The sequence below is a fragment of the Methylobacterium sp. AC315 genome (assembly GCF_979253755.1).
Genome location: NZ_CEEDEA010000003.1, coordinates 445,237 through 500,395, shown reverse-complemented (window position 1 = coordinate 500,395; position 55,159 = coordinate 445,237). Strand labels below are relative to the sequence as shown.

General features: G+C 69.5%; 57 protein-coding genes (2 of these 57 running past the window's edge). 28 read left to right on the top strand and 29 right to left on the bottom strand.

Going from position 1 to position 55,159, the window contains the following annotated elements; translation table 11 throughout:
• From AC0IY0_RS07625 to mdcA, 6 genes are all read right to left on the bottom strand, one after another.
• Nucleotides 1-307, bottom strand: the 5' end (the start) of a protein-coding gene (locus AC0IY0_RS07625; protein ID WP_147910528.1) for an acyltransferase domain-containing protein. 614 nt of this gene lie to the left of the window's left edge; only the first 307 of its 921 coding nucleotides appear in the window; it begins with the start codon at nt 305-307; its stop codon lies beyond the left edge, outside the window.
• A complete protein-coding gene (gene mdcG / locus AC0IY0_RS07620; protein ID WP_471763447.1) occupies nt 304-999 on the bottom strand; it encodes a malonate decarboxylase holo-[acyl-carrier-protein] synthase in 696 nt (231 codons plus the stop codon). The genes AC0IY0_RS07625 and mdcG overlap by 4 nt, the downstream gene beginning before the upstream one ends.
• A gap of 270 nt (nt 1,000-1,269) precedes the next feature.
• Nucleotides 1,270-1,986 (bottom strand): biotin-independent malonate decarboxylase subunit gamma, encoded by a 717-nt coding sequence (mdcE, locus tag AC0IY0_RS07615; protein WP_471763445.1) that lies wholly within the window; start codon nt 1,984-1,986, stop codon nt 1,270-1,272.
• A complete protein-coding gene (locus AC0IY0_RS07610; RefSeq protein WP_471763444.1) occupies nt 1,973-2,902 on the bottom strand; it encodes a biotin-independent malonate decarboxylase subunit beta in 930 nt (309 codons plus the stop codon). Before AC0IY0_RS07610 ends, mdcE begins: the two co-directional genes overlap by 14 nt.
• Before the next feature lie 2 nt (nt 2,903-2,904).
• Nucleotides 2,905-3,213 carry a malonate decarboxylase acyl carrier protein gene (mdcC, locus tag AC0IY0_RS07605; protein WP_147910524.1) on the bottom strand — a complete coding sequence of 103 codons (309 nt, stop codon included), beginning with the start codon at nt 3,211-3,213 and terminating at the stop codon, nt 2,905-2,907.
• Nucleotides 3,214-3,361: 148 nt separating this feature from the next.
• Nucleotides 3,362-5,008 (bottom strand): malonate decarboxylase subunit alpha, encoded by a 1,647-nt coding sequence (mdcA, locus tag AC0IY0_RS07600; RefSeq protein WP_471763442.1) that lies wholly within the window; start codon nt 5,006-5,008, stop codon nt 3,362-3,364.
• Between the two features lie 224 nt (nt 5,009-5,232).
• On the opposite strand from mdcA, the gene madL reads away from it, so the two are divergent.
• The 3 genes from madL to AC0IY0_RS07585 are packed head-to-tail and all read left to right on the top strand — an operon-like array spanning nt 5,233 to nt 7,175.
• The gene (madL, locus tag AC0IY0_RS07595) at nt 5,233-5,670 is read left to right on the top strand and encodes a malonate transporter subunit MadL (RefSeq protein WP_471763441.1); all 438 of its coding nucleotides are present in this window, start codon (nt 5,233-5,235) and stop codon (nt 5,668-5,670) included.
• Between the two features lie 41 nt (nt 5,671-5,711).
• Nucleotides 5,712-6,476 (top strand): malonate transporter subunit MadM, encoded by a 765-nt coding sequence (gene madM, locus AC0IY0_RS07590; protein WP_471763471.1) that lies wholly within the window; start codon nt 5,712-5,714, stop codon nt 6,474-6,476.
• Between the two features lie 27 nt (nt 6,477-6,503).
• Entirely contained in the window at nt 6,504-7,175 is a 672-nt protein-coding gene (locus AC0IY0_RS07585) for a GntR family transcriptional regulator (protein WP_419829421.1), read from the top strand.
• A gap of 402 nt (nt 7,176-7,577) precedes the next feature.
• On the opposite strand, the gene AC0IY0_RS07580 is transcribed toward AC0IY0_RS07585, so the two are convergent.
• Together AC0IY0_RS07580 and AC0IY0_RS07575 are read right to left on the bottom strand one after the other, a co-directional pair.
• Nucleotides 7,578-7,973: a cell division protein ZapA gene (locus AC0IY0_RS07580; RefSeq protein ID WP_147910125.1), complete on the bottom strand. Its 396-nt coding sequence runs from the start codon at nt 7,971-7,973 to the stop codon at nt 7,578-7,580.
• A 38-nt stretch (nt 7,974-8,011) separates the two neighbouring features.
• Nucleotides 8,012-8,299, bottom strand: a complete 288-nt coding sequence (locus AC0IY0_RS07575; RefSeq protein ID WP_147910124.1) for a DUF4164 family protein — start codon at nt 8,297-8,299, stop codon at nt 8,012-8,014.
• Nucleotides 8,300-8,848: 549 nt separating this feature from the next.
• On the opposite strand from AC0IY0_RS07575, the gene gap reads away from it, so the two are divergent.
• From gap to AC0IY0_RS07545, 6 genes are all read left to right on the top strand, one after another.
• Complete coding sequence (gap, locus tag AC0IY0_RS07570; protein WP_147910123.1) at nt 8,849-9,853, top strand: type I glyceraldehyde-3-phosphate dehydrogenase; 1,005 nt, start codon at nt 8,849-8,851, stop codon at nt 9,851-9,853.
• Nucleotides 9,854-9,935: 82 nt separating this feature from the next.
• A complete protein-coding gene (locus AC0IY0_RS07565) occupies nt 9,936-10,406 on the top strand; it encodes a hypothetical protein (protein ID WP_147941424.1) in 471 nt (156 codons plus the stop codon).
• A 25-nt stretch (nt 10,407-10,431) separates the two neighbouring features.
• Nucleotides 10,432-11,634: a phosphoglycerate kinase gene (locus tag AC0IY0_RS07560; protein ID WP_147910121.1), complete on the top strand. Its 1,203-nt coding sequence runs from the start codon at nt 10,432-10,434 to the stop codon at nt 11,632-11,634.
• 381 nt (nt 11,635-12,015) lie between these two features.
• A complete protein-coding gene (gene fba / locus AC0IY0_RS07555) occupies nt 12,016-13,086 on the top strand; it encodes a class II fructose-bisphosphate aldolase (RefSeq protein ID WP_147910119.1) in 1,071 nt (356 codons plus the stop codon).
• A 16-nt stretch (nt 13,087-13,102) separates the two neighbouring features.
• Nucleotides 13,103-13,747, top strand: coding sequence for a thiamine phosphate synthase (locus tag AC0IY0_RS07550; protein ID WP_471763439.1), 645 nt, complete (start codon nt 13,103-13,105; stop codon nt 13,745-13,747).
• Nucleotides 13,748-13,797: 50 nt separating this feature from the next.
• Nucleotides 13,798-14,775, top strand: a complete 978-nt coding sequence (locus tag AC0IY0_RS07545) for a tetratricopeptide repeat protein (protein WP_471763470.1) — start codon at nt 13,798-13,800, stop codon at nt 14,773-14,775.
• Between the two features lie 241 nt (nt 14,776-15,016).
• Here AC0IY0_RS07545 and AC0IY0_RS07540 read toward each other — a convergent pair whose 3' ends face one another.
• From AC0IY0_RS07540 to AC0IY0_RS07500, 9 genes are all read right to left on the bottom strand, one after another.
• Nucleotides 15,017-15,457, bottom strand: a complete 441-nt coding sequence (locus AC0IY0_RS07540) for a cupin domain-containing protein (RefSeq protein ID WP_419829418.1) — start codon at nt 15,455-15,457, stop codon at nt 15,017-15,019.
• On the bottom strand, nt 15,454-15,864 hold the full coding sequence (locus AC0IY0_RS07535) for a carboxymuconolactone decarboxylase family protein (RefSeq protein WP_471763437.1): 411 nt from the start codon (nt 15,862-15,864) through the stop codon (nt 15,454-15,456). Before AC0IY0_RS07535 ends, AC0IY0_RS07540 begins: the two co-directional genes overlap by 4 nt.
• 10 nt (nt 15,865-15,874) lie before the next feature.
• Complete coding sequence (locus AC0IY0_RS07530; RefSeq protein ID WP_147910114.1) at nt 15,875-16,300, bottom strand: DUF779 domain-containing protein; 426 nt, start codon at nt 16,298-16,300, stop codon at nt 15,875-15,877.
• Between the two features lie 150 nt (nt 16,301-16,450).
• The gene (gene adh / locus AC0IY0_RS07525) at nt 16,451-17,974 is read right to left on the bottom strand and encodes an aldehyde dehydrogenase (protein WP_147910113.1); all 1,524 of its coding nucleotides are present in this window, start codon (nt 17,972-17,974) and stop codon (nt 16,451-16,453) included.
• A gap of 353 nt (nt 17,975-18,327) precedes the next feature.
• Nucleotides 18,328-18,675: a DUF3325 domain-containing protein gene (locus tag AC0IY0_RS07520; RefSeq protein ID WP_147910112.1), complete on the bottom strand. Its 348-nt coding sequence runs from the start codon at nt 18,673-18,675 to the stop codon at nt 18,328-18,330.
• On the bottom strand, nt 18,672-20,162 hold the full coding sequence (locus tag AC0IY0_RS07515; RefSeq protein ID WP_471763435.1) for a PepSY-associated TM helix domain-containing protein: 1,491 nt from the start codon (nt 20,160-20,162) through the stop codon (nt 18,672-18,674). Before AC0IY0_RS07515 ends, AC0IY0_RS07520 begins: the two co-directional genes overlap by 4 nt.
• A gap of 29 nt (nt 20,163-20,191) precedes the next feature.
• Entirely contained in the window at nt 20,192-20,503 is a 312-nt protein-coding gene (locus tag AC0IY0_RS07510; protein ID WP_471763433.1) for an iron transporter, read from the bottom strand.
• A 320-nt stretch (nt 20,504-20,823) separates the two neighbouring features.
• A complete protein-coding gene (locus AC0IY0_RS07505) occupies nt 20,824-21,093 on the bottom strand; it encodes a hypothetical protein (RefSeq protein ID WP_147910109.1) in 270 nt (89 codons plus the stop codon).
• A 94-nt stretch (nt 21,094-21,187) separates the two neighbouring features.
• On the bottom strand, nt 21,188-21,991 hold the full coding sequence (locus AC0IY0_RS07500; protein ID WP_471763432.1) for a cold-shock protein: 804 nt from the start codon (nt 21,989-21,991) through the stop codon (nt 21,188-21,190).
• A gap of 313 nt (nt 21,992-22,304) precedes the next feature.
• Between AC0IY0_RS07500 and AC0IY0_RS07495 the strand changes: the two genes are divergently transcribed.
• From AC0IY0_RS07495 to AC0IY0_RS07480, 4 genes are all read left to right on the top strand, one after another.
• A complete protein-coding gene (locus AC0IY0_RS07495; protein ID WP_147856525.1) occupies nt 22,305-22,778 on the top strand; it encodes a response regulator in 474 nt (157 codons plus the stop codon).
• 127 nt (nt 22,779-22,905) lie between these two features.
• Complete coding sequence (locus AC0IY0_RS07490; RefSeq protein ID WP_147908203.1) at nt 22,906-23,988, top strand: Ppx/GppA phosphatase family protein; 1,083 nt, start codon at nt 22,906-22,908, stop codon at nt 23,986-23,988.
• A gap of 10 nt (nt 23,989-23,998) precedes the next feature.
• Nucleotides 23,999-24,727 (top strand): RlmE family RNA methyltransferase, encoded by a 729-nt coding sequence (locus AC0IY0_RS07485; protein WP_147908204.1) that lies wholly within the window; start codon nt 23,999-24,001, stop codon nt 24,725-24,727.
• Nucleotides 24,728-24,737: 10 nt separating this feature from the next.
• Nucleotides 24,738-25,493, top strand: a complete 756-nt coding sequence (locus tag AC0IY0_RS07480; RefSeq protein ID WP_147908205.1) for a hypothetical protein — start codon at nt 24,738-24,740, stop codon at nt 25,491-25,493.
• 224 nt (nt 25,494-25,717) lie between these two features.
• On the opposite strand, the gene AC0IY0_RS07475 is transcribed toward AC0IY0_RS07480, so the two are convergent.
• The 5 genes from AC0IY0_RS07475 to AC0IY0_RS07455 form a co-directional block, all read right to left on the bottom strand.
• Nucleotides 25,718-26,881, bottom strand: a complete 1,164-nt coding sequence (locus tag AC0IY0_RS07475) for a DUF4167 domain-containing protein (RefSeq protein ID WP_471763431.1) — start codon at nt 26,879-26,881, stop codon at nt 25,718-25,720.
• Nucleotides 26,882-27,301: 420 nt separating this feature from the next.
• Nucleotides 27,302-28,195, bottom strand: coding sequence for a peptide chain release factor N(5)-glutamine methyltransferase (gene prmC / locus AC0IY0_RS07470; RefSeq protein WP_147908207.1), 894 nt, complete (start codon nt 28,193-28,195; stop codon nt 27,302-27,304).
• Between the two features lie 8 nt (nt 28,196-28,203).
• On the bottom strand, nt 28,204-29,289 hold the full coding sequence (gene prfA, locus AC0IY0_RS07465; protein WP_147908208.1) for a peptide chain release factor 1: 1,086 nt from the start codon (nt 29,287-29,289) through the stop codon (nt 28,204-28,206).
• Between the two features lie 221 nt (nt 29,290-29,510).
• Nucleotides 29,511-31,772, bottom strand: a complete 2,262-nt coding sequence (gene ptsP / locus AC0IY0_RS07460) for a phosphoenolpyruvate--protein phosphotransferase (RefSeq protein ID WP_471763429.1) — start codon at nt 31,770-31,772, stop codon at nt 29,511-29,513.
• 307 nt (nt 31,773-32,079) lie between these two features.
• Nucleotides 32,080-33,315 (bottom strand): aspartate kinase, encoded by a 1,236-nt coding sequence (locus AC0IY0_RS07455; RefSeq protein ID WP_147939223.1) that lies wholly within the window; start codon nt 33,313-33,315, stop codon nt 32,080-32,082.
• Between the two features lie 281 nt (nt 33,316-33,596).
• On the opposite strand from AC0IY0_RS07455, the gene ubiG reads away from it, so the two are divergent.
• The 6 genes from ubiG (at nt 33,597) to AC0IY0_RS07425 (ending at nt 37,905) form a co-directional block, all read left to right on the top strand.
• On the top strand, nt 33,597-34,358 hold the full coding sequence (gene ubiG / locus AC0IY0_RS07450; protein ID WP_147908211.1) for a bifunctional 2-polyprenyl-6-hydroxyphenol methylase/3-demethylubiquinol 3-O-methyltransferase UbiG: 762 nt from the start codon (nt 33,597-33,599) through the stop codon (nt 34,356-34,358).
• A 46-nt stretch (nt 34,359-34,404) separates the two neighbouring features.
• On the top strand, nt 34,405-34,977 hold the full coding sequence (locus tag AC0IY0_RS07445) for a YbhB/YbcL family Raf kinase inhibitor-like protein (protein ID WP_471763427.1): 573 nt from the start codon (nt 34,405-34,407) through the stop codon (nt 34,975-34,977).
• 163 nt (nt 34,978-35,140) lie between these two features.
• Complete coding sequence (locus tag AC0IY0_RS07440; RefSeq protein WP_471763426.1) at nt 35,141-35,758, top strand: PAS domain-containing protein; 618 nt, start codon at nt 35,141-35,143, stop codon at nt 35,756-35,758.
• Between the two features lie 207 nt (nt 35,759-35,965).
• Entirely contained in the window at nt 35,966-36,091 is a 126-nt protein-coding gene (gene ykgO / locus AC0IY0_RS07435) for a type B 50S ribosomal protein L36 (protein WP_003601867.1), read from the top strand.
• A 183-nt stretch (nt 36,092-36,274) separates the two neighbouring features.
• Nucleotides 36,275-36,895 (top strand): tetratricopeptide repeat protein, encoded by a 621-nt coding sequence (locus AC0IY0_RS07430; protein WP_419829405.1) that lies wholly within the window; start codon nt 36,275-36,277, stop codon nt 36,893-36,895.
• On the top strand, nt 36,892-37,905 hold the full coding sequence (locus AC0IY0_RS07425) for an alpha/beta fold hydrolase (protein ID WP_471763424.1): 1,014 nt from the start codon (nt 36,892-36,894) through the stop codon (nt 37,903-37,905). Before AC0IY0_RS07430 ends, AC0IY0_RS07425 begins: the two co-directional genes overlap by 4 nt.
• Nucleotides 37,906-37,908: 3 nt before the next feature.
• Here the strand turns inward: AC0IY0_RS07425 and pyk are convergent, their stop codons facing one another.
• The 3 genes from pyk to AC0IY0_RS07410 form a co-directional block, all read right to left on the bottom strand.
• Nucleotides 37,909-39,345: a pyruvate kinase gene (pyk, locus tag AC0IY0_RS07420; RefSeq protein WP_147854294.1), complete on the bottom strand. Its 1,437-nt coding sequence runs from the start codon at nt 39,343-39,345 to the stop codon at nt 37,909-37,911.
• A 119-nt stretch (nt 39,346-39,464) separates the two neighbouring features.
• On the bottom strand, nt 39,465-39,956 hold the full coding sequence (locus tag AC0IY0_RS07415) for a DUF1036 domain-containing protein (protein WP_246692219.1): 492 nt from the start codon (nt 39,954-39,956) through the stop codon (nt 39,465-39,467).
• Complete coding sequence (locus AC0IY0_RS07410) at nt 39,922-41,235, bottom strand: glycerate kinase type-2 family protein (RefSeq protein ID WP_147908216.1); 1,314 nt, start codon at nt 41,233-41,235, stop codon at nt 39,922-39,924. Before AC0IY0_RS07410 ends, AC0IY0_RS07415 begins: the two co-directional genes overlap by 35 nt.
• A gap of 194 nt (nt 41,236-41,429) precedes the next feature.
• Between AC0IY0_RS07410 and AC0IY0_RS07405 the strand changes: the two genes are divergently transcribed.
• From AC0IY0_RS07405 to AC0IY0_RS07395, 3 genes are all read left to right on the top strand, one after another.
• Nucleotides 41,430-42,194 carry an N-formylglutamate amidohydrolase gene (locus tag AC0IY0_RS07405; protein WP_147908217.1) on the top strand — a complete coding sequence of 255 codons (765 nt, stop codon included), beginning with the start codon at nt 41,430-41,432 and terminating at the stop codon, nt 42,192-42,194.
• A gap of 61 nt (nt 42,195-42,255) precedes the next feature.
• Nucleotides 42,256-42,564 (top strand): DUF1244 domain-containing protein, encoded by a 309-nt coding sequence (locus AC0IY0_RS07400; protein ID WP_147939246.1) that lies wholly within the window; start codon nt 42,256-42,258, stop codon nt 42,562-42,564.
• 101 nt (nt 42,565-42,665) lie between these two features.
• Nucleotides 42,666-42,962: a DUF2312 domain-containing protein gene (locus tag AC0IY0_RS07395; RefSeq protein ID WP_058190202.1), complete on the top strand. Its 297-nt coding sequence runs from the start codon at nt 42,666-42,668 to the stop codon at nt 42,960-42,962.
• 111 nt (nt 42,963-43,073) lie between these two features.
• Here AC0IY0_RS07395 and AC0IY0_RS07390 read toward each other — a convergent pair whose 3' ends face one another.
• The gene (locus AC0IY0_RS07390) at nt 43,074-44,900 is read right to left on the bottom strand and encodes an alkaline phosphatase family protein (protein WP_471763422.1); all 1,827 of its coding nucleotides are present in this window, start codon (nt 44,898-44,900) and stop codon (nt 43,074-43,076) included.
• 561 nt (nt 44,901-45,461) lie between these two features.
• On the opposite strand from AC0IY0_RS07390, the gene AC0IY0_RS07385 reads away from it, so the two are divergent.
• From AC0IY0_RS07385 to AC0IY0_RS07370, 4 genes are all read left to right on the top strand, one after another.
• Nucleotides 45,462-46,619 carry an ABC transporter substrate-binding protein gene (locus AC0IY0_RS07385; RefSeq protein ID WP_419830018.1) on the top strand — a complete coding sequence of 386 codons (1,158 nt, stop codon included), beginning with the start codon at nt 45,462-45,464 and terminating at the stop codon, nt 46,617-46,619.
• 105 nt (nt 46,620-46,724) lie between these two features.
• Nucleotides 46,725-47,597 (top strand): branched-chain amino acid ABC transporter permease, encoded by an 873-nt coding sequence (locus tag AC0IY0_RS07380; protein ID WP_147854574.1) that lies wholly within the window; start codon nt 46,725-46,727, stop codon nt 47,595-47,597.
• A 5-nt stretch (nt 47,598-47,602) separates the two neighbouring features.
• Nucleotides 47,603-49,657, top strand: a complete 2,055-nt coding sequence (locus AC0IY0_RS07375) for a branched-chain amino acid ABC transporter ATP-binding protein/permease (protein ID WP_147908220.1) — start codon at nt 47,603-47,605, stop codon at nt 49,655-49,657.
• A complete protein-coding gene (locus AC0IY0_RS07370) occupies nt 49,650-50,372 on the top strand; it encodes an ABC transporter ATP-binding protein (protein WP_050732417.1) in 723 nt (240 codons plus the stop codon). Before AC0IY0_RS07375 ends, AC0IY0_RS07370 begins: the two co-directional genes overlap by 8 nt.
• Nucleotides 50,373-50,448: 76 nt before the next feature.
• Here the strand turns inward: AC0IY0_RS07370 and AC0IY0_RS07365 are convergent, their stop codons facing one another.
• Nucleotides 50,449-51,489, bottom strand: coding sequence for an aspartate-semialdehyde dehydrogenase (locus AC0IY0_RS07365; protein ID WP_147908221.1), 1,041 nt, complete (start codon nt 51,487-51,489; stop codon nt 50,449-50,451).
• A gap of 344 nt (nt 51,490-51,833) precedes the next feature.
• Between AC0IY0_RS07365 and AC0IY0_RS07360 the strand changes: the two genes are divergently transcribed.
• On the top strand, nt 51,834-52,664 hold the full coding sequence (locus tag AC0IY0_RS07360) for a hypothetical protein (RefSeq protein ID WP_471763421.1): 831 nt from the start codon (nt 51,834-51,836) through the stop codon (nt 52,662-52,664).
• Between the two features lie 136 nt (nt 52,665-52,800).
• Nucleotides 52,801-53,223: a hypothetical protein gene (locus AC0IY0_RS07355; protein WP_147939229.1), complete on the top strand. Its 423-nt coding sequence runs from the start codon at nt 52,801-52,803 to the stop codon at nt 53,221-53,223.
• Nucleotides 53,224-53,487: 264 nt separating this feature from the next.
• Here the strand turns inward: AC0IY0_RS07355 and AC0IY0_RS07350 are convergent, their stop codons facing one another.
• Nucleotides 53,488-54,456, bottom strand: a complete 969-nt coding sequence (locus AC0IY0_RS07350; RefSeq protein WP_147908223.1) for a hypothetical protein — start codon at nt 54,454-54,456, stop codon at nt 53,488-53,490.
• Nucleotides 54,457-54,579: 123 nt separating this feature from the next.
• Nucleotides 54,580-55,159, bottom strand: the 3' portion of a protein-coding gene (locus AC0IY0_RS07345; RefSeq protein ID WP_471763419.1) for an alpha-ketoglutarate-dependent dioxygenase AlkB. It continues 65 nt past the right edge of the window; 580 of the gene's 645 nt are visible here — the last part of the coding sequence; its start codon lies beyond the right edge, outside the window — the gene reads right to left on this strand; the stop codon is at nt 54,580-54,582.

Sequence of the window (55,159 nt, the reverse complement as noted above, 5' to 3'; positions counted from 1 at the left end):
CGTCGGAGATCCGACCGGCGAGGCCCCAGGCGGCGAGATCACCGATGCTGTAGCCGGCCACGATGGCGCGGCCGGACAAAGCCAGCCCGCGCCAGGCGGCGAGCGCGGCGACGCAGCACAGGATCTGGCCCGTCCGGTTGCCGTGGAGCGCGTCGCCGCCGCTGCGGGCGAGGTCGCGCGGGTCGGTGCCGCCCAGCAGCGGCGCGGCGGCAGCGAAGACGGCCTGCGCCGCGGGATGGCCGGCGGTGAGGTCGAACATCCCCGGATGCTGGCCGCCCTGGCCGGAGAGCAGGATCGCGACACTCATGCGGTCTCCCGGGAGCGCAGGGGGGCGACAGGCCACATGGCGAGCCCGTCGAGGCCCTTGGCCAGCACGGTGCCGCCCTCGGGCGCGTCGCGCAACTCGCGCCAGTGCAGGCCGGTCCCGTCCGGCAGCAGGATCTCGCCGTCGAGACGCATCGGGGCGATGTCCGCGATGGCAGCGAGCCGGTCGAGCAGGCCGGCCGGTACCGGCCCCGGGCAGGGCCAGAGCAGGTCGAGGTCGGAGGCGGGACTCAGATACGTCAAGCCGGTGACCGCCTGCCACAGGAGACCACCGAACGGCCGCGGTGTCACGCCGTAACGGTCGCCGAGCGCCACCACGGCCGCGATGGTCCCGTGCCAGGCGGGAGGCGCATGGGGAGCCACCTCGGCGAGGCTCGGGCTGTCCAGGCGGGTCAGGCGTTCGGCCGGCAGGGCAAGGCCGATCCGGCGCTTGCCGACGGCGGGCGGCAGCGGCAGCCCGAGGGGGACCGTCCCGGCGCCCTCCCCCGGGACCCGGCGGCGGACGATCAGCGGACGCCCCGCCCCGGCCCAGACGGCGAGGTGCGGCACACCGGCGAGGTCGGCGCGGGTGCCGAGCCAGGATGACCAGGCTTCGGGATCGACGCGGACGAGGTCCTGCCGGGTGAAAATGCGAGGCGGGCGGGGTTCGATGTGCGCTCTGTGGATCTGTGCCATCCTCGACCTCGTTTTGAGGTCTCAGGTGAACGTGTCGGAGACCCGATGTCCGCCCACTCCTGAAACGTGACGAACGGCGGAGCAGCCACTTCGTCATCTTGGGGCCGCGCAGCGGAGCCCGGGATCCATAGACGCGAACCGATCAAGATCTGGCGTCGTCGGCGGATCTGGGTTCCGGGCTCGCCTGCAGCGCCCCGGAAAGACGAGGCGGTTCATTCTGCTACGCCCGATCGGCACGTAAGCATCCCACCGCGTTCACTCGGCCTCGCGCTACCTGCGCCGGGCCTGCGCGATCACCGCCTCCGCGATCTCCTGCGCCACCGGCCGACCGCCGCGTTCCGCGCCGAGGCGGTCGCGATTGTCGCCGGGAGTCTGGGTGGCGATCAGGTCGCGGATCTGGGCGTCGAGCGGCCGGGCCGGATCGAGCACCACGTGGACCGCGCCGGCGGCCACCATGTTGTCGAGCCCCGGGGCGAAGACCGGGGTCGACTTCGCCATCTCCTGAAGCTTGTCCAGCGGGAGCTTGGTCACCTTCGCCACGGAGGGTAGATCCATCACGCTCGGGTTGGCGCCCGGCAGCGCGGCGAGCACCCGGGTCGCCAGCGCGGTGGCGATGAACGCGCCGGCGGCGGAGTGGCCGTAGATCAGCCCGATGGTCGGGTGGCCGGAGCGGTCGGCGAGCAGCAGCGCCTTGGCGAGATGGGCCAGGCACTCGTTGAGCCCCAGCAACTCGTCGCGCCGGCTCATGCGCTGGCTGTCGGAATCGACCACCACCAGGATCGGCGCCTTGTCGCCGGCCCGCACGACATCGAGCACGGCCCGCGACAGGACCAGCGCGCCATCGACCCCGAGCGGCGTATCGCCGTCGATTCCGACGACGTGGATCGTTTCCCCCGCGAACGGGCCGCTGCCGGTCACGAGGCCGTCGCGCACAGTGACGGAATGGCCCTGCGGAAAGAGCCCAGCCAGGATCTCAGCGAGCGTCATGGTCGGCCTCCCCCACCCGGGATACGGTCTCGTCGAAGGCGCGCGTGTCCATGGCGGGCACCGCCTCCGGATCGTTGACGCCGAGCCGGGCCCAGATTTCGGTGGCGTCCCGGCAATCGCCGAAGCGCGCGATCCGGGATTCGAGCCGGGCCTGCTCGGCCTCCAGCGTCGCGAGATCGAAGGTCGGCGCCCGGCCGATCAGGTCGAGCGCCGCCCGCCGGAAGGCCGATACGGTGTCGGCGCAGAACGCGTCGGCCCCGCCGATCAGCCGGCGGTGCTTGCCGCCCATGGTCCGCCAGACCAGGGCCCGGTCGCGGGAATCGAACTCCTCGGCGCCCTTGTTGGTCTCGATCACCTCGGGGCCCGAGACCGAGATCCGGCCGCCCTCCGAGACGGCGAGCCGGGAGCAGGTGCCGGCGATCAGGCCGCCGCCGCCGTAGCAGCCGGCGCGGCCGCCGATCAGCCCGATGACCGGGATGCCTGCCGCTCGGACGTCGACGATCGCCCGCATGGTCTCGGCGATGGCGGTCTCGCCGGCATTGGCCTCCTGCAGCCGGACGCCGCCGGTGTCGAACAGGATCAGCACGGCCGCCGGCCTCAGGGTGAGCGCGGCGCGCAGGAGCCCGACGAGCTTCGCCCCATGGATCTCCCCGAAGGCGCCGCCCATGAACCGGCCCTCCTGGGCGGCGACGAGCACCGGCTTGCCGTCGAGCGCGGCGCGGCCGACCACGATACCGTCGTCGAAGGCCCGCGGCAGGTCGAACAGCGGCAGGTGCGGGCTCATGCGCCGCTCGGTCGGGGGCAGGAACTCCTCAACGCTGCCGGGATCGGCCAGCGCCAGCACGCGCTGGCGGGCGGTGGCCTCGTACCAGCTCAGGGCGTCCGGGTCGGTGCTCGCGGCACGTGCGCCAGCCATGGTCAGGCCTCCATCAGCCGGGCGCCCTGGAGCAGGCGCAACGATACGGTGTCGGGACGGGCGCCGCCGTCATTGATGCTGATGCGCAGGCCCCCGGGCTGGGCGCGTGCGACGAAATCCGCCACCACCGCCTCCCAGACCGCGCCGTAGCCGGCGATCGGCGTCTCGATCGCGACTTCGCAGGCATCCGGCGGCAGCACCCGCTCCAGCAGGATCTCCAGGTTGCCCGACGCCACCACGCCCGTGATGGCGTTCGAGACCGAGCCGGGCAGCGGCTTTCTGGTGGTGTGGCGGAAGGTCAGGGATTCCATCCGACTGTTCCTCGCGTGCGCCTCTCCGCCCCGTGGCGGGGAGGATATGAAGGTGGGGGTGGTTGAGGGGGTACCGGGCCGCTTGGTCCTGCACCGCCCCCACCCGCGACCCCTCCCCGCAAGGGGGAAGGAAAGATCGGGATCGACCCTACCAGTTCCGGAACTTCGCGGGCGGTTCGTAGAGGCCCCCCGACCAGTGCACGAGATCCTTGATCGACTTGGCCGCGAGCAGCGCGCGGTCGGCGTCGAGGGGCTCGATGCCGAGATCCTCCGGCCGGCGGATCACCCCTCGGGCGCGCAGCTCCTCGACCTTGGCCCGGTTCCGGCCGCGGCCGACCTCGGTGTAGCCCGCGACCCCGCGGATCGCCTGCTCGCGCTCGTCGGCGTCCCGGCACAGGAGGAGGTTGGCGATGCCCTCCTCGGTGACGATGTGGGTGACGTCGTCGGCGTAGATCATCACCGGGGCCAGCTCGAGCCCGATCTTTTTGGCCAGCTCCAGGGCGTCGAGCTTCTCGACGAAGGTCGGCACCAGCTTCTCCCCGAAGGTCTCGACCAGCTGCACCACCAGCTTGCGCCCGCGCATCAGCGCCGGATCGCCGACGACCTGACCTTCGCGCCCGGCCTTCATCCAGGCATCGGACGGGTGGCGGCGGCCGTGCGGGTCCGAGCCCATGTTGGGCGCGCCACCGAAGCCGGCCACCCGCGACTGCGTGATCGTCGACGAATGGCCCATCAGGTCGATCTGGAGGGTCGCGCCGATGAACATATCGCAGGCGTAGAGGCCGGCGGTCTGGCAGAAGGCCCGGTTCGAGCGCAGGGAGCCATCGGCCCCGGTGAAGAAGATATCCGGCCGCGCGCGGATGTAGCGATCCATGCCGACTTCCGAGCCGAAGCAGTGGACCTGTTGGACCCAGCCGGATTCGATCGCCGGAATCAGCGTCGGGTGCGGATTGAGCGCCCAATGGGTGCAGATCTTCCCCTTCAGGCCCAGCTTCTCACCGTAGGTCGGCAGCAGCAGCTCGATTGCGGCCGTGCCGAAGCCGATCCCATGGTTGAGCCTTCGGATGCCGTATTCCGCATAGATCCCCTTGATCGCCATCATGGCGATCAGGATCTGGGTCTCGGTCATCGCCGCAGGATCGCGGGTGAACAGCGGCTCGACGTAGAACGGCGTGTCGGCCTCGACCACGAAGTCGATTCGGTCGCCCGGGATGTCGACCCGCGGGACCTTGTCGACGATCTGATTCACCTGGGCGATGACGACGCCGTTCTTGAAGGCGGTGGCCTCCACGACGGTGGGCGTGTCCTCGGTGTTGGGCCCGGTATAGAGGTTGCCGTCGCGGTCCGCCGAGACGCCGGCGATCAGCGCGACGTGGGGCGTGAGGTCCACGAAGTAGCGGGCGAACAGCTCGAGATAGGTGTGCACCGCGCCGAGCTGGATCTGGCCGCCGTAGAGCATCTTGGCGATGCGCGCGCCCTGCGGGCCGGAATACGAGTAGTCGAGCCGCTTGGCGATGCCGGTCTCGAACACGTCGAGATGCTCCGGCAGCACGATGCCCGACTGGACCATGTGCAGGTTGTGGACCTTGCCCGCGTCGCAGGCCGCAAGCCCCCGGGCCAGGCAATCCGCCTGCTTCTGGTTGTCGCCCTCCAGGCAGACCCTGTCGCCGGGGCGCAGCACCGCCTCCAGCAGATCGACCACGGAGCCGGCCGGCACGACCTTGCCGTCGGCATGGGCGCGACCCGCCGCGATGCGTGCGTCGCGCGCCTCTCGTTCGCCGCGCCACTGGGTCATCCGCGCGTTCCCCTTGTGTATGCAGTGGGCGAGATAAAGCGCTGGTCAGGCATTTTCTAGCACGTTCTAATCACGGTTCCGTATACGGGATTGCCGATCTGTCAACATCCTGCATATTCATCCCAACAAGACAGCAGGCGATTCGGGAGGGAACGCAGCATGCCGAGCGCGTCGAGACGGGCGCTGCCGCGCGCCGCAAACATCGCCGCGGGAGGGCAAGGCCGATGATCGTCCTGGGTGTTGCCCTCCTGGCCGCGTGCACGCTGGTCGGCGTGTATCTCGGCGATCTCCTCGGCGTCGCGCTGGGGGTGAAGGCCAATGTCGGCGGCGTCGGCATCGCCATGATCCTGCTGATCGTCGCCCGGCTCTGGCTGTCCCGCCGGGGCGGCCTGACCAAGGGCGTGCAGTTCGGCGTCGAGTTCTGGGCCGGCATGTACATCCCGATCGTTGTCGCCATGGCGGCCCAGCAGAACGTGGTCGCGGCGGTGAGCGGCGGCCCGATCGTGATCATCGCGGCCACCGGCTCCCTGGTCCTGTGCTTCGGCGCGGTGGCGCTGCTGAGCCGGATCGGCCGGCGCGATCCCGGCAGCCCGGAGGTCGAGTACGGCGGCTCCGTGATCGGCGGCGAGGCCGATCCGGTGCCGACTGGGAAACAGGGGTGAGCGCCATGGAACACGCGATGGACAACGACCTCGGACATCGGATCTGGCACGGCATCGAGCACGTCTTCATCGAGCAGAGCCTGGTGGCGGCCTTCGCGGTGGTGGGCGCCCTGATCCTGGTCTCCAACCTGGCGGCCAAACGCTTCACGAAGGGCCGCGTTCACGGCTCGGCCATCGCGATCGTGCTGGGGCTGGGGCTCGCCTATGTCGGCGGGCTCTACACCGGCGGGAAGAAGGGCGTCGCCGACATCCCGGCGCTGGCCGGGATCGGCCTGATGGGCGGCGCGATGCTGCGCGACTTCGCCATCGTGGCCACCGCGTTCGAGGTCGACGTGATCGAGGCGCGCCGGGCCGGGCTGGTCGGCGTGCTGGCGCTGGCGCTCGGCACGATCATCCCGTTCCTGGTCGGCACGCTCACCGCGGTGGCGTTCGGCTACCACGACGCGGTCTCGATCACGACCATCGGGGCGGGAGCGATCACCTACATCGTCGGCCCGGTGACCGGGGCGGCGATCGGAGCGGATTCCACCGTCATGGCGCTCTCCATCGCCACCGGGGTGACCAAGGCCGTGATGGTCATGGTCGGCACACCATTGGTTGCTAAGCTGATCGGCCTCGACAACCCACGGTCGGCTATGGCCTATGGCGGCCTGATGGGGACGGTGAGCGGGGTCGCGGGCGGGCTCGCGGCGACGGACCCGAAGCTAGTCCCGTACGGGGCGCTCACCGCGACCTTCCACACCGGGATCGGCTGCCTCGTCGGTCCCTCGATCTTCTACTTGACGGTGCGGGCTCTGGTCGGTTGACCAACCGCGGGGGCGCGGGACCAAGTGATGCACGGCGAGTTCCAGAAGATCGACAGCGGGCTTCTCTCCGACCGGATCCGCAACGCGCTCACTGACGCAATCACGTCCGGTGAGATCCCGGCCGGCACGGCGCTCGACGAACAGAACCTCGCGCAGCGCTACGGCGCCTCGCGCACACCGGTCCGGGAGGCCCTGCGCCAGCTCGCGGCCTCCGGACTGGTGGAGGTCCGCCCGCGCCGGGGCGTGGTGGTGGCCCGGCTGACGCCGGAGCGCATCGCCGACATGTTCGAGACCACCGCGGAGATCGAGGCGATGTGCGCCCGGCTCGCAACCTACCGGATGACGCCGCTGGAGCGCGGCCGGCTGATGGACCTGCAGGAGGATTCCGCCGCCGCCGTGGAAGCCGGCGACGTCGACGCCTACGACCGGCTCAACCGCGCCTTCCACGAATCGCTCTACGCGGCGACCCACAACAGCTTCATGGCCGAGCAGGCCCTGGCGATCCGCGAGCGCCTCGCCGCCTTCCGCCGGACCCAGCTCCGCCACGGCGACCGGATCCGCCGTTCACGGGACGAACACGGCGAGATTCTCGCGGCTATCGCCGAGGGGGATGGGGAATTGGCGGCTCGGCGGATGCGGGCCCACATGCTGCGGGCCGCGGCGGCGTTGGGGCGGTATATTGCGGATACGGTGGGTTGATGGGCTTTCAGACTTCCATCGCCATCATGCTGGCTGCCGGTTGCATCAACCCGCAGGATTTTTTGGTTAAAAACTCGCATAAGCCCGAGTTTGTTGATTAAATTTGCGAATTAAAAACTCTACGTCGCAATAATCTTCAGGCTAAACGCTCACTTGTAGCTATCGTGCCTCGACCACGTCGCGGTACTCGACTTCGAAAAATGCGATGGGGTAAACAATAGGCATCCGGCCGGATTCTTGATCGATGCGCCTGAGATGAAATACAGTCGCAGCATCAGGCATTGTTCCAGCATTCAACGGAGCGGTCCGCAATATAGCAGATCACTGCAGAACTGCGTAACACCACGGTGAGGCGGCCAATCTTAATGGTCTTGCGGCTCATACCGAAGATCATCAGGGCCTTTACACCACCTCCCGCGCCACGCCCCCCTTCCCGGCCCCGCTTCCACCCAGCGCCTCCGCCAGCTTCCCGATCCGCTCGGCGGCTCGCCCGATCCCGTCGGCGGCGCGGGCGGCGTCCTCGGCCCGGGCGCGGTCGGCGGCTTCGGTGGCTTTGCGGAGATCCGCCGTCTCGGCCTCCAGGGCGGCGTGGCGGGTGCGCAATTCGGCCAGCTCGTCGGCGATGGTCAGGGCGGCCATCACCTGGAGGCGCATGTCGCCGATCTCGCCGAAACTCTGGCGCATCTCGCCGATGCGCGCGCCAAAGCTCTCGGCCAGCCCGGTGAGATGGGCCTCCTCGCCGGCGCCGCAGGCCATGCGGTAGAGCTTTCCGTCGATGGTCACGTTGATCTGAGGCAAGGATCGCTCCGATGGACGGCGGCGCTGGACGGAACCAGTCAGGCCCGGCCGAGCACGCCCTGGACGGTCTGGATCGCGCGGTCGAGTCGCTGGCCGACCAGTCCGGTCGTGGCCTCGACATCGGCCAGATGCGCGCTCGCGGCGTCGAGGGCGGCGGCGAGCCGGGCTCGGTCCTCGTCCATCAGCGCCAGCTCGGCGTCCCGGTCGTCGGGTTCGGCCTCGGCCTCCAGGCGGCGGGCCACCACCGCGTCCAGGCGGCTCAAGGCGGAGTCGAGCCGGGCGAAGGCCGCGTCGATGGGGTTCGTGTCCGTCCTGTCGTCGGCCATGGGGCTCCGCTCGCCGGGCGCATCGTCCCGACGGGCGGGCTCTCGGGCGACGATGCTTCGGGGCCTTAAGTTTCGGCCGGATGCGTCCGGAATTCCAGTCCGAAATGTTGGTGCGTGTCCGCGCCGTCGCGCCTCAGCAATCGCCGTCGCACAACCCTGTTTATTGGATGTGGGAGAGAACCGTGTTTGTCACGGGCGTGCGTTTGACAGGTGGAGACGCCATGTTAGACAGCCGCGCGCTCCCGTAAGGGGCCGCCCAAGATATGCCGGATGGCCGGTCCGTGACAGTCCCGTGGCCTCAGCCAACGCCGTCGGATCCGATCGGCGCGACCGGAGCGGCCCGGCCTGTCACGGCACGGTTCATCGCAGGTTCAAACCCGCCCGCCCAGATCGGCCCCGCCCGGTCGGCCTGGAGGCGGGCCGCCACGGCGTCATCCCGAAAGGCGGGGTTCGGCTTTCGGACAGGATGAGGCCACACGAACGACACTGCGCCGAGGACCGGGTGACCGGCCCGGTGCGCGGTGCTCCGCAGCAGGAAGGAGTCACACCGTGACGAAGGTTGCCATCAACGGGTTTGGACGCATCGGCCGCAACATCCTGCGCGCCATCGCGGAATCCGGCCGGACCGACATCGAGGTCGTGGCGATCAACGATCTCGGCCCTGTAGAGACCAACGCCCACCTGCTGCGGTTCGATTCCGTCCACGGCCGGTTCCCGGGCGAGGTCGCGGTGGACGGCGAGTTCCTGGTAGTCAACGGGAAGCGCATCAAGGTCACGGCCGTGCGCAACCCGGCCGAGCTGCCGCACCGCGACCTCGGCGTCGACATCGCGCTCGAGTGCACCGGCATCTTCACCGCGAAGGACAAGGCCAAGGCCCATCTCGACGCCGGCGCCAAGCGCGTGCTGGTCTCGGCGCCGGCCGACGGCGCCGACCTCACCGTGGTCTACGGCGTCAACCACGACAAGCTGACCGCCGAGCACCTCGTCGTCTCGAACGCCTCCTGCACCACCAACTGCCTGGCGCCGGTCGCCCAGGTGCTGGACGCGGCCGTGGGCATCGAGCGCGGGTTCATGACCACGATCCACTCCTACACCAACGACCAGCCGTCGCTGGATCAGATGCACAAGGATCTCTACCGGGGCCGCGCCGCCGCGCTCTCGATGATCCCGACCTCCACGGGCGCCGCCAAGGCCGTGGGCCTGGTCCTGCCCGAGCTGAAGGGCAAGCTCGACGGCACCGCGATCCGCGTGCCGACCCCGAACGTCTCGGCGGTGGACCTGGTTTTCACGGCCAAGCGCGCCACCTCGGTTCAGGAGATCAACGACGCGATCAAGGCGGCCGCCGCCGGTCCGCTCAAGGGCGTGCTCGGGGTCACCGACCAGCCGAACGTCTCGATCGACTTCAACCACGATCCGCACTCGTCCACCTTCCACCTCGACCAGACCAAGGTGATGGACGGCGTGCTGGTGCGTATCCTGACCTGGTACGACAACGAGTGGGGCTTCTCGAACCGCATGGCCGACACGGCCGTGGCGATGGCCAAGCTCATCTGAAGACCCCGACGCCCGCCGGTCCCGACCGGCGGGCGCCTTTTCGACCGAACGGCCTCACCTCGAACCAGGGGATCATCCCGGGATGACCGACGCTTCGCAGGGCACGTCGAGCGGACAGGGCGCCGTCGTGACGCCCACGCCCAAACCCGCACCCACGCCGGCGGCCACGACCGCCCCGGTGGCGACGGCGCCCGCGCAGGGGCTGCCGGCGAGCCACCTCCTCGATCAGCTCGCGCGAATCGAGGACAAGTGCTCGCGGATCGAGGACAAGTACGCGCGCTCCGAGTCCCTGCTGTCGCGGGTCGAGGACAAGGTCGAGAACGCCGCCAACCGGATGAACGAATCCGCCCGGCAATCCGATCTCGCGGCCCTGCGCACCGAGATGCGCGGGCTGGCCGACCGCACCCGGCGCCTGCCCGGCACCGGCGCGCTTGTGCTCACCGCGGTAATCACCGCGATCCTCACCGTCGTGCTGATGGTGGCGGTGCAGCGCCTCAACCTCGACCGCCTGATTCCGGCGCCGGCTGCCACGTCCGGCACCACCGTTCAATAACAGCCCTCGACCCGAACAGGACCGCATGAGCGCCTTCCGCACCCTCGACGACGCCGGCGCCCTGACGGGCAAGCGCGTGCTGATGCGCGTCGATCTCAACGTGCCGATGGAGAACGGCCGCGTCACCGATGCGACCCGCATCGAACGCGTCGTGCCGACCATCCGGGAGGTCGCTGAGAAGGGCGCCCGCGTGATCCTGCTGGCCCATTTCGGCCGCCCCAAGGGCAAGCGCGAGCCGAAGGATACCCTGGAGCCGGTAGTGCCGGCGCTGAGCCAGGCGCTCGGCCGGAACGTCGCCTTCGCGGCCGATTGCGTCGGCGACGACGCGGCCCGGGCCGTCGCCGCGCTGAAGGACGGCGACGTCCTGCTCCTGGAGAACACCCGCTACCATCCCGGCGAGGAAAAGAACGACGCGGCCTTCGCGGACGCGCTTGCGGCCAACGGCGACGTCTACGTCAACGAGGCGTTCTCAGCGGCCCACCGCGCCCACGCCTCCACCGAGGCTCTGGCCCATCGCCTGCCGGCCTATGCGGGCCGCGAGATGCAGGCAGAGCTCGAAGCCCTGACCAAGGGCCTCGAAGCGCCGCAGCGGCCGGTGATCGCGCTGGTCGGCGGCGCCAAGGTGTCGTCCAAGATCGACCTTCTGGAGAACCTGGTCGCCAAGGTCGACATGCTGGTGATCGGCGGCGGCATGGCCAACACCTTTCTGCACGCGCAGGGCAAGGCGGTGGGCAAGTCCCTGTGCGAGAAGGACCTCGCCGAGACCGCCCTGCGCATCCTGGCGGCCGCGGACAAGGCCGGCTGCCGGATCATCCTGCCGGTGGACGCGGTGGCGGCCACGGAGTTCAAGGCCCAGGCCCCGCACGAGACCGTGCCGGTGGATGCGGTGCCCGCGGGCAGCATGATCCTCGATGCCGGCCCGCGCTCGGTCTCCGAGATCAACGCCGCCATCGATGACGCCAAGACCCTGGTCTGGAACGGCCCGCTCGGCGCCTTCGAGCTCGCACCGTTCGACGCCGCCACGGTGGCCGCCGCCAAGCACGCGGCCGCACGCACGGCGGCCGGCCAACTGGTCTCCGTCGCCGGCGGCGGAGACACCGTGGCCGCGCTCAACCACGCCGGCGTGGCCGCCGCCTTCACCTACGTCTCGACCGCGGGCGGTGCCTTCCTCGAATGGCTGGAGGGCAAGGCCCTGCCGGGCGTCGAGGCGCTGCGGGCGCAGGGCTGACTGAGGACGGCGCGGCTCTCTCATGCGCTTCTCCCCCGCCACCGCGCACCGATCTATCTGTCCGGCGTTGGAAGTCGGGGGTGTCGAATGGCTGCGTGACGACGGGCAGAACGCGCGGATCGAGATCCTACCGGCGTTCGGGCCGCCATAGCGCCGTCGCAGGCCAGGCCGCTCATGCCGAGGCGCGCCACGACCTTGGAGGTGCGGGCGCTGTAGACAACAGCATTCCCACCGGTCGAGACCGGCTCCGGGGATGCTATGGTGCGCATTCGATATGCGCGTGTCCGAGGGTAGATCCGGTATCCGGACTCGGGCGCTCTATTTCCGTCGCCGTGGGCGATCGGGCAAACCACCAGACGGCAAGCGGGAAGACAGACGACGATGGCACGGATCACCCTCAGGCAGCTCCTCGACCACGCGGCCGAGCACGAATACGGCGTGCCGGCGTTCAACCTGAACAACATGGAACAGGGTCTGGCGATCATGGCGGCGGCCGACGCCACCGACTCGCCCGTGATCCTGCAGGCCAGCCGCGGTGCCCGCGCCTACGCCAACGACGTGGTGCTGGCCAAGCTGATCGACGGCCTGGTCGAGATCTACCCGCACATTCCGGTCTGCATGCATCTCGACCACGGGAACAACGAGGCCACCTGCGCCACCGCGATCCAGTACGGCTTCACCTCGGTGATGATGGACGGCTCGCTCAAGGGCGACGGCAAGACCCCCGCCGACTACACCTACAACGTTGAGATCACCCGCAACGTCACCCAGATGGCTCATTGGGCGGGCGTCTCGGTCGAGGGCGAGCTCGGTGTGCTCGGCTCCCTGGAGAGCGGCCAGGGCGAGGCCGAGGATGGCCACGGCGCCGAGGGGGTCCTGAGCCACGATCAGCTGCTCACCGACCCGGACGAGGCGGTGAAGTTCGTCGAGGCCACGAAGGTCGACGCCCTCGCGGTTGCTATGGGCACCAGCCACGGCGCCTACAAGTTCACCCGCCAACCCGACGGCGACGTGCTGGCGATGAACGTGATCGAGGAGATCCACCGCCGCCTGCCGTCGACTCACCTGGTCATGCACGGCTCGTCCTCGGTGCCGCAGGACCTGCAGGACATCATCAACCAGTACGGCGGCCAGATGAAGCCGACCTGGGGCGTGCCGGTCGCGGAGATCCAGCGCGGCATCAAGCACGGCGTGCGCAAGATCAACATCGACACCGACAACCGCATGGCGATGACCGGCCAGATCCGGAAGATCCTGACCGAGAACCCGTCGGAGTTCGATCCGCGCAAGTACCTGAAGCCCGCGATGGATGCGATGACCAAGCTGTGCAAGCAGCGCTTTGAGGAGTTCGGCACTGCCGGCAAGGGCTCGAAGATCCGCCCGGTCTCCGTCTCCGAGATGGCCAAGCGCTACGCCAGCGGCGCGCTGGACCCTAAGATCGGCGCGCGTTGACGGTCCGGCCGGCCCGATGAGCAGCAATCAGCGCCTCGCCCTCCTCGGGCCCCACAACCTGGATGCCGACGGCATCGACGCCTTCGCGGCCGCGCTCGGCGCGGCTTGCGGGGCGGGCGATGTGGCGGCCGTGATCCTGCGGCTCGCCGCCACCGACGAGCGCGGGCTCACCGCCCGGGTGAAGCAGGTCGCGCCGATCACGCAAGGGGCCGGCGCAGCCCTCGTCGTGGCGTGCCCAGGCTTCACCGGAGACCTCGTCTCGGTGGCGACGAGGGGTGGCGCCGACGGGGTGCATGTCGACAAGCCGCGCGACCTGAAGGACCTGCGCGACCGTCTCCGGGACGGGCGCATCCTCGGGGCGGGCGGCATCGAGACCAAGCACGGTGCCATGGAGGCGGGCGAGGCCGGCATCGATTACCTGATGTTCGGCGGTCTCTATCCGGACGGCGTCGCTCCGGAGGCCGACACCGTTCTGGCGCGCGCTGAATGGTGGGCCGAGATCTTCGAGACGCCCTGCGTCGCGGTGGCCGCGACGGCGGACGAGATCGCCTCCCTGGTCGCCACCGGGGCCGAATTCGTCGGCCTGGAGAGCGCCCTGTGGCTGCCCGGGACCGAAACGGTCGCACGGGCGCAAGCCTTGATCGCGGAGCGGGCCGCGTGAGCCTGCGCGTCCTGGATCTGCCCGTCCTGGGCCTCGCGGTGGCGCTGGCCATGGCGCTGCCGGCGCTGGCCGCGCCCGGCCCGCTCGATCCGGCCAAAATCGTCGCCCCGTCCGACAAGACCACGATGCCGGAGCTTCCGAGCCCCTACACGCCGAACTATTCCCGAGGCGCCGTCCCGCCCGCCAGCGGCCAGCCGGCGGACCTCGCCTATGGCGCTTATCAGCGCGGCCAGTACGTCACCGCCTTCCGGGAGGCGACCAAGCGGATCGAGGCCAATCCCAAGGACGCCGCCGCGATGACGCTGTTGGGCGAGCTCTACAACCAGGGGCTCGGCGTCAAGCAGAACCCCGTGAAGGCGGCCGAGTGGTACCGCCTTGCCGCCGCCCAGAACGACGCCGCTGCGATGTCGTCGCTCGGCCTGATGGCGCTCGACGGGCGCGGCATGCCGAAGGATCCCAAGGCCGGCCGGCGCTGGCTGGAACAGGCCACGGCCCAGGGCTCGTCCACGGCCGCATACAATCTCGGGCTGATCCTAATCGGTACCGGCGCCACCGCCGACGAGACGGCGGCCGCCACGCAGTTCCGGAAGGCCGCCGACGCCGAGATCGGCCCGGCCCAGCACGACCTGGGCGTGCTCTACCTCCAGGGCCGCGGCGTCCAGAAGGATTCGAGCCAGGCGGCCCAGTGGTTCCGCCGCGGGGCCGACAACGGCGACCTCGCCAGCGAGGTCGAGTACGCGATCCTGCTGTTCAACGGCAACGGCGTGACCAAGGACGAGCGCTCGGCCGCCCGCTACTTCCTGCACGCGGCCTCGCGTGGCAACGCCATCGCGCAGAATCGGCTGGCACGACTCTACGCCGTGGGCCGGGGCGTGTCGAAGAACCTGATCGAGGCCGCGGCCTGGAACCTCGCCGCCGCCGCGCAGGGCCTGTCCGACGCCTGGCTCGACCAGACCCTGGCGGGGCTCAGCGGCGACGAGCGCAGTCGCGCCGAGCGGCTGGCCAACGAGCGCATCGAGCAGCGGTAGCGCTGAGGCGGAAAAAGCCAGGCGGGTGTGAGGCCGAGTTTTCCCAGGCACACCCTCATCCTGAAGTGCGCGGTGATCGAAGATCGCCGGGCCTCGAAGGAAGTCTCCAGATGCCTTAGCGACTTCTTGAGGCCTCCTTCGAGGCCTCCGCTTTGCTTCGGCACCTCACGATGAGGGAGGGTGGAAAGGCGTTTGCCTCGGTTACGGCCGCCTCACTGGCCCGCGCGAACAAACCGAAAGCCTACCCCTCGGCCTTCGACCAATCCACACCGGCTTCCAGTTCCGGCAGCAGGACCACGCTCTCCTGCTCGTTCGGGTCGGTCCGGGCGATCACCGCCGTGACCGGCTCGGTCCGGCTGCGGTTGTAGGGCAGGTGCGGCACGTCGGCGGCGATGTACACGAACTCGCCGGCTCCCGCGATCACGTGGTGCTCCAGGCGCTCGCCCCAGAAGCAGCCAGAGATGCCGGACAGGACGTGGATCGCGGTCTCGTGCGATTCGTGCTTGTGGGCGTGGGCACGTTCGCCGGGTGGAATCTCCAGAAGCTGAAGATGCAGCGCCTTGGCGCCCACCGCCTCCGCCGAGATCGCGGGCCGGTAGATATGCCCCTGCTTGCCGCGGAACGGCGCACTCTCGCGCAGGACCACCAGGCCGGGCCGTGATGTCTCGGATGCGTCGCTCATGATTCGCCGACCTTGAACGCGGAATCGACCGGGATCTGCATGCCGTTGACGAGGGCGTTGGTCTGGTTCGCCGTGCCGACCACCGCCAGGAACTCGCCGTGCTGCTCCGCGGTCAGGCCTTTCGCGCCGGCCGCGGCGGTGTGGGAGTGGATGCAATAGGGACAGCCGTTGGCGATCGAGACCGCGATGTAGACCAGCTCCTTGGTCAGCGGGTCCAGGCTGCCAGGCCCCATCACGACCTTGAGGCTCGCCCAGGTGCGCTCCAGCAGGCCCGCATCGTTGGCGAGACCGCGCCAGAAGTTGTTGACGAAGTCCGAGCCCCGGGTCGCCCGGATGTCGGCGAACACCGCCCGCACCCGCGGGTCGGCCTCCGCCTCGGCATCGCTCAACAGCGTCACAGTCGCCATCTTGCCTCGCTCAGAGCTTGCAGGCGCCGTCGAGCGCCCGGTTCTCGGCCTCGGTGAACAGGCGCGAGCGGATATGGAAGCGCTTTTCGCGGCCGTTTTCCAGGGAGAACATGCCGCCGCGCCCCGGCACCACGTCGAGCAGGATGTGGGTGTGCTTCCAGACGGTGAATTGCGAGCGCGAGATGAAGAAATCCGCGCCGCCGACCTGCCCGAGATGGACGTCGCCGTCGCCGATGATGAAGTCGCCGACCGGGTAGCACATCGGCGAGGACCCGTCGCAGCAGCCGCCGGACTGGTGGAACATCACCGGCCCGTACTCGGACCGGAGCTCGTCGATCAGTGCCAGCGCCGCCGGCGTCGCGGTGACCCGCAGGGGCGTGCCGTCGGCGCCAGCCTGCTCGGCCGTGGTGGCGTCGTTCGTGGAAACGGCGGTCATGCTTCACTCCCCTGCCGGCTGTCGGATATGCTTGCCGGGGTTCGGATTTCTACGGCGCGGCCCGGTTCGGCAGCAAACCCGGCCCCTAAAAGAAAAACCCCGGCCGCGAGGCCGGGGTGAAGTCGGCTCGGGGGTAACCCGGACCAGGACTCAGAAGAATCCGAGCTTCTTGGCCGAGTAGCTGACCAGCATGTTCTTGGTCTGCTGGTAGTGATCGAGCATCATCTTGTGGGTCTCGCGGCCGATGCCGGACTGCTTGTAGCCGCCGAAGGCCGCGTGGGCCGGGTAGGCGTGGTAGCAGTTCGTCCAGACGCGGCCGGCCTGGATCGCCCGGCCGAAGCGGTAGGCGCGGGTGCCGTCGCGGGTCCAGATTCCGGCGCCGAGGCCGTAGAGCGTGTCGTTGGCGATCGCCAGCGCGTCGGCATCGTCCTTGAAGGTCGTGACCGACAGGACCGGGCCGAAGATCTCCTCCTGGAAGATCCGCATCTTGTTGTGGCCGCGGAACACCGTCGGCTGCACGTAGAAGCCCTCGGCCAGCTCGCCGTCCTTGACGTTGCGCGCGCCGCCGGTGAGCAGCTCCGCGCCCTCCTGACGGCCGATGTCGATGTAGCTGAGGATCTTCTCCATCTGCTCGCCCGAGGCCTGGGCGCCGATCATCGTGGCGGGATCGAGCGGCGAGCCCTGGGTGATCGCCTCGACGCGCTTCACCGCCCGCTCCATGAAGCGGTCGTAGATCGACTCGTGCACCAGCGCCCGGCTCGGACAGGTGCAGACCTCGCCCTGGTTGAGGGCGAACATCGTCAGGCCTTCCAGGGCCTTGTCGAAGAAGTCGTCGTCCTCGTTGGCCACGTCGGCGAAGAAGATGTTCGGCGACTTGCCGCCCAGCTCCAGCGTCACCGGGATCAGGTTCTGCGAGGCGTATTGCATGATCAGGCGGCCGGTGGTCGTCTCACCGGTGAACGCGATCTTGGCGATGCGCGGCGACGACGCCAGCGGCTTGCCGGCCTCCAGGCCGAAGCCGTTGACGATGTTGATGACGCCCGGGGGCAGCAGGTCGGCCAGCAGCTCCATCACCACCAGGATCGAGGCCGGGGTCTGCTCGGCGGGCTTGAGCACCACGCAATTGCCGGCGGCGATCGCCGGGGCCAGCTTCCAGACCGCCATCAGGATCGGGAAGTTCCACGGGATGATCTGGCCCACGACGCCGAGCGGCTCGTGGAAGTGGTAGGCCACCGTGTCGTGGTCGATCTCGGAGATCGAGCCTTCCTGCGCGCGGATGCAGCCGGCGAAGTAGCGAAAATGGTCGATCGCCAGGGGGATGTCGGCGTGGGTCGTCTCGCGGATCGGCTTGCCGTTGTCCCAGGTCTCGGCCAGCGCGATCAGATCGAGGTTCTCCTCCATCCGGTCGGCCATCTTGTTGAGGATGCGCGCGCGCTCGGCCGGGGCGGTGCGGCCCCAGGATTCCTTGGCCGCGTGGGCGGCGTCGAGCGCCTTGTCGACGTCGGAGGCGTCGGAGCGGGCGACCTCGCAGATCACCTTGCCGGTGATCGGCGAGGTGTTCTCGAAGTAGCGGCCGGCGGTCGGGGCGACCCACTGGCCGCCGATGAAGTTGTCGTAGCGGGCCGAGAAGGGCGACTTGGTCCGGGCGTCGCCCAGAAATTCCGGCTTGTTCATGGCTCTGTTCCCTCCGTAGGCCCCGGCCTCGCGAACCGCGGCTCTTGGGCTGAAGCTGGAACGCGGACGGCCGATTCGATCGGCGGCGTCCGGTTCGGCTCTGGTGGCAGCCAATGGCTTTTGGCGTGCCGAATCAAGGTGGACTTTTGGCCAGTGCGCGAGCGAGCGGATCCTACGCCCTCCCGGTCAGGATCGCGACAGGACAAGTGTCCGTCAACCCAGGACCCGGTGGTTCAAGCGTGAAAACCCCTCGGATGTCCGGCCGCGCCGAGACAGGCTCGACCAACACTTCGGCATTATTCTCATGCCAGATCGCTGACCTTGAGGGTTAGCTTGGCAGGCGCGCCGAGGCCTTACGATCCGAGCGCGAAGGGCAGCGCCAGCATCGCCAGAGGCAGCGCGGCAACGGCCGCCGCTCGCAGCAAGGCCGGGCGGTAGGACATCACTGCAACGACCAGTAGCGCCGCGCCGGTCAGGGCGCCGATCCACTGGACTGGGCCGAAATTCCAGCCGGCACAGGCCACCGAGGCCGCGAACGACACCGCAAGACCGGACCATCCGGCCGCGCGGAGGCTCTTGGTCCGGCTCCGAGGCGCGGGCACGCGGAACACGGCGCGGTGATGCCGGTCGAGGCTGAGCGCCAGGGCGGCGAAGCTCGAGAAGCTGAGGCACAGGCTCAGCGCCAGGGCGGCGGCGGTCACGCTTCCACCGTCCGCGACAAAGCTGGTTTGGCCGCCCAAACCCGGCCCGGTCGCCGGTTCGCGAAACGGGCACCGATGGCGAGCAGGATCGCCACCGCGAGCATCGCCGCGTCGAAGCACAGGAAGCGGGTCTGGCCAACGGTCACCGCGTCCACGACCGGGATCGCCACGAAGGCGAGCGCCGCCGCCGAGAGCCCGGCTGGCCAAGCCTTCGCGCTGGGGACCAGCGTCGAGGCAACGGCTGCGAGGATCCAGGCCCCGAAGAAGGCGCGCACCTCCCAATCCGCCCGGGCGGCGAGGTCGAGGGGCAGCAGCCGGTTGGCCAGGAAGTAGGCGGCCAGGCCGGTCGGCAGCCCGGCGATCGTGCCGAGGTTGAGCACCCGCACGAGGCGCAGGCCGAAACCCGCCGGGTTCGCGCCCTTCGGCATGCGGGCGACTGTCCAGAGAACGAGGCCCGACGCGATGGTGGCGGCGCCCATCACACCGCAGAGGAAGAAGAGGATGCGCAGGGGCGCGGCGGCGAAATGCGCCTCGTGTAGGCCGATCATCACGGCGCCGGTGCGGGTCGCGCCGCCGGCCTCGCCGGTCCGGGACAGCTCAGTACCGGTATCGCCCGCGTAGACGATCTGCGGATGCAGGTGTGCGAGGCCGGGCGGCTCCTCGAAGAAGGCGGTGACGCTCGAGGCCGCATCGCCCGGCATCGTCACCATGACGACCTCCGGTGGCTCGCCGCCATCCGCAGTGGCGCGGGCCACGATCTCGCCGAGCGGCGACTGGATATCCGGCCTGCCCGCAGGCTTGCGTGCCGCCGCCATGATCCCGGACTCGGCGTAATACGCCAAAACATCGTGCTGGTAGGCCGCCTTCACGCCCCAGGGCATCAGCATCGGGCCGAGTTCGATCAACCCGGTGTAGACGATCATCAGGTGGAACGGCAGCGCCAGCACGCCGAAGACATTATGGGCGTCGAGCCAGCCGCGCTGCGCCGAGCGGTCCCGCCGGAACGTGAAGAAGTCGGCGAAGATGCGCCGGTGGGTGACGATGCCGGTGATCAGCGACACCAGCAGGATCATCGCGCAGATGCCGACGATCCAGCGGCCCCACATCGACGGCAGGGCCAGCTCGAAATGGAAGCGGTACAGGAAGTCCCCGCCCTTCGTGTCGCGCGCCCGGGAAGGCTCGCCGGTCGTGGGATCGAGGAGCGCGTGGTGGTACGGCCCGCCGGGATTCTTCCACCAATAGACCTCGACCTGTGGCGTCTCGACGGTCGGAAGCCGGACCGACCAGGCCATGGCATCCGGCATAACGCGCCCGAGATAGGCCGCGGCGCGGGTGGCGGCCGCGGACGGGTCGACCGCCGTCTCGGACAATTCGGGCCGCATCCAGTGCGAGACCTCGGCGCGGTAGTAGCTCGCCGTCCCGGTCACGAAGATCGCGAACAGCACCCATCCGATGACCAGTCCGGACCAGGTGTGCAGCCACGCCATCGACTGCCGGACGCTTCTTCCGGGCCCGCTCATGGCGCCACGGCCCCGGTGAATGCGCCGGCGAGCCACAGCCCCCCGGCCAGGGATGCGGCGATCAGGCCGAGGAACAGCGCTGCGCGGCCGAGGGTCCGGGCCGCGAACACCCAGATCACCGCGCCGGCCATGATGGCGAAGCTTACGAGCGTCCCGGTCGAGACCGCCTCGGAGCGCGGCATCGGCAGGATCAGGGCCAGCAACGCCGCCGAGAGGGCCGCGACGCCGTAGCCGCCGAAGGCCGCCAGCACGACGCGTCCGGCTACCGCCAGACGGTCGATCAAACCTGGCGTGGAGCGGGCGCTCATCGCGCGGCCTCCCGGTTTCGTGATCTCATTCCCGCGGCCTAGCAGCGGCGTACCGCGACTCGCAACGGCTATGTTCCGGAACGATTCCAGTGTTGCCCCGGCCGCTTGAAGATGTTCCCGACCGCTGTGCAATCGTGAGTCGCTCAAAGGTCGGATCGTCACGTACCGAACCGGCCGCTCGTTCGGCGGTGGCGGTGCGGCTTCGATGCGCATGGACGAGCCGGGGACGCCAAGCCTCCCAAGCCCTCAAATCCCTCAATGCCCCTACGGGAACTTCGGGAGCGAATCCCCACGGCTGATCAGCCGCGACGTCCCATTGCTCAGCGTCCGAGTGTCGTACCCGCATTGTTGCGGCCGGCTCTCTGCAGGGCGGCGGCGGCGCTGCTTGCGCTCGGCGGCAGATCCGGGCCAGCGCTGGATCGGCCGGATCCGGTGTGCGGCCCTGGATTCGGCATCGTCCCGATACGGTCTCCGCTCTTGCCCCAGGCGAGGCCGGCATTGAGGCCCGCGTAGAAGCCGGTAAAATCTTCAGCCCGCGCCGGCGCCACCGCGAGAATCAGCAGGATCGTCGGCATCAGCACGCGGCGCATGGCGGTTCCGAAACAAGAAAGGCGGCGACCCCGCTGAGGGCCACCGCCTTGGAGAATTTCGAGGGATCGCGGCAGCAAGACGGCCGCGAGACCGCTAGTCTTCGACGTTGATGCTGGAGGCCTCGCGGCCCTTCTGACCATCGACGACGCCGAGGGTGACCTGTTGGCCTTCGGCCAGAGATTCCAGGCCGGCACGGGACAGGGCGGAGCGATGGACGAACACGTCCTTGCCGCCGTCGTTGACCGAGACGAAGCCGAAGCCCTTGGCGGGATCGTACCACTTCACGGTGCCGCTCATCTCGACCGAGGGACCGGACGCAGCCCGGCCACCACCGCCGAAGCCACCACCGCCGCCACCGGCGCCGTAACCACCGCCGCCGCCACCACCGTAGCCGCCACCGCCACCGCCGGCGAAGCGGTCGGCGCCGAAGCCGCCGGTGCGCGGGCGCAGCTCACGCCGGGGCGCGGGCGCCTCGGCCGTGGAGGTATCGACGCTGGTGACGCTCGTGACCTGCGGGCCCTTCTGGCCCTGCGCCGTGGTGACCGTCAGCCGGGTGCCCGGCATCAGGTCGGCGTGGCCAGCAGCCTCGACGGCGCGAATGTGGAGGAAGGCATCGCCCGAGCCGTCGCCGAGTTCGACGAAGCCGAAGCCCTTCTCCTTGTTGAACCACTTGACCGTCGCATCACGCTCCGGCCCGGTTGCCACCGGCGCAGCGCCGGGACCGCCGCGGGGCGGGCCGCGGTCGAAACCACCGCCGCCGAAACCGCCGCCGCCGCCACCACCGAATCCACCACCGCCGTATCCGCCGCTGGGGGGAGCCTGATCAGGCCATCTCGGCTCGCCAGCCTCGTCGAAGCCGCGCTTCTGCGGCCCCCTGAAATCACGACCACGTCCCATCGAAAGCTCGCAAAAACCGTCCGCCGCCCTGGTCTTGAATACCGCGTGCGCGCCATCCCAGACAGCCCACGCCCCGCACTATCATTACCCCCGGTCGCGGTAACCAAGAATAACGCCCCAGTCCTGACGCAATCGGGCCTTGACCGCAAGGACCTTCTTCGCCAAGACGCGCCCGTTTCGTTACTTTCTTGCGATAAACAACGCAGGTTGCGGACCCTGTGGATCCAGGCGTTCGCCTTGGACGAGAGGGCGTTAGCGAAACGCAAAGGCTGTTCGGCTAGACTCGCGTCGCGCCCCGCAACGGCACCCGGCCATGATCGCGACTCCGACCTTCCCCGATCTTTCGGCCCTCGTGGTCGATGAGAGTCTCTACATCCGGCGAATCGTGCGCGACATGCTCATGCGCGTCGGCATCAAGCGCGTGCTGGAGGCGCCGGACGGCGCCGAGGCGCTGGGCGTGCTGGCCGAGAGCAAGCCCGACATCAGCATCATCGACTGGGACCTGTCGATCCTGTCCGGGGAAGAGTTCATCCGGCTCGCGCGCACGCCCTCGACCTCCCCCTGCCCGACCATCCCGATCATCCTGATGCTGGCCCAGCCGCGCCGGAACGTGGTCGACCGCGCCGTCGCGCTGGGGGTCAACGAGATCATCGCCAAGCCATTCTCGCCGAAGACCCTGTGGTCGCGGCTCGACGAGGTGATCAACCGGCCCCGCCCCTATTCCCAGGTCAAGAGCCTGCTGCGTCCGATCCCGCGCCGGTCGGGCGCCATGAAGGCAGTCGCATGACGACCGCGGCCTAAGGTGGGTCGCGACGATCGGACATTGCAGTTCCCGACCGACCCTGTAGGGTCTTCCATCAAGAATGGCCGAGCGCGACGCTTCTGGCTGACCCGAAGGACCGACGGCCGCGCCGATGAGGGACGAGACCGCTGCGGCCGCGCCGTCCCGCACGTCGGCCGGCGCAGTGCCGCTCCAGCCGACGGCCCCGTCGCCGGGCCGTGACAGACGACGCGTCGCCTACGCGGCGCTGGATCTCGGCACCAACAATTGCCGCCTTCTCATCGCCGAGCCGACCTTCAGCGGTTTCCGGGTGATCGACGCCTTCTCGCGCATCGTCCGCCTCGGCGAGGGACTGGGCACCTCGGACCGTCTCAACGACGCCGCGATCGAGCGCACCGTCGAGGCCCTGCGGATCTGCCGGACCAAGATGCAGGCCCGGGGCGTCCGCCGGGCCAAGGTAATCGCCACGGAAGCATGCCGCCTCGCGGTGAACGGCGCGGCCTTCGTCGAGCGCGTCCGCCGGGGCGTCGGCCTCGACCTCGAGATCGTCGACCGGCAGACCGAGGCGTATCTCGCGGTGACGGGCTGCGCGGCGCTCGCCGACCCGGACGCGGAATCCGTGGTGATCTTCGACATCGGCGGCGGCTCCACCGAGATCGCGTGGCTCGACGGCGAGGCGGCCAACCCGTCCACCGACCCGACTCTGCGGATCCGCGCTTGGGATTCCCTGCCGGTCGGCGTCGTCACCCTGGCCGAACGCCATGGCGGCGCCGAGGTGACCCGGCGGATGTTCGAGGGCATGGTCGAGGAGGTGGCGGAAAAGCTGTCCGCCTTCGCGATCCGGGCGGCGGCGGCGGCCACGGCCCCGCATTTCCACCTGCTCGGCACGTCCGGCACGGTGACCACGATCGCCGCCATGCATTTGCGGCTGGCCCGCTACGAGCGGCGGCGGGTGGACGGCCTGTGGATGAGCGACCATGAGGTCTCCGCGGCCATCGACGATCTGCTCGACACGCGGCTGGAGCAGCGGGCCGACAATCCCTGCATCGGACGCGATCGCGCGGATCTGGTACTCGCGGGCTGCGCGATCCTGGAGGCGATCCGGCGGGCCTTCCCGTCCGAGCGCCTGCGCATCGCCGACAGGGGCCTGCGCGAAGGATTGTTGATGAACATGATGCGGGAGGACGGCGTCTGGAACCGGAAGGCCGTCCGATGAGGACACCACGATGACGGACCGGCGCGGGGGCGCGGGCTCCACGGGCGGCGTGCGCGGCGACCTGAAGCAGCGGGTGAAGACCGGCCGCGGCCGGACGCTGTCGCAGAAGCGGTGGCTGGAGCGCCAGCTCAACGATCCCTATGTGGCCCGGGCCAAGCGCGAGGGCTATCGCTCCCGCGCGGCCTACAAGCTCATCGAGATCGATGAGCGCTACAAGCTGCTCAAGCCCGGCCAGCGGGTGGTCGACCTCGGGGCAGCGCCGGGCGGCTGGTCGCAGGTGGCGGCCCGGATCGTGGGGACGACGGGCCGCGTCGTCGGCATCGACCTCCTTGAGATCGAGCCGATGCCGAACGTCGAGTTCATCACCCTCGACTTCCTGGATCCCGAGGCACCGGTGAAGCTGACCACGCTGCTCGGCGGCCCGGCCGACCTCGTCCTGTCCGACATGGCCGCCAACGCCACCGGTCACAAGAAGACCGACCACCTGCGGATCATCGGCCTGGCCGAGACCGCGGCCGAGTTCGCCCGCGAGATCCTGGCCCCAGGCGGCGCCTACCTCGCCAAGGTGCTGCAGGGCGGCACAGAGAACGCCCTGCTGGCCGACCTGAAGCGAGACTTCACGGCGGTGCGCCACGTGAAGCCGGCGGCAAGCCGGTCCGATTCCAGCGAGCTCTACGTGCTCGCGACTGGCTATCGCAGCGTCGCGGCGCGGGCGGCCGCGGCGGCCGACGAGGCCTGAACCTCCCCCGATGCTGTTCGAGTGGGCGCTGTCGCTGGTCAATCCCGCGCCGTTGCGCCTGCGCCGCCTCGGCTATGTCCGCCAGAGCGGCCGTCTCCACGCCCGGTCCCGCCGGTGCCGCGCGGCCTGGGCGCCGCACCTGACCCGGGCGCGCGGCGTGATCATCGCCGCCGCCGAGGCGACGGCCGGGCGCGGGTCGGTGGTGGTGCTCGGGTCCGGGCTCCTTGACGACGTCCCGCTCAAGGCCCTCGCGGACCTGTTCGACCGGGTGTCTCTGGTGGACGCCGTCCATCCCTGGCCGGCACGGCTCACCGCCCGCCGACACCGCAACGTCGCCCTGGTGACCGCGGAGATCAGCGCGGGCTTGGGCGATCCAGGCCTTGCCGAGGTCTGTGCGTCCGCCGACCTGATCGTGTCGGCCAACCTGCTGTCGCAGCTCCCGATCGTTCCGATCGAAGCTCACGAAGCGCGGGGCCGTGAGGCGCCGCCGCAACTGGGCACCCAGATCGTCGAGACTCATCTCGCGGCCCTGGACCGGCTCGCATCCGGGACCGCGCGGGTCTGCCTGGTCACCGACATCGTGCAGCGTGTGGAGGACCGGGCCGGGCGGGTGACCGACAGCCTAGACCTGATGTTCGGGGTGGCTCTGCCGCCGCCAGTCCAGGTTTGGGACTGGGAGATCGCGCCGTTCGGCGAAATCGGCCGACGCCACCGGCTGATCCACCAGATCCATGCCTACCCGGACTGGCGGGCCGCCCGGGCCTGATCCGTTTGCGAGCCGACAGTCCCCGCTCACCGTCGTTGCGAGCGGAGCGAAGCAAGCCAGGGCATCACATGATTCGCGAAAGTGGCGCCTCACTGGACTGCTTCAGCGCGCGCGACGATGGAGAGCGATCATCAACTGAGGGTGCCAACCGACCAGCATGACCCATGCAAAAAGCCGCCCCGGTGTCCCGGGACGGCTTTCTCAGGTGGCGTCGGCGTTTCGCCTCACTCGGTCGGGGCGTCCTCGGCGGGTGCGCGGGCCTCGCCCTCTTCCGGGGCGATTCCCTCGAAGCGCGGCCGGCGACGGCGGCGCGGCTTCACGGGCGCCTCCTCGGCTGCGGCCTCGGGGGCCGGGACCGCCGGCTGCTCGACGGGAGTCGTGGCCGCCACCGGACGGGGCGGCGTCATCAGGAACGCCGGCAGGCTCGCCGGATCCTCCGCCGTGACCGGAGCCGGAGCGGCCTCGCGGCGACGCTCGCGACGGGGCGCGGGCTCGGCCTGACGGGGCGTCTCGCTGCGAGCGACCGCCTCGCCCCTGGGTTCGCTCCGGCGCGGCTGACGCTCGTCGGAGCGGGTATCCTGGCGGGCGTCCTGGCGAGTTTCCTGGCGGCTCTCCTGCTGCCGGGGCTCCGCACGCGCGGTCTCGGACCGGCCGGACTCGTAGCGGTTCTGATCGCCGCGGGCGTCCTGCCGTGTCTCCTGGCGCGTCTCCTGCCGGTAATCCTGGCGGCCGTAATCCTGCCGTCCGTCCTGGCGGGTGTCTTGGCGGTTCTCTTGCCGGCTGTCCTGCCGATTATCCTGGCGGGTGTCCTGCCGATCCTGCCGGTAGTCGGGACGCTGCTGATAGTCCTGCCGCGGGGAATCCTGCCGCTGGTAATCCTGCCGGGGCTGATCCTGGCGCCGGTAATCCTGGCGACCATTGTTGTCGAAGCGCCGCTGGTCCCGGTTCTGGAAGCGATCGCGGCCCTGCTGCTGACGACCGTCCTGCTGCTGGTTCAGGTCCTGCCGCATCTCGTAGGGCTGGGGCTGCTGACCCGGGTCGCCGTCGTCGTAGCCATTGTAGGGCTGGCCGTTCTGCGACGCGCCGTTGCCCTGGCCCTCGTCGTCACCCTCGTCCATCTCGTCGTCGTAGGCGCGGCTGGCATATCCACCGGTATTCGTCGGCCGAGTCTGCTCCTGGGCGCCGGATACGATCCGGAAATAGTGTTCGCCGTGCTGGAAATAGTTTTCGGCCGCTACGGGATCGCCGGCCGCCTGCGCGTCGCGGGCGAGCTGCGCGTACTTGTCGGCGATGTGTTGCGCCGTGCCGCGGATTTTGACGTCGGGGCCGTTGGATTCGTAAGAGCGCGTCAGCGGATTCGGACCTTTCGGCCGGTTACGGCCGCGCATCCGTCGATTCTGGTTTGGTCTCATCGGTCTTCAGTGACCCTCGTTCACGCAAACGACGTTCTTCGGGGCGTCCGGCGTCGATCTTCAGACGCGCTCCGGCCAAATGCACCCGGTGAAGCCGCACGGTCGACCGCCTCACGGTCCGCGCGTTCGCCTGACCATCCCTCGCACCGCGCGTCCGGGCACAGACGCCAGAAACCAGTCGATTGTCAGGTTCGAGTGTTGTCGAACTGACGCGCAGTCGCACGCGCGCTCAAGTCCAACAATACGGGGGATCAGCGAACCGGGCGGGGACCTGCGATCGTTGCCGACCGTATAATCGTCCGTCTTAACGAACCGTTCGCGACCTTCAAACGGACTCTAGCGTTCCCCGGGAGATGCAACAAGCATTTTCTCAGCCCACCGATCGTCGTCGCGGATCTAGGCATCCGTGTGGCCGAATGGAAGGCCGAATGTCAGGACGCGATCGTGGCCCGCCAGATCGCGCCTGAGCCCCAGGTCGGCGTAGCCGGCACCGCGTCCAAGCGTTCGCACCGCCTCGGCCTGATCGTACCCGATCTCGAGCAGCAGCCGTCCGCCCGGCGCCAGCAGCGCGGCGTCCCGGACCCCATCGAGGATCCGTCTGTAGGCGTCGAGCCCATCCGGCCCACCATCGAGAGCGGCGTGGGGATCGTGCAGCCGCACGTCCCGGTCGAGGTGCTGGATGACGTGGCGGACGATGTAGGGCGGGTTCGAAACCACAAGGTCGAAGCCGCCCCGGAGGGCGTCGCACCAATCCCCCGCCGCGAAGGCCGCCCGGCCGCCGACCCCGTTGGCGACCGCGTTGTGCCGGGCGATGCGCAGGGCTGCCGGTGACCGGTCGAGGCCGAGCCCGTTGGCCTGCGGCAGCTCGCTCAGGAGCGCCACCAGGATACAGCCAGAGCCGGTGCCGAGGTCGAGGCACCGGAGTGGTGCCGCCCGGTCCGGAGCGCAGGCGAGCGCCGCCGCCACCAGGGTCTCGGTATCGGGACGCGGAACCAGGGTTTCGGGCGCCAGCCTGAATGGCAGGCCCCAGAACTCCCAGGCGCCCAGGATGCGGGCCACGGGCTCGCCGGCGAGCCGCCGCGCGAAAGCCGCGTCGAGGGCGTCGCCAGCCTGCGCGTCGAGAATCCGGTCCCCGTCGAGAAGGAGGTCGCGCACGTCGAGGTCGAGCAGGCCCAGCAGGAGGAAGCGCGCGTCCCCCGCGGCTTCCGCGTTGCCGCCGGAGCTGAGCAGGGTGGTTCCCCGACGCAGGGCCTCCCGCCGCGATAGGCCCCGGCTCGTTCCCGCGATCACGCCGCCGCTCAGGCCATGCCTTCGGCGGCCAGCAACTCGGCCTGATGCTCGGTGATGAGCGCGTCCACCACCTCGTCCAGCGCGGTGCCGGCCATGACCTCCTCCAGCTTGTAGAGGGTCAGGTTGATGCGGTGGTCGGTCACCCGCCCTTGGGGGAAATTATAGGTCCGGATGCGCTCGCTGCGGTCGCCGGACCCGACCTGCGCCCGCCGGTCGGCGGCACGGGCGGAATCCTTTGCGGTCCGCTCGGCGTCGTAGAGCCGCGCGCGCAGCAGCGACATCGCCCGGGCGCGGTTCTTGTGCTGCGACCGCTCCTCCTGGACGAAGACCACGATACCGGTGGGCAGGTGGGTGATGCGGATTGCCGATTCCGTCTTGTTGACGTGCTGGCCGCCGGCGCCCTGGGCCCGCATCGTATCGATCTTCAGGTCGGCGTCGTTGACGACGATGTCGACCTCCTCGGCCTCCGGTAGCACCGCCACGGTGGCGGCCGAGGTGTGGATGCGGCCCTGCGTCTCGGTGTTCGGCACCCGCTGCACGCGGTGCGCGCCGCTCTCGAACTTCAGGCGCGCGAACACGCCCTTGCCCTTCACCTCCGCCACGACCTCGCGGAACCCGCCGACGGTGCCCTCGCTCTCGGAAATCACCTCGACCCGCCAGCCCTTCGACTCGGCGTATTTCGCGTACATCCGGAACAGGTCGCCGGCGAACAGTGCCGCTTCGTCGCCGCCGGTGCCGGCACGGACTTCCAGGATCGCGCTCTTCTCGTCGGCGGCATCCTTGGGCAGCAATATGAGCTGCAATGCCCGGTAGGCGCCTTCGAGCTGATCCTGGGCCTCCGGTTTCTCCTCGGCCGCAAGGGCGCGCATCTCCGGATCGGTGCCGGCCTCGTCGATCATCGCCTCCAGGCCCGCCAGGTTCGCAAGCGCCGACCGGTAGGTGTGGATCGCGTCCACCACGGGATCGAGATCGGACAGCTCACGAGAGAGCTGGATCACGGTCTCGGATTCGCCTTCGCCGGTGGCGAGCTGCGCGGTGACGAATTCGTGCCGCGCCAGGATGGCGTCGAGGCGCTCGGTGGGAAAGGGGATCATCGCCCGTGTTTCTGCAGGTTCTGGCGCACGACGTTCCAGGCCGGGCGTGGTCTCGTCTCAGGGGTGGGAGCGCGGGATCTTAAAGTTGACCGACGCGGCAGGACAGAGGCCCACCCCACGCCGCCTCCCTTCGCGCGCGGAAACCGCAGCGCACCGACGGAAAGCGTCGTGGCTGTGCCGTACAACCCCGGCCGAACCTTCGGCAAGAGCGGCAACACGGGTTAGATAGGAACGCCGTGGGCGTGTGCGAAGGCGGTGAGCGCCGGGCGCAGGGAATCGCCGTCGTGCATCCGGGCCATCTCGGCGTCGATCAGCTCCGACACGGCGGCCGCATCGAGGCTGAGCACCATCGCCTTGACCGGGCCGATGGCGGCCGGCGACATCGACAGGCTGCGGTAGCCGATGCCGATCAGCGCCATCGCGTCGAGCGGCCGGCCGCCGATCTCGCCGCAGACCGTCACCGGGCAACCGGCCGCGTTGGCCCGCTCGGCGATCAGCCGGAACGCCCGCAGGGCCGCGACGCAGAGCGGGTCGAACCGGTCGGCGACCCGGCGGTTCTCGCGGTCGACCGCGAACAGGAACTGCATCAGATCGTTCGAGCCGACGGAGAGGAAGTCGGCTTCCTTCGCGATCTCGTCGATCTGGAACAGCAGCGAGGGCACCTCGACCATCGCACCCAGCCTGCACTCGGTGGGGAGCTGGTAGCCGTGGCGGCGCAGATAGGCCTTCTCGCGTTCCACGATGCCGCGGGCGCGGACGAACTCGTCCACGGTGGCCACCATTGGGAACATGATCTTGAGCGGATCGCCGTCAGCGGCCTTCAGGAGGGCGCGCAGCTGCATCCGCAGCAGGGCCGGCCGGTCGAGGCCGATGCGGATCGCCCGCCAGCCGAGCGCCGGGTTCTCCTCCTCGAGCTTGGCCATGTAAGGCAGGATCTTGTCGCCGCCGATATCGAGCGTGCGGACCGTCACGGGCTTGCCGGCGGAGGCCGCAAACACCTTGCGGTAGAGCTCCTGCTGCTCCGCGGCCGACGGCATGCGCTGGGCCACCATGAACTGCAATTCGGTGCGGAATAGTCCGACGCCCTCGGCGCCGGTCTCGTGCAGGTGGCTGAAATCGACCAGCAGGCCGGCATTCAGCTGCAGGCCGACGCGAACCCCGTCCCGGGTCTGGGCCGGGACGTCCCGAAGGGCCCGATACTGCTCCTGCCGACGGGCGCGCAGCCGCACCATCTCGGCATAGGCCGCCTCGACCTCGGGGCCGGGCCGGACGTGGATCTCGCCGGCCACGCCGTCGACGATGATGGCATCGCCGGCATCGCACAGGGCGGAGGCGTTCTCGACTTCGCCCACCGCCGGGATGCCGAGCGCCCGGGCCACGATGGCGACGTGGCTGGTGGGACCGCCCTCCTCCAGGACGATGCCGCGCATCGTCGAGGAATCGTAGTCCAGCAGCGCGGCCGGCCCCATGGTGCGCGCCACCAAGATGGCGTTCTCCGGCAGGATGACGGCTCCACCGGCCTCCGGACCGATCAAGGTGCGCAGCAGCCGGTTGGCGAGGTCGTCGAGGTCGTGCAGGCGCTCGCGCAGGTACGGGTCCGCCTGACGCATCATCCGGGCGCGGTTGTCCGACTGCACCCGCTCGACGGCGGCCTCGGCGGTCAGGCCGGAGGCCACGGCCTCGCGCATCCGCCGGAGCCAGCCCTTGTCGTGGGCGAACATCCGGACGGTCTCCAGCACCTCGCGCGATTCGGCGGTGCCGATCCGGTCGCCGCGCTCGACCAGCGCGTCGATGGCGGAGCGGACCTCCTCGATCGCCGCGTCGAGCCGCGTGACCTCGCGCTCGACGTTCTCGGCGATCAGCGTCTTCACCACCACGCGCGGCTCGTGAAGCACGACGTGGCCGAGCCCGATGCCGTCCGCCAGCGCGATGCCGCGGGCGACGACCGGGCGGCGAGCGGCGGTGCCGGCATCCGGCGCCAGGCCCTCCAGCTCGCCCGAGGCGATCATCTCCGAGAGGACCATCGCGGTCGTCTGGAGCGCCTCGATCTCCTCCTCGGAATAGACCCGGTAGGTCTGGTTCTGGACGGTAAGCACGCCGAGCGTGTTGCCGGCCCGCAGCAGGGGCACGCCCAGGAACGCGTGATACGCCTCCTCGCCCGTCTCCGGCCGATAGGAGAAGGCCGGGTGGTTCTGCGCGTCCGAGAGAGAGAGCGGTTCGGCGGTCCGGGCGATCAGGCCGACGAGGCCCTCGTCGGCGTTCATGCGCGTCTGGTGGACCGCCTCGCGGTTCAGGCCCTCGGTAGCGAACAACTCGAGGGTGTTGTCGTCCCTCAGGACGTAGACCGAGCAGACCTCGGCCACCACGTTAGCGGCGATCAGGACGACGATGCGGTCGAGGCGTGCCTGGGGACTGACCGGCTCCGCCATCGCTTCGCGGAGGCGGCGCAGCAGCAGGCGCGGGCCTCCGGGCGCAGCGGGCATCGATTCGTCGTTCCAACGTCGGCGAGCGGCCTTGGCGTCGACCACCCTGCAACCTTGGCGCCGACTGGGAAACGTCCGGCGCCGGATGGACCGCGCCGCGAGCCCCCGGAAGATCTCCGGGTTCGGCGGAAAGGCCCGTGACTGTTCTAGCTCAAGACACCCGATCCGCTGATGAGACCCCGACCGCTCGCCATGCGAGTGGACGTGATTCCAACCCCTTACCTGATCTCTTGTTTCAGCGCGCCCTCGTCCACCGAGCCGACGTTCCGGTCAGGCCGTGGGCGCTCTCGTCGAGAACCCCCCAGGCTCAGGCCTGATCCAGGCCGTATAGCGAGTGGAGCGTGCGCACGGCAAGCTCCGTATAGGCCGCATCGATCAGCACGGAGAACTTGATCTCCGACGTGGTGATCGCGCGGATGTTGATGCCCTTTTCGGCCAGAGCCCGGAACGCCTTGGCTGCGACGCCCGCGTGGCTGCGCATCCCGACGCCGATCGCCGAGACCTTGACCACGTCGGTGGCCCCTTCGATCTGCGCGTAGCCGATCTGCGGACTCGCCTGGTCGAGGATCGCGCGGGTGCGCTCGTACTCGGCGGCCGGCACCGTGAAGGTCATGTCGGTGGTCGACTGGTCGCCCGACACGGTCTGGATGATCATGTCGACGTTGATGTTCGCGTCGGCCAGCGGCCCGAAGATGGCGGCGGCCACGCCGGGGCTGTCCTTGACCCGGCGCAGGGTGATCTGCGCCTCGTCCCGGGAGAATGCGATCCCGGTGATGATCTGCTGTTCCACGATGTCGTCCTCGTCGCAGATGAGGGTGCCCGGGCGCGCTGCGTCCGGCGGATCGAAGGAGGACCGGACCGTGGTCGGCACCCGGTGGACCATGGCGAGTTCCACGGAGCGGACCTGCAGGACCTTGGCGCCGAGCGACGCCATCTCCAGCATTTCCTCGAAGGTCACGCGCTCCATGCGCCGGGCCTTCGGCACGATGCGCGGATCGGTGGTGTAGACCCCGTCCACGTCCGTGTAGATGTCACAGCGCTCGGCCTGGATCGCGGCTGCCACGGCCACCGCTGAGGTGTCCGAGCCGCCGCGCCCGAGGGTCGTCACCCGGCCGGTCTCGGCATGGATGCCCTGGAAGCCGGCGATAACCGCCACCTCGCCCTTCGCGAAGCCCGCCTCGAGGTTCTTCGGGTCGATCTCGGCGATGCGGGCCGAGCCGTGCGCATCCGAGGTCAGCACGGGAATCTGCCAGCCCTGCCAGGAGCGGGCCTTGAGGCCGTCCTTCTGCAGGGCGACCGCCAGGAGGCCCGCGGTCACCAGCTCGCCCGAGGCCACCACGGCGTCGTACTCGCGCGGGTCGTAGAGCGGGTTGGCGTCCTTCACCCACTCGACCAGCTCGTTGGTCTTGCCGGACATGGCCGACACGATCACGGCGACCTCGTAGCCGGCCGCGACCTCGCGGGCGACGTGGCGGGCCACGTTGCGGATGCGGTCGAGCGTGGCGACGGAGGTGCCGCCGAATTTCATCACCAGACGGGGCATGATGGTTCTTCGCGGGTTCCCGGCGGCGACTGGGGACGAACCGCCCTGGCGGGTCCCGGACAGTGCCCGGCGGGTACAAGCGGCTCGTTGAGGTGTCAACAACCGGCCAAGCATGGAACCCGCCAAGCACGGTGCCGGCGCGCCGCGGCGACGGCCCCGGGGCAGCCGTGCTATGGCGGCCCGGATATGCCGCGTCGGCCGCCCCGATCCGGACCGCCCGGCGACGGCCTGGCGTTCGGGCATCGCAGGCGGACCGCCGGCCTCGACGGAACGGATCGCGCATGGACAGGGCAGCCACGAACCCCGGGACGGACGGCTTCGTCGATCGCGGCGAGGTCGCGCGCTTCGACGCGCTCGCCGCGACCTGGTGGGACGAGGCCGGGCCGATGCGGGTGCTGCACCGGTTCAACCCGGTGCGCCTGGCCTATATCCGCGACGCGCTCTGCCGCCGGTTCGACCGGGATCCGCAGGCGCCGTTCCCCCTGGACGGCCTGACGCTGTGCGATGTCGGCTGCGGCGGCGGCGTGCTGTCGGAACCCCTGGCCCGGCTCGGCGCCACCGTGACCGGCCTCGATCCCGCGGAACAGAACATCGCGGTGGCCCGCGCCCACGCCGCGGCCGGCGGCGTGCCGGTGGATTATCGCGGCGAGACCATCGAGACGGTGGTCGCGTCCGGCCAGATCTTCGACGCCGTGCTGATCATGGAGGTGGTGGAGCACGTCTCCGATATGCCGGCCTTCGTGCGGACCGCCTGCGCCGCCGTGAAGCCTGGCGGGATGCTGTTCGGCGCGACCCTCAACCGGACCCTGCGCTCGTTTGGGCTCGCCATCGTGGGCGCCGAGTACGTGCTCGGCTGGTTGCCGCGGGGCACGCACGATTGGGAGAAGTTCGTGACGCCCGACGAGTTTCGCCGCGCCATCCAGGCGGGTGGCCTCGACGTCACCGACACGATCGGCGTCGCCTACAATCCCCTGACCGACGGATGGCGCACCAGCCGGGACAAGGCGGTGAACTACATGGTCGCGGCCGAGCGCCGCGCCTGAACCGGAGCCTCCGCGCGCGGTTGAGACCGCAGCGGAGGCCCGAACCATGCTCGAAAAGATTCCCCACGCGCTCGGCGCGGCCCTGTCCGGCCTCAAGGCCGGGATGGAGAAGACCGCCTTTCACGCGGATTTCGCCGACGTCCCGGAGACGCTGACGCTGACGAGCCCCGCCTTCGCGGACGGTGCCGAGATCCCCGCACACTATACCGCGGACGGGCCGGGCCTCTCGCCGCCCCTGGCCTGGAGCGGCGTGCCGGCGGGGACCGGCACGCTGGTCCTGCTGGTCGAGGATGCCGGCAGCCCCACGCCGCAGCCCCTCGTTCACCTGATCGTGTGGAATGTTCCGCCCTCGGTCGACAGCCTCGACGAGGGGGCGCTGGCGAGCCCCGACCGGCCTGGCACCCCGATGCGCCACGGCAAAAACAGCTTCTTGCGGCCCGAATGGCTCCCGCCCGATCCGCCGAGCGGCCATGGACGCCACGCCTACCTGTTCCAGATCTACGCGGTTGGGAGCGTGCTCGACCTGCCCGACAGCCCTGGTCGGGGCGCCGTCCTCGACGCGATGCGCGGGCGGGTGATCGGCAAGGGCCAGCTCGCGGGTGGCTATGCCCGCCGCTGAACCGGACCGATCGATGGGCGGGGATTGGACCGGCCCGCGGCTTCGTTTGCGTTGTGCCGCAGGGGGCGCCGGGCTAGTGAGTCGACCAGATACCGCGTGCGCGCACAAGGACTTCCGCCGCGTGCGTGGACCTGGATTTCCCCTCAGTTTCGGAGCGTGACCGGTGGGCTTGGATGCGCGCGCGCGGCGGAAGGACACGGACATCGTCGCCTGCGCCCTCGCGGCGTCGAATGTCGGGACCTGGGAATGGCGGATCGCCGACGATGTCGTGCGTTGCGATTCCGTCGCCGCTACGATGCTCGGCATCCCACGCTCGGCCACCGGCCACGGCACGACCTACGCGCTGTTCTTCGAACGCGTCCATCCGCAGGACCGGCAGCGGGTCGGCGCGATCGTCAAGAACCTCCAGCGTCACGGTGGGCTGTACGTCGCCCAGTACCGCACCGTGCTGACGCCGGACGACGTCCGCTGGGTCCTGGCGCGCGGCCGCTTCGTGGTGAGCGCGGACGGGATCGTGAGCGAGGCCCGCGGCATCGTCATCGACGTGACGGAGAGCAGCCGCGACGGCTTCCTCGACGAGTCCGCCTTCTGCGCGATCGATGCGCCCGGCAGCGGGATCGACCGGGTGGCCGAGCTGGCGCTGGCGCTGTTCAACGTCGCCGAGGGCCTGGGCGAGTCGGATTTCGTCCGGCTGAAGCCCCTGATGGACGCGCTGCTGCACGAGATCGGGCGGCAGCTGGTCGAAAGCCCCGCGGTCCCGGCTGCCGACAGCGTCCATTGAGGCACCGCGGCTTCCACGCCTCGCCTGCCTGCCTCACCTGCCTCACCTTTGCCTGCGACGCCTTGCCTTGCGGTGGCGAATCCTGATATGGCGGCGCCATCCCGCGATGCGTGTTTCGTGATCGCTGGACGCGACCCCGCGTCCCGCCTCGCTGACACGTTCCCGATCCCCCGTGAATGGACGGCCCCGCCCGGGCTCGAGAAACCGATGAAGATCCGTAATTCCCTCAAGTCCCTGCGCGGCCGTCACCGCGACAACCAGCTCGTGCGCCGCAAGGGCCGGGTCTACGTGATCAACAAGACCCAGAAGCGCTTCAAGGCTCGCCAGGGCTGAGGCCGTCTGCCCGGCTCAGGCCGGGTATCGGAGCGACGTCCCGTCAGGCCGTGCTCGGTCTTTCGGGAGTGTGCAGATCGTCACGCGAAAGCAGCCGCGCCCGGCCGGGCCGCGGCTGCTTTCGCGTGCGCGGCACCGCGGCACGTTGACGAGCGCGACACCCGCGCACACTCTGCTGGCATCATGCCGACACGCTTCATCGCCGCCCTGGTCTGCCTGCCGGTTCTGGCCGCGACGCCCGCCGACGCGGCACCCGATGCCATCCGGCCCGGCCGCGCCGCGCCGGAGGTCAAATCGGCGCCCGAGGCCAAGCCGGCGCCGAAGCCGGTCAGCCTCGATGACCTGTTCACCCGCCTGCGCGCCAGCGAGGATCCCGCCGAGGCGAAGGGCATCGCGAAGCTCATCGAGCGCCGTCTCGACGCGTCCGGCAGCCCAACCGCGGACCTGCTCACCGATCGTGCCCGGCAGGCCATCTCGGCTCACGACTTCCCCCTGGCGGCCGAGCTGATGGACCGGGTCACCGCCCTGGAGCCGAACTGGTCGGAGGGGTGGAACCGCCGCGCCACGGTGTTCTGGCTTCTGACCGACAAGGACGACGCCATCGCCGACCTGCGCCGGGCACTGGTTCTGGAGCCGCGCCATTTCGAAGCCTGGGCCGCCATGGGCAGGATCTACGAATCCCTCGATGACAAGGCGCGGGCACTCGCGGCCTTTCGCCGGGCGCGGGCGCTGTATCCCAAGATGGAGAAGATCGGCGAGGCGGTCGACCGCCTAGCCCCGGAGGTTGACGGCCGCGACCTGTGAGCCGCGTGGTCGGACTGCTCCTCACGCTCCTCGCCCTCCCCTTCGCGATCCTGGGCCTGGTTCTCGGCCTCGGCGCGCTCGCGAGCCTCGTGATCGACCTGAAGGTCGGGGCCGCGAACCCGCCCGCCGGACCCTTCGTCGAGGTCGCCGGCGGGCGTCTGGCGACGATCCAGGCCGGTCCGGCGAACGGCCGGCCGGTGGTCCTGCTGCACGGTGCCTCGGCCAACGCCTCCGATCCGATGGAGGGCATCGGCCGCCGACTGGCAGCGGCGGGCTATCGGGTGATCGCCTTCGATCGGCCGGGCTTCGGGTGGAGCGACCGGATCGACGGCGGCGAGGCGGCGGCGCCCGCGATCCAGGCCCGGATCATCGCGGAGGCGCTCGACCGAATGGGCGTCGGCCCGGCGCTGGTGTTCGGGCATTCCTGGGCCGGAGCCCTGGCCCTGGCGCTCGCCCTCGACCATCCGGCGCAGGTCTCGGGCCTTGTTTTGGCCGCTCCGGTCGCGATGCCGATGCCGTCGCGGATGCTGGTCCTGCCTTGGTACTGGCGTCTCGCCATCAAACCGCCCGTGGCCTGGCTTCTCAGCCGCACGATCGGGCCGCCCGTCGCCCAGTATTTTCTTCCCGAGACGGCCAAGCGGGTCTTCCTGCCCCAGTCGGAGACACCCGGATACCCGGAGCTCGTCCGGGCCTCCCTCGTGCTGAGACCCGGGACGCTGCTCGCCAACGTTCAGGATCTCGTCGGCCTGCCGGCCGCCCTGGCGGCTCAGAGCCCGCGCTACGGTGACCTGCGCGTTCCGACCCTGGTGATATCCGGCGATGCGGACCCGATCGTCCGCAGTGAGAGCCAAGCGGTGCCTCTGGCGAAGGCGATCCCAGGCGCTCGGCTCGTGCTCCTGCCCGGGATCGGTCACATGCTCCACTTCGTGGCGGCGGAGCGCGTGACCGACGAGATCGTCCGGTTCGCGGGTGAGCAACGGCGCGAGGCTGCGCCGCTGCTCAAGGATTAGGACTCACGCCTTCTCGGCGTGCTCCCGGGTGATGAAGGTGAGCCGCACGAGGTTCGTGGCCCCAGGGGTGCCGAACGGCAGGCCCGCCACCACGATGACCCGGTCGCCCACCGCGGCGAACTTCTCGCGCACGGCGAACTTGGCGGCGCGGAACGACATGTCGTCCACGTCGCTGGCATCCTTGGTGACGATCGGGTGCGTGCCCCAGGCGAGGGCCAGGCGCCGGGCGGTCTCGCGCCGAGGCGTGAGGGCGATCACGGTGGCGTTCGGGCGCTCGCGTGACAGCCGCAGGGCCGTCGAGCCCGAATTGGTCCAGGCCATGATCGCGTCGAGATTGAGCGCATCGACCATCTGGTGGGCGGCCGCCGCGATCGCGTCAGCCGCGGTCTCGTCCGGCGTCGCGCTCTGCGCCCGGATGATCGACCAGTAGACCGAGTCCCGCTCCACCTGCTCGGCGATGCGGTTCATGGTCTCCACGGCCCCGACCGGGAAGGCGCCCGAGGCGCTCTCGGCGGAAAGCATCACGGCGTCCGCACCCTCGTAGACCGCGGTGGCCACGTCCGAGACCTCGGCGCGGGTCGGGACCGGCGCCGTGATCATCGATTCGAGCATCTGGGTCGCCACCACCACGGGCTTGCCGAATCGGCGGGCGCTGCGGGTGATCCGCTTCTGCACGCCGGGGACCTGCTCCAGCGGCATCTCCACGCCCAGATCGCCGCGGGCGACCATCAGGCCGTCCGAGATCTCGATGATCTCGTCGAGCCGGGTCAGGGCCTGCGGCTTCTCGATCTTGGCCATCACCAGGGCGCGCCCGGCGCAGACCTTCTTGACCTCGGCTACGTCTTCGGGACGCTGGACGAAGGAGACGGCGATCCAGTCGGCGCCGGCGTTGAGGCCGGCATCGAGGTCGGCCCGGTCCTTCTCGGTCATCGCCGGCACCGGGATCACCGTGTGGGGCAGCGACACGCCCTTGCGGTTCGAGATCTTCCCGCCGACCTCGACCCGGGTCACGGCCCGGTTCTCCGAGGTCTCCAGCACGGTCAGACGCAGCTTGCCGTCGTCCAGCAGGATGGCGTGGCCGGCCTCGAGCGCCTCCAGGATCTCCGGGTGCGGCAGGTGGCAGCGGCTGGCATCGCCGGGCGTGGGATCGCCGTCGAGCACGAAGGTCGCGCCGGTCTCGATCATCACGGCGCCCTCCGCGAAGGTGCCCAGCCGAAGCTTGGGGCCCTGCAGGTCGACCAGGATGCCGATCGGGTGCTTGGCCTCGCGCTCGATCGCCCGGATCACCTCGACCTTCTCGGGCAGCTTCTCGCGTGGCAGGTGGCTCATATTGAGCCGGAACACGTCCACGCCCGCCCGGAACAGGCGTTCGATCATCTCCGGCGAGTCCGAGGCCGGCCCAAGGGTGGCGACGATCTTTGTACGGCGCGAGCGTTTCAAGCGGGATCCTCCGGGTATTCCGCGGCGCTCGTCTCGGGGTTGGACCCGGACGGCGTCGGTTCGTTGGGTGCGGGTGTAGGCATCCCGCCCGGGGCAGCGTCAAGGGCGCGACGGCATCCTCAAGGCTTGGCCGGCGCGTCCGCCCGGTTGGGATCGGTGAGCTGGATCGTCCAGCTCTTCTGCTCGCCGGTATCGACTTCGAAGAAGCCGTTCCGGTCGTAGCCGCGGGCAAGGCAATCCTCGACCCCGCGGATCGTGAATTCCGAGTCGCGGGTGCACATCAGCGAGCGCCCGCTCCACTCGCCGCCGCGCGTGTAGTCGACGGCGAACACGTAATAGAAACGCGCCGCCAGCGCCCCCTTCAGGAGCGTCTCGCAGGCCTTCGGGGCCAGATCCCACCAGCCCTCCGTGACCCAGCCCTGCGGATCACGGTAGCCGAGCGAGATGCCGACCTTGCTGGCGGTCTGGTTGCACAGGCGCAGGTCGGCCTTCGCGGGGCCGGCGCCGAAGAGCGCGATGCCGAGCCCCAGGATCACCGGCACGGCGGCCGGCGAACCGGTCGCCCCCCTCAAGAACCTACCCGACGAGGATGATGCGGCAATCGTTGACATTGGTACGGGTCGGACCGGGGTTCACGAGGTCGCCAAGAGCCGCGAAGAACGCGGTCGAATCGTTCTGCTCCAGCATCGCGGCCGGGTCGAGGCCGGCGGCGCGGGCGCGATCGAGCGTCGTCGGGTCGACCAGGCCGCCGGCCGGATCGGTGGCGAGGCCGCGTCCGCCGTCGGTGCCGTCGGTGTCGGCGCTGATCCCGGAGATGCCGGGCGCGCCGTCCAGCGCCACGGCGAGGGCCAGGGCATATTCTTGGTTCGGGCCGCCATGGCCCTCGCCCCGGATGGTGACGGTCAGTTCCCCCCCCGAGATCAGCGCGACGCGCTGCCCGGCCGCTTTGTAGCGCTTGGCCTCGCTCGCGTGCACGGCCGCCACCTCCCGGGCCTCGCCTTCGAGGTCGGCGCCCAGCATGATCGGCTCGTAGCCCGCGTCCCTTGCCGCCTGGGCGGCCGCCTCCAAAGCGTCGATCGGCCGGGCGATGATGCGGTACTCGGCCCGGGCGAAGGCGGGATCGCCGGCCTTGGGGGTCTCGTTGTTCGGGTCGTTCAGGAGCCGGACGGCCGTCTCCGGCAGCGGGATGCCCCGGCGCTCGCAGATGGCGCGGGCATCCGCCAGGGTCGAGGGATCGGGCACGGTCGGGCCCGAGGCGATCACCGCCGGATCGTCGAACGGCACGTCCGAGATGGCGAGCGTCAGGATCCGCCGGGCGTTGCGGGCGGCCATGGCCAGCCGGCCGCCCTTGATCCGCGAGATGTGCTTGCGGACGGTGTTGATCTCGCCGATCGGGGCGCCGGAGCGGAGCATCGCCCGGGTGATCGCCTGCTTCTCGGCGAGCGTCAGGTCCCCGGCCGGCGCGATCCAGTTGGCGGAGCCGCCGCCGGACAGGAGCACCAGAACCTCGTCGTCCGGACCGGCCTCGGTGGCGAGCCGCAGGGCCTCCTGGGTCGCGGCGATGCCGGCCTCGTCGGGGACCGGGTGTCCCGCCTCGACCATGTGGATGCCCGGAGCGTCCTGTCCGTAGCCGTGCCGCGCCACCGCGAGGCCGACGATGCGGTCGTCACCGAGCCCGTGCTTCTGCCGGTAGAACCGGCTGGCCACCGCGCTCATGCTGCCGGCCGCCTTGCCGGCCGCCAGGATGATCAGGCGTCCCGGGCTCGGTTCCGGCAGGTGCGCGGGCAGGCACAGGTCCGGATGGGCGGCCCGGATGCCGGCGGTCAGGAGGGCTTCTAGGAGCGCGCGCTGCTCGGCGGGGGCGGCGATGGGCGGGACGGTTTCGGACATGGCGTCGGACGGGCTCCTCACAGGATGTTCTTGCGTGCGATCCCCGCCCACGCATTGGTGGACGGCGGGCCCGTTTCTTGCCGTGAGCGCACGTTGTTTGATAGGCATCTCGCCTCGTCAGGTGATCTGCCCGAGCCGCCGCCCCACGGCAAGCGCGATCGGCGCCGTCCCACAGATCCAACCCTCGGAGCCCCGTGACCCGTCCGGAGACTGAAGCGCGCGCCGACGCCCCGCACCCGTGCGAAATCCTACCCGGAGATCCCGCCTGCGGGCTGATCATCGCGTGCGATCATGCGTCGAACTTCGTGCCCCCGGACATCGAGCTCGGCGTGCCGGAATCCGAGTTCGCCCGGCACATCGCGTACGATATCGGCGCCGCCGCGGTGACGCGCGGGCTCGCGGCCCGGCTGAACGTGCCGGCGATCCTGACCAACTTTTCGCGTCTGATCATCGACCCGAACCGCGGCCGGGCCGACCCGACCCTTGTGATGCGCCTCTCCGACGGCGCCGTGGTGCCGGGCAATGCCCGCATCGACGAGGCCGGCAAGCAAGCCCGGATCGCGCGCTTCTACGCGCCGTTCGATGCGGCCATCGACGCGGCGATCGCGGCGGCCCAGGCGGCCGGGCGTCCCCCGGCGATCCTGACCATGCACAGTTTCACGCCCTACTGGCGCGGAACGGCACGGCCCTGGCAGGTCGGCATCCTGTACGACCGGGACGAACGCCTCGCCCGGCCGCTAATCGAGGCGCTCGCGGCCGATCCGGCCGGGCTCACCGTGGGCGACAACCAGCCTTATGGCGGCGGCTTGCCGGGCGATACGATCGACCGCCACGCCACCGCGCGCGGCTTGGCCAACGCCCTCGTGGAGATCCGCCAGGACCTTATCGCCGGCCAGGAAGGGCAGGAGGAATGGGCCGAGCGCTTCGCCCGCATCCTGCGTCCGCTGATCGGAGCTTGATCGCGACGCCGGCGATCCCGAGATGCGTGCGGCCGTCCTCAACCGGAAAGCATTTCACACCATGCCCGAGATCGACCCGCAGACCCAGACCGAACTCGAAGCCGCGGTATTTCGACGGCTCGTGTCGCACCTGCGCAATCGCACCGACGTGCAGAACATCGACCTGATGAACCTGGCGGGCTTCTGCCGGAACTGCCTGTCGAACTGGCTCAAGGATGCCGCCGACGAGACCGGCGTGCCGCTCACCAAGGACGAGAGCCGCGAGGCCGTCTACGGGATGCCCTACGGCGAGTGGAAGGCACAGCATCAGACCGAGGCGAGCCCCCAGCAGCAAGCGGGATTTTCGGCTTCCCAGGCCAAGGATCACTGACCGGGCGAAAGGGACGGCGAGAATCGGCTAAGCTTCCGGTAAGTTCGGACCGTTAACCACCGGTCCAGGGCGCACCTGCGCCGCGCATCCCGGAGAGCCCCATGAACGCCCATTCGATGCCCACCGCAGCAGCCCAGCGGCCCGGTGGCGACGTCTCGTCCTCCGAGGGCGTGGCCGCCGACGAGCTGAAGCAGTTCATCGAGCGCCTGGAGCGGCTCGAAGAGGAGAAGGCCGGCATCATGGGCGACATCAAGGAGGTGTTCGCCGAATTGAAGGGCCGGGGCTTCGACGCGAAGGCGGTGCGGACGATCATCAGGATCCGCAAGCAGGATCACAGCGAGCGCCAGGAGCAGGAGGCGATCCTCGAGCTCTACATGCAGGCGCTGGGCATGGCGTAGTCCTGCCGCCGATCCGGCCCCCGGTTCGGCCGAGGGATGAGATTGGAATGCGAAGGGCCGTACCCCGCCGGGTACGGCCCTTCGTTTACTCCATGATATGCCGGTCGGAGGTCAGTGGCCGCCCGAAGCGTGCGTCTCTTCGACCAAGCCGAGCGTCCGGCCCGGATAGCCGGCGGCATCGAAATACCGGGTCTCGCCGACCGTCTGGTAGTTCAGCACCGTCACGATGCCGGCGGCGTCCGGCTCCGAGCGGCGGGTATGCGTCTGGGCTGTTGGGCGGGCGCCGTTGACCATCGCTTCCGTCAGGACGCGGCCGACCAGCTTGCCCTTGTCGGAGATGCCCAGGTTCAGAATCTGCGCGATGGTCTTGCCGAGGTCGGCGTTGCTCGCCGGGATGTCGCTGTCCACGCCGCCCCGGAAGCTCGGCCCCACAGCGCCCATGGCGTTGCGGGTGTCAGAGCGCGCGAAGCTGCCGTGCATGCCCTGCCCCTGCTGAAGCGTGGTGTCCGATACCTCGACGCCGCAGGTCGTGGGATCGACGCAGCCCGTGGTGAAGCTGCGGAAGTTCACCACGATCGCGGGCATCGGCGTCAGGGCCGAGCCGTCGAGGGCGATGGCCGAGAGCGGCAGGGTCCCGGGGATGGCGCCCAGCGCGTCGCTGACGAACAGGCCGCTGACGTAATCCTGGCGGGACAGCGCCGCGACGACCTGCCGGGCGAGCGCGGTGTCGCCGTTCGGCACGTAGACGAGGTCCGAGCCGCCATTGGCCGCCACCACCACGTCGGGCTTAGCCGGATCGGTGCCGATCAGGCCGTTGGCGCGGCTCGGGAACGTCCCGGCCTCCACCTTGGCGCCTTTGGCGTCCGGGTCGAACAGCGTCAGCCCGAGGTCGTGCGCCAGGTCGATGGCGAGGAACCCCGGGGGCAGTTGCCGGGCCGGCACGCCCTTGTAGGTTTGCCCAGCGGCGAAGCTCGACGCGCTCTCCTTCGAGATGGTCGAGAAGCCGTGATCCGAAGTCAGGACGATGTCGGTGGTCTCGGCCAGCCCTTGCTCGAGCAAGGCGGCCTGGAGGGCGGCGAGGTTGTCGTCGGCGTTGTGGATGGCGGCCAGGCTCGTCGGTCCGTTGATGCCGGGCACCAGCCGCCCGAGACTGTCGCCCTGGTTGTGCTGCGTCCCGTCCGGATCGCGCGACCAGAACACCAGCACGAACGGCTGCTGCCGGGCCTTGAACAGCGGCAGCACCGCCTTGGTGGCGACCGCGGTGAAATAGGCCTGCTGCTCGACATTGGCCGCGGCGGTACCCGGCGTCTCGGCGGTGCCGGCCTGACCGTTCGCGCCCCGGGCGGGCGCCTGGGCCGGCAGGCCGACCTCCGTCAGGCGGGCGCGGATCGCGTCGCCCAGCGGGATGCCGCCGGTCCGGCCGGTGCTGTCGTCGATATGGATGTTGGACTGGCCGGAACGCTCGGTGTGATCGAAGACCAGGGACGGTCCGAGCTTGCCAATGCTGGCGGTGGAGAACCCCTTGGCGCGGGCGGCCTTCAGGATCGTTTCCTCGTTGAGGTAATTGCCGGCGAAATGCTCGTCGACATCGCCGAGCACGGGGTCGCTCTCAAGGAACGGGGTCAGGCTGTCGCCGGCGCCGGGCACCGGGAAGGCGGTGTAGATCGTGTTCCCGAACTGGCCGGTATCACCGAGCATGTGGCCGGTCGCCATCGCGGTGGCGTTCGGCATCGTGAAGGTCGGGAACATCGAGTGCGAGTTGGTGAAGCGCACGCCGGTCTTCATCAGCCGGTCCATGGTCGGGGTGTTCTGCGCATTCACCATGCCCGCCCTCAGGCCGTCGGCCACGAACAGGACGACGTTGTGGGGCCGCGTCTCGGCGCGAGAGGCGCCCGAGGCGTACAACCCGACGAGGCCTGCAATGACGACGCGACGCATGACGAATCTCCGACCGTACCGGCCAGCGGCGTGGCCGGGGAACATCACAGCGCCATGACAGGCGCGGGCCCGGCGGCGGCGGTTCGGTCCGGGGCATTGCTCCCGATATGGGCACGGAGACTTTCGGATCGCGCAGTCGCGGCGCCCAAAATCACCGGAAACACGTAGAGCGCGGGGTCTTAATCCGAACCGGTCCGATCCTTCCAGGCGGAGGAACCGGAGGATAAATGCTGAGGACCGGGTTTCTTCCACAGACAACGTCCGACGTCGCGTAACGCCGTCGCCGAGACCTTGACGGTAGCGAGTTCTTTCCTGAAAGAGTGAGTAACCGCATCCGGTATGCCACATTGAAGGGCAGCCCGCGGACGCTCGAACGCTCTTGAGACGCGGCCTTCACGGGCCTGTCGACTGCAGGCGCGCAGCGGATCCAACACGATCGACATGCCAGACCGGGATGCGCCGATGCGGACGCGGCCCGCGACGCGCTTGGGAGAGGAAACGATGATCCTGACGAAACGCTCTCTTGTGGCCGCCCTGCTCGGTGCCACCGCGCTCGGGCTGATGCCGGCCCATGCCGCCGACCCGATCAAGATCGGGCTCACCGGTCCCTACACGGGGGGCTCCTCCTCGATGGGCGTCTCGATGCGCGACGGCGCCAAGCTCGCCGCCGCCGAGATCAACAAGAACGGCGGCGTCCTGGGCCGCCAGATCCAGCTGATCGAGCGCGACGACGAGGCCAAGAACGAGGTCGGCGCCCAGGTCGCGCAGGAGCTGATCAACAAGGAGAAGGTCGTCGCCACGGTGGGCTTCATCAACACCGGCGTGGCGCTCGCGGCCCAGCGCTTCTACCAGGAAGCCGAGATCCCGGTGTTCAACAACGTCGCCACCGGCACGGTCATCACCAACCAGTTCAAGGAGCCGGATTACGACGTGAACTACGTCTTCCGGAACTCGGCCTACGACGTGCTGCAGGCCGGCATGATGGTCGATGAGGCCCTGGCGCAGAACTTCAAGAAGATCGCGATCCTGGCGGACTCGACCAATTACGGTCAGCTTGGCCGCGAGGACATCGAGAAGTACCTGGCGACCAAGGGCGTGAAGCCGGTCGCGGTCGAGAAGTTCAACATCAAGGACGTCGACATGACGGCCCAGCTGCTGAAGTCGCAGCAGGCCGGCGCCGACGTGATCCTCGCCTATGGCATCGGCCCGGAGCTGGCTCAGGTCGCCAACGGCATGGCCAAGCTCGGCTGGAAGGTGCCGATCATCGCGTCCTGGCCGGCCTCGATGCAGAGCTTCATCGATATCGCCGGCACCAACGGCAACGGCGTGATCATGCCGCAGACCTTCATCGAGGATAAGACGCTGGCCAAGCGCGCGTCCTTCCTCGACGATTACTACAAGACCTACGGCGTGACGAAGATTCCGACCCCGGTGGCCGGTGCCCAGGGCTACGATTCGGTCTACCTGATCGCGGCGGCGATCAAGCAGGCCGGCTCGACCAACGGCCCGAAGATCCGCGAAGCCCTGGAAGCCCTGAACACAAAGGTCGAAGGGGTGGTGACCACCTACGATCACCCGTTCACCGCCAAGGACCACAACGCGATCTCGCGCAACATGGTCGTGTTCGGCAAAGTCCAGGACGGCAAGATCGTCTACGCCAAGCCGGACGACGCCAAGAACGCCGGCGTCGTCCGCGTCAAGGAAAAGTCCTCGAACTGACGCGCGCGGACCCGTGCCCTTCGGCATGGGTCCAGACGACGGGCAGCTGAGCCTGCACGGCCGGCTGCCCGCCTGCCCCGTGACGCCTGGGACGGCTTCGACACCATGACCATCTTCCTTCAGCTCGTCGCCTCGGGCGTCGCGGTCGGCATGATCTACGCCGCCATCGCGTTCGGCTACCAGCTCACCTTCGCCACCTCCAAGACCCTGAATTTCGGCCAGGGCGAGGCTCTGGCGTTGGGCGCGCTGTTCGGCCTGACGCTGGCGCCGTTCACCGGCTACTGGCTGATGATCCCGCTGGTGCTGGTCTTCGGCTTCGCCCTCGGCGCCGTGGTCGAGCGGCTCGCCGTCCGTCCGGCGATCAAGATCAAGTCCGAGTACGGGTGGATCATGGCCACCATCGCTCTCGGCATCATATTCCGGAACCTCGCCGAGAACATCTGGGGGCGGGACGATCTGAAGTTCCCCTCACCGCTGCCCGACGCGGCGGTGGAGGTCGGTGGCGTCCGCGTCCTGCCGATGGAGATGCTGATCGTGGCCGGCGCACTGCTGATGATGCTCTGCGTCGAGATCTTCAATCGCAAGTCGATCTGGGGGAAGGCGGTCGTGGCCACGTCCAACGACATCGACGCCGCCGGCCTGATGGGCATCAACACCAAGCGGATCATCACCCTGTCCTACTCGATCAGCGCCATGACGGCGGCCTTTGCGGGCGTGCTCGTGGCCCCGGTGACGCTCACCGGCGCCACCATGGGCGCGGTGCTGGCCCTGAAGGCGTTCGCGGTGGCGATCATCGGCGGGCTGGAATCCGGCCTCGGCGTGATCGTCGGCGGCCTGATCCTCGGCGTCGCGGAGACGCTGACCGGCTTCTACATCTCGACCGGCTACAAGGACGTGCCGGGCCTGATCCTCCTCCTCGTTGTGCTCTCGATCCGCCCGGTCGGCCTGTTCGGCAAGGCCGTGATCAAGAAGGTCTGACATCCATGGCGCAATCCGCCCTCGCGCCCGCCGCCGCCGGTCACGCGCCGGCCCCGAACGCCCGCGGCCTCGGCCTCGTCGGCGCCGTGCTGCTGGTCGTCGCCCTCGTGGCGTTCCCGCTGGTGGTGACGAGCACCTATTACATCCACCTGCTGACCGTGATCGCGATCTACGCGATCCTGATCCTCGGCCTCGATATCGTGGTCGGCTATACTGGCCAGGTCTCGCTCGGCCATGCCGGCCTGTTCGGTATCGGAGCCTACGCGGCCGCGACGCTGTTCCTGCACTTCAAGATCGGCATCTGGCTCGGGCTTGTCGCGGGCGTCGGCGTGACGGCGGCCTTCGGGGTCCTGCTGGCGGTTCCGGCGCTGCGGGTGACCGGGCCGTATCTCGCGATGGTCACGCTGGCCTTCGGCACGATCATCCAGATCTTCATCAACGAGCTGACGCCAATCACCAACGGCCCGCTCGGCATCACCCTGCCGCCGGCCCGGGTGCTCGATTTCTCGCTGATCGGCATGCAGGCCCCCTGGGGGGCGGCCGGCCGGAAGCTCGAATTCTACTATCTCGTCTGCGCCGCGCTGCTGCTCACGATCCTGGTGGTGAACCGGGTGGTGCGCTCGCCCTTCGGCCGGGCCTTCGAGGCGCTGCGCGACTCGCCGATCGCCTGCGACTGCATGGGCGTCAGCGTCTACCGCTACAAGGTCTACGCCTTCGTGGTCTCGGCAGCGCTGGCCGGCCTCGCCGGAGCGCTGTTCGCCTGGTCCGAGCGCTACGTCGCGCCGAACTCCTACGGGTTCGAGCTGACGGTGCTGTTCCTGCTGGCCGTCACCATGGGGGGCCGCAAGTCACGCTCGGGCCCGCTGATCGGCTCCGCGATCATCGTGATGATGCCCAACATCCTGGCCGATATCGAGCTGGTCCGGATCATGGCCGGGATCATCGCGGCAGCCGCAATCATCGTCGGCGCCCTCGCCTTCATCCGCAAGCAGCCGAACCGCTACGCCATCCTGGTACCGGTGGTGCTGTGCGTGCTGTTCCTGCCGGCGACCCTGGCGCTGCAATCGGTAACCGATTTCCGCCTGACGGTCTTCGGCCTGATGATCCTGTTCGTGGTCTACTACCTGCCGGACGGCATCGTCGGCTTCCTGCGCCAGACGATCCCGGCCCTGCGCCCGGCCCACACGGCCGAAGGGCGCGACCTCGCGGCCAGCGGTGCGGCGCTGATCGCCCAGCGCGGCGATGCGGGCGGGGACGCGCTGCTCAAGGTCGAGCAGGTCCTGATGCAGTTCGGCGGCCTGAAGGCGCTCGCCGGGATCGACCTCACCGTGAAGCCCGGCACGATCCACGGCCTGATCGGGCCGAACGGTTCGGGCAAGAGCACGATGATGAACGTGCTCACCGGCATCTACAAACCCACGGCCGGCTCGGTGACGCTGGCGGTGGCGGGCGGCCGGCGCATCGACGGGCGCACGCCCTCCGAGATCGCCCTGTCTGGTGTCGCCCGCACCTTCCAGAACGTGCAACTCTTCCACGAGATGACCGCGCTGGAGAACGTGCTGGTCGGCCTGCACCACACCTTCCGGGGCACGATCTTCGACGCGATCCTCGGCACGCCCCGCCGTCGGCGCGAGGAGCGCGAGGCCCGGGCCCGCGCCATGTCGATCCTCGACTTCATGGGCTTGAGCGCCCTCGCCCAGGAGGAGGCGCGCAACTTGCCCTACGGCAAGCAGCGCCTCCTCGAGATCGGCCGCGCGCTGGCCCTAGACCCCGTGCTCCTGCTGCTCGACGAGCCGGCTGCCGGCCTCACCGCGCCCGACATCGCAGACTTGGTGGCGATCATTCGCAAGATCCGCGACGCCGGCATCACGGTGATCCTGATCGAGCACCACATGGATGTCGTCATGGGCCTGTGCGACCGGGTCAGCGTCCTGGATTTCGGCCACAAGATCGCCGAGGGCGGTGCGCGCGAAGTGCAGCAGGATCCCAAGGTGATCGAGGCCTATCTCGGCGCCCCCGACGACATGGGCGGCAGCAGCCCGGAGCACGCCCATGCTTGAGGTCTCCGATCTTCACGCCGGCTATGGCCAGATCGAGGTCCTGCACGGCCTCACCTTCCAGGTGCCGAAGGGCCAGGTGGTGACGCTGATCGGCTCCAACGGCGCCGGCAAGACCACCACCATGCGGGCGCTCTCGGGCATGATACGGCCGCGTGCCGGCACCATCCGGCTCAACGGTCGCGAGATCGGCGGCCTCGACAGCCACGACGTCGCCCGCGAAGGCCTCGCGCATTCGCCGGAGGGCCGCCGGGTGTTCCCGACGCTGTCGGTCGAGGACAACCTGACGCTCGGCGCCTTCCCGCGGCTGACCGGATCCCGTCCGAAGGGCGATGTGGCGGCCGACCGCGAGCGGGCGTTCAGCCTGTTCCCGCGCTTGAAGGAGCGGCGCACCCAGCTCGCCGGCACCCTGTCGGGCGGCGAGCAGCAGATGCTGGCCATGGGCCGGGCATTGATGCTGCGCCCGGAGATCCTCCTGCTGGACGAGCCGTCCATGGGGCTGGCGCCCAAGCTGGTGGAGGAGGTGTTCCGCATCATCCGCCAGCTCAAGGAGGAGCGTGTGACGATGCTGCTGGTCGAACAGTTCGCCATGGCGGCACTCGGCGTCGCCGACCACGCCTACGTGCTGGAGAACGGACGCATCCGGTTCCAGGGGCCGGCCGCGCAGCTCAAGAGCGATCCGGCGGTGCGCGCGGCCTATCTCGGCGGCGGTCATTGAGCCAGACAGCCACCTGAAACGACGACGGCCGTGATCGTTTCCGATCACGGCCGTCCGGCTGGCTTGTCGGGCCGGCTTACATCGACTTGGGCTTGGCCCGAGTGAGGAGCTTGCGGTTCACCAGAACCTCGGCGATCTGCACCGTGTTGAGGGCGGCACCCTTGCGCAGGTTGTCGGACACGCACCAGAAGTTCAGGCCGTTCTCGATGGTCGCGTCCTCGCGGATGCGCGAAATGTAGGTCGCATCCTCGCCGGCCGCCTCGTGCGGGGTCATGTAGCCGCCGTTCTCGCGCTTATCGACCACAAGCACACCGGGGGCGGAGCGCAGGATCTCGGTGGCCCGCTCGGCCGAGAGCGGACGCTCGAACTCGACGTTCACCGCCTCGGCATGGCCGATGAACACCGGCACGCGCACGGCGGTCGCCGTCAGCTTGATCTTCGGGTCGAGCATCTTCTTGGTCTCGGCGACCATCTTCCACTCTTCCTTCGTGTAGCCATCCTCCATGAACACGTCGATGTGGGGGATGACGTTGAAGGCGATCCGCTTGGTGAACTTGCCGCCTTCCTTGATGTCGCCGGCGGTGAACACGGCGCGGGTCTGGTTGAACAGCTCGTCCATCGCCTCCTTGCCGGCGCCCGAAACCGACTGATAGGTCGAGACCACCACCCGCTTGATCGTGGCAGCCTCGTGCAGGGGCTTGAGGGCGACGACCAGCTGGGCGGTCGAGCAGTTCGGGTTGGCGATGATGTTGCGCTTGGTGAAGCCCACGACCGCGTCGGCATTCACCTCCGGCACGATCAGCGGCACATCCGCGTCGTAGCGGAACGCCGACGAGTTATCGATCACCACGCAGCCCTGCTGGCCGATGCGGGGCGACCACTCCTTGGAGGTCTCGCCGCCCGCCGACATCAGGCAGATGTCCGTGTCGGAGAAATCGTAGGTGTCGAGGGCTTTGACCTTGAGCGTTTTGTCGCCGAAGGAGACTTCCTGACCCTGGCTGCGGCGCGAGGCCAGCGCCACGACCTCGTCGGCGGGGAAGGCCCGCTCGGCCAGGATATCCAGCATCTCACGGCCCACGTTGCCCGTGGCGCCTACGATGGCGACCTTGTAACCCATCTCTCGTCTCCGCGCGGAAAGCCCCGGCCGATCCGGGTGCCGCGCTCCTGCCAGCAAAATCGGCCGAAGGATCGTTCGCGCCGAAGGGGCACCCGCCGAACGGGCACGGCCGCGAACACCCACGAGGTGGGTGTTCGCGGCCGCGTCGAGCAAGGCGCCGATGGAGCGGGGCTGTCAAGACTAGCGACCGCGGTGCAAGGATCGATTCACCCTGTGGCGGGAATGCCGGGCATGACACCCGCTTGGAGGGTGGTGATCAACCTCGTGCAGCGATGATCGGGGGCGGCCGAGACTTCCGGCCGAGACTTCCGGCCAAGATCCTGCGGCCGTCCGCACGGGGCATCATGCACGCCGACGATCCGAGCCGAGATAGGGAGCGCTCGCCCGAAGCGCCCGAAGGCCGCCGCAAGCTCTCGCTGGCCGGTTTGGGCCTGCGCCTTGTCGTGGCCTCGGCAATGATCGCTACACTCTACCTCTATGCGCGGCCGGCAACACCCGTGTCTCCGGACGCCGTGGTCGCGGTCCGGCCCGAAGCACCCTTCGTGCCGTCGACCCCCGCCGCGAAGGTTCCCACCGTGGCGGCGCCCGCCCGTTTCGGGCTTGCGGAACCCGGGATCGATCCGGTCCGGATCACCCCCGGCCGGATCGACCCCTCAACCGGCCTTCGCGAGGATGCGCTGACGCGCGGCGCGTTCGAAGCCCTCGAAGCCCCGGCGCTCCGGGTTACGCTGATCCGCGGCGCCGCCGCCCGGGCGGCAACGGGTCTGTTCATCCTGATGGCCCGGCGTGCCGCGGGCGGCCCGGCCACCGACGGGCCGGCGCTGGCGGTGGTCCGGACCGGCCCGGGCGGCCGAATCGTCACCAAGTTCGGTGTGGTGGAAACGCTGGAGGTGACGCTCGGAGGGCCGACACGCCGGACCTGCACCGGCTTCGTCACGCGCGACCGGGCGTTCCGTCTCGACGGCTGGCTCTGTGCACCGCTCGGTCATCCCCCCGAAACACGCGCCCTAGGCTGCATGATCGACGCGCTCAGCCTCGACGATCCGGCGGATCCCGATGCGACCGCGGCTTTCATGGCGCCGCGCCCCGACCGCGGCTGCAGCGTGGCGACGATGGCCGACGCCTCCGATCCGACCGGTTCGCTCGGCCATCGGCGGTCGCACACGAAAAAATGAGGCCATAATACGGCAAATCGAAGAAGCTCGGCCATTTTGGCGGAACCACAGCCCCACTCAAGCGTCGTTCTATCAAAGGCGGCGAACTGTTAAGCTTCGGTCGCCATACTGGTGGCACTCACAGACAAGGTTGGCCATGCGCTCGCTTAAGATCGCTCTTCTCGGCGTCATCGCCGCCACCGGCTTCGGCGCCCTGGCGTCTGCGCCCGCCCAGGCCCAGGAGGGTTTCGGTCCGGGTCGCGTCTACAGCGTCAGCCGTCCGCTTCCGATCCGCGTTCGCCCGCGCAGCTGGCTCGACGCCGGCAACGTGCCTCTGACCTCGAACGTTCCGGGCGCCGGCGGTTCGCGCAACCCGGCCCTCAACCCCTACCTGATCGCCGCCTCGAACCAGCTGAACCCGGCCTTCGGCCCGAATGATCGCTTCGGCCGTGGTATCCTGCCGGATCCGATCACCAACGGCCCGTTCATCGGCGCGCGCTCCTCGGCCATCCGCAACGTCGACCTTTCGTTCGTCGACCGTCTGGACCCGACTTCGCCGCTGTACGGCCGCCCCTACTAAGCCAAGCGTCATTTTCGGAATATTTGAAGCGCGGGCCTTCGGGTCCGCGTTTTCTTTTGTGGGTCGCCTATCCCTGCGGTCAGGCATGCCCCGACACCGGCTTCGACGGCATCGTCCGTGCAGCCGCACGACCTCCGAAGCCGTCCGTCGAGACACGTGACGTGCTGACCGTAGTACGCGGGGTTCGAACACCAGGGTGGGCGAGCGCGGCGTATTCCCGACACTGTCCACCCCGAACGCAAAACGCCGAGGGGACAGCGCGGATTACTTCAACTGCACGCTGTCGACGACGGAGCGGAACTTGGCGAGCACGCCGGTCCGCTGATCCTCCCGGACCACGCCCAAGGCACGCAAATAGCCGTCCGGATTGAAGCGGATCGTCTGCGAAACGACCACAGGCACGTTGGTGGGCATGTCGACGGCCCGGGCCACGATCTCGTGCCAGTCGACCCCATTCGAACGGTAGCTCTGTGCGCGCTCGATCACGAAGTCCTTCATGGTTTGGTTCGAGGCCAGGGCCGCCCTGGCGAAGGCGTCGCGCTGCTCGGCGGTGGGCGGCTGCTGGACTGCCTGGGCTAAGACCAGGATCGGCTGTTCGAGGTTCTGCATCTGGTCCTTCGGACCCGCGGTGAGCAGGACCGAATTGCCCGCCATCACGCGCACCGGTCGGAACCCGGCCATGTCACCGATGCGGAAGGGCAGCGCGTCGACCTGCTGGGTCAGGGTCAGGGCCGGGCGCAGGGTGACGCCGGTCACCAGCTTGCGCATCGTCTCTTCGGTTTCCGCATCCGGAAGCGCCTGCGCGATGATCAGGCCGGTCACGGAGGGCGTACCGACCACGAGGATCCACTTGCGGATCGCGGGCGCGGTGGCGTTCGGGTCGGCGGGCTGCTCGCCGGTGTAGAGCATGCCTTCGTTGTCGCCGATCTTGACCTCTTCGCGCTTCTCCACCGCGAAACCCTGGCTGAGTAGGTTCGCGTCGGTGAAGCCGCTCACGAGTTCCGCGAAGGCGTTCGGCGGCAGTTCCACCACCGACACGGTAGCGCCGCCCTCCTTGCGCTCGAAGCCGGAGAAGCGCCGCGACAGCGACATGTCGGCCGGCGGCTCGAAGCCGAAACGGGAGCCCGGCGGGAAGACCGGTTCGGCAGCCTGCGTCACGGAGCCGTATCCGGCCAGCAGGACGGCCAGGGACAGAACCCGTCCGAGACGCAGCGTCAGGTTACCCACCAGCATCGGAAACCGGTTCTCCTCAAGCCAAAGCCCACATGGGCTCGCCTTGTGCGATGGGTCCGACGGCGGGCAGCCAGTGTCAAGCGCCTGCGGGATCAGGAGATCGGGAGATCCGCTGCCGCGCCGTCACGCCGTCGGCGTGCTGACCCGGCGCAGCGTCAGGTTGCAGCGGCCGCCGGCCGGCAGGAAGCGCGGCAGCGGGTTCTCGGCGAGCAGGCCGTCGTCAGGGTAGAGCCGGTCGATTCCGTGGTGGATCAGGCGCGAGGCGCCGCCGATGACCAGGGCGTCGCCGGGACGCAGGCGCACCGAGCGTGTCGGGTCCGAGCGCCGGAGACCGCCGTAACGGAACAGGGCCTCCGCCCCCAGGGACAGGGACAGAACCGGGGCGGAGAAGTCGGCCTCGTCGCGGTCCTGGTGCAGGCCCATGCGAGCGCCCGGTCCGTAGAGATTGATCAGGCAGGCTTCCGGCAGCGCCGGGAAGCCGGAGAGCGCCTCCCAGGCGGCCAGGGCGGTCGGCGGGATCGCCGGCCAAAGCGCGCCGGTTCCGGGATGGGTCGGCTGGTACCGGTAGCCCAGCCGGTCGGACACCCAGCCGAGCGGGCCGGCATTGGACATCCGGACGGAGAACGGTTTCCCGGTCCGCGGCATCGACGGGGTGATGGGCGGCGCAGCTGACAGGACGGCATCGACCTCGGCGGCGAGGCGC

Excerpts from the sequence above, each read along its gene's own strand:
- mdcG (WP_471763447.1), bottom strand. The coding sequence starts at position 999 with ATGGCACAGATCCACAGAGCGCACATCGAACCCCGCCCGCCTCGCATT.
- mdcE (WP_471763445.1), bottom strand. The coding sequence starts at position 1,986 with ATGACGCTCGCTGAGATCCTGGCTGGGCTCTTTCCGCAGGGCCATTCC.
- AC0IY0_RS07610 (WP_471763444.1), bottom strand. The coding sequence starts at position 2,902 with ATGGCTGGCGCACGTGCCGCGAGCACCGACCCGGACGCCCTGAGCTGG.
- mdcC (WP_147910524.1), bottom strand. The coding sequence starts at position 3,213 with ATGGAATCCCTGACCTTCCGCCACACCACCAGAAAGCCGCTGCCCGGC.
- mdcA (WP_471763442.1), bottom strand. The coding sequence starts at position 5,008 with ATGACCCAGTGGCGCGGCGAACGAGAGGCGCGCGACGCACGCATCGCG.
- madL (WP_471763441.1), top strand. The coding sequence starts at position 5,233 with ATGATCGTCCTGGGTGTTGCCCTCCTGGCCGCGTGCACGCTGGTCGGC.
- AC0IY0_RS07585 (WP_419829421.1), top strand. The coding sequence starts at position 6,504 with ATGCACGGCGAGTTCCAGAAGATCGACAGCGGGCTTCTCTCCGACCGG.
- AC0IY0_RS07575 (WP_147910124.1), bottom strand. The coding sequence starts at position 8,299 with ATGGCCGACGACAGGACGGACACGAACCCCATCGACGCGGCCTTCGCC.
- AC0IY0_RS07565 (WP_147941424.1), top strand. The coding sequence starts at position 9,936 with ATGACCGACGCTTCGCAGGGCACGTCGAGCGGACAGGGCGCCGTCGTG.
- AC0IY0_RS07560 (WP_147910121.1), top strand. The coding sequence starts at position 10,432 with ATGAGCGCCTTCCGCACCCTCGACGACGCCGGCGCCCTGACGGGCAAG.
- fba (WP_147910119.1), top strand. The coding sequence starts at position 12,016 with ATGGCACGGATCACCCTCAGGCAGCTCCTCGACCACGCGGCCGAGCAC.
- AC0IY0_RS07550 (WP_471763439.1), top strand. The coding sequence starts at position 13,103 with ATGAGCAGCAATCAGCGCCTCGCCCTCCTCGGGCCCCACAACCTGGAT.
- AC0IY0_RS07545 (WP_471763470.1), top strand. The coding sequence starts at position 13,798 with ATGGCGCTGCCGGCGCTGGCCGCGCCCGGCCCGCTCGATCCGGCCAAA.
- AC0IY0_RS07540 (WP_419829418.1), bottom strand. The coding sequence starts at position 15,457 with ATGAGCGACGCATCCGAGACATCACGGCCCGGCCTGGTGGTCCTGCGC.
- AC0IY0_RS07535 (WP_471763437.1), bottom strand. The coding sequence starts at position 15,864 with ATGGCGACTGTGACGCTGTTGAGCGATGCCGAGGCGGAGGCCGACCCG.
- AC0IY0_RS07530 (WP_147910114.1), bottom strand. The coding sequence starts at position 16,300 with ATGACCGCCGTTTCCACGAACGACGCCACCACGGCCGAGCAGGCTGGC.
- adh (WP_147910113.1), bottom strand. The coding sequence starts at position 17,974 with ATGAACAAGCCGGAATTTCTGGGCGACGCCCGGACCAAGTCGCCCTTC.
- AC0IY0_RS07515 (WP_471763435.1), bottom strand. The coding sequence starts at position 20,162 with ATGGCGTGGCTGCACACCTGGTCCGGACTGGTCATCGGATGGGTGCTG.
- AC0IY0_RS07510 (WP_471763433.1), bottom strand. The coding sequence starts at position 20,503 with ATGAGCGCCCGCTCCACGCCAGGTTTGATCGACCGTCTGGCGGTAGCC.
- AC0IY0_RS07505 (WP_147910109.1), bottom strand. The coding sequence starts at position 21,093 with ATGCGCCGCGTGCTGATGCCGACGATCCTGCTGATTCTCGCGGTGGCG.
- AC0IY0_RS07500 (WP_471763432.1), bottom strand. The coding sequence starts at position 21,991 with ATGGGACGTGGTCGTGATTTCAGGGGGCCGCAGAAGCGCGGCTTCGAC.
- AC0IY0_RS07495 (WP_147856525.1), top strand. The coding sequence starts at position 22,305 with ATGATCGCGACTCCGACCTTCCCCGATCTTTCGGCCCTCGTGGTCGAT.
- AC0IY0_RS07490 (WP_147908203.1), top strand. The coding sequence starts at position 22,906 with ATGAGGGACGAGACCGCTGCGGCCGCGCCGTCCCGCACGTCGGCCGGC.
- AC0IY0_RS07485 (WP_147908204.1), top strand. The coding sequence starts at position 23,999 with ATGACGGACCGGCGCGGGGGCGCGGGCTCCACGGGCGGCGTGCGCGGC.
- AC0IY0_RS07480 (WP_147908205.1), top strand. The coding sequence starts at position 24,738 with ATGCTGTTCGAGTGGGCGCTGTCGCTGGTCAATCCCGCGCCGTTGCGC.
- AC0IY0_RS07475 (WP_471763431.1), bottom strand. The coding sequence starts at position 26,881 with ATGCGCGGCCGTAACCGGCCGAAAGGTCCGAATCCGCTGACGCGCTCT.
- prfA (WP_147908208.1), bottom strand. The coding sequence starts at position 29,289 with ATGATCCCCTTTCCCACCGAGCGCCTCGACGCCATCCTGGCGCGGCAC.
- ptsP (WP_471763429.1), bottom strand. The coding sequence starts at position 31,772 with ATGCCCGCTGCGCCCGGAGGCCCGCGCCTGCTGCTGCGCCGCCTCCGC.
- AC0IY0_RS07455 (WP_147939223.1), bottom strand. The coding sequence starts at position 33,315 with ATGCCCCGTCTGGTGATGAAATTCGGCGGCACCTCCGTCGCCACGCTC.
- ubiG (WP_147908211.1), top strand. The coding sequence starts at position 33,597 with ATGGACAGGGCAGCCACGAACCCCGGGACGGACGGCTTCGTCGATCGC.
- AC0IY0_RS07445 (WP_471763427.1), top strand. The coding sequence starts at position 34,405 with ATGCTCGAAAAGATTCCCCACGCGCTCGGCGCGGCCCTGTCCGGCCTC.
- ykgO (WP_003601867.1), top strand. The coding sequence starts at position 35,966 with ATGAAGATCCGTAATTCCCTCAAGTCCCTGCGCGGCCGTCACCGCGAC.
- AC0IY0_RS07430 (WP_419829405.1), top strand. The coding sequence starts at position 36,275 with ATGCCGACACGCTTCATCGCCGCCCTGGTCTGCCTGCCGGTTCTGGCC.
- AC0IY0_RS07415 (WP_246692219.1), bottom strand. The coding sequence starts at position 39,956 with ATGTCAACGATTGCCGCATCATCCTCGTCGGGTAGGTTCTTGAGGGGG.
- AC0IY0_RS07410 (WP_147908216.1), bottom strand. The coding sequence starts at position 41,235 with ATGTCCGAAACCGTCCCGCCCATCGCCGCCCCCGCCGAGCAGCGCGCG.
- AC0IY0_RS07400 (WP_147939246.1), top strand. The coding sequence starts at position 42,256 with ATGCCCGAGATCGACCCGCAGACCCAGACCGAACTCGAAGCCGCGGTA.
- AC0IY0_RS07395 (WP_058190202.1), top strand. The coding sequence starts at position 42,666 with ATGAACGCCCATTCGATGCCCACCGCAGCAGCCCAGCGGCCCGGTGGC.
- AC0IY0_RS07390 (WP_471763422.1), bottom strand. The coding sequence starts at position 44,900 with ATGCGTCGCGTCGTCATTGCAGGCCTCGTCGGGTTGTACGCCTCGGGC.
- AC0IY0_RS07385 (WP_419830018.1), top strand. The coding sequence starts at position 45,462 with ATGCCGGCCCATGCCGCCGACCCGATCAAGATCGGGCTCACCGGTCCC.
- AC0IY0_RS07380 (WP_147854574.1), top strand. The coding sequence starts at position 46,725 with ATGACCATCTTCCTTCAGCTCGTCGCCTCGGGCGTCGCGGTCGGCATG.
- AC0IY0_RS07375 (WP_147908220.1), top strand. The coding sequence starts at position 47,603 with ATGGCGCAATCCGCCCTCGCGCCCGCCGCCGCCGGTCACGCGCCGGCC.
- AC0IY0_RS07370 (WP_050732417.1), top strand. The coding sequence starts at position 49,650 with ATGCTTGAGGTCTCCGATCTTCACGCCGGCTATGGCCAGATCGAGGTC.
- AC0IY0_RS07365 (WP_147908221.1), bottom strand. The coding sequence starts at position 51,489 with ATGGGTTACAAGGTCGCCATCGTAGGCGCCACGGGCAACGTGGGCCGT.
- AC0IY0_RS07360 (WP_471763421.1), top strand. The coding sequence starts at position 51,834 with ATGCACGCCGACGATCCGAGCCGAGATAGGGAGCGCTCGCCCGAAGCG.
- AC0IY0_RS07355 (WP_147939229.1), top strand. The coding sequence starts at position 52,801 with ATGCGCTCGCTTAAGATCGCTCTTCTCGGCGTCATCGCCGCCACCGGC.
- AC0IY0_RS07350 (WP_147908223.1), bottom strand. The coding sequence starts at position 54,456 with ATGCTGGTGGGTAACCTGACGCTGCGTCTCGGACGGGTTCTGTCCCTG.